The 57,671-nt window shown below is 62.1% G+C and carries 48 protein-coding genes and 1 tRNA gene (1 of these 49 running past the window's edge); 29 read left to right on the forward strand and 20 right to left on the reverse strand.

Annotated elements, in window-relative coordinates; genetic code table 11:
* Nucleotides 1-823: 823 nt before the first annotated feature.
* The 6 genes from J3481_RS11295 (at nt 824) to J3481_RS11320 (ending at nt 11,346) form a co-directional block, all read left to right on the forward strand.
* Nucleotides 824-1,708, forward strand: coding sequence for an SdpI family protein (locus J3481_RS11295; protein WP_328702127.1), 885 nt, complete (start codon nt 824-826; stop codon nt 1,706-1,708).
* A 393-nt stretch (nt 1,709-2,101) separates the two neighbouring features.
* Nucleotides 2,102-2,175, forward strand: a tRNA-Gly gene (locus J3481_RS11300).
* Between the two features lie 1,323 nt (nt 2,176-3,498).
* On the forward strand, nt 3,499-6,579 hold the full coding sequence (locus J3481_RS11305) for a hypothetical protein (protein ID WP_206832295.1): 3,081 nt from the start codon (nt 3,499-3,501) through the stop codon (nt 6,577-6,579).
* Nucleotides 6,580-7,236: 657 nt separating this feature from the next.
* Entirely contained in the window at nt 7,237-8,313 is a 1,077-nt protein-coding gene (locus J3481_RS11310; protein ID WP_206832294.1) for a replication-relaxation family protein, read from the forward strand.
* Between the two features lie 111 nt (nt 8,314-8,424).
* Nucleotides 8,425-9,651, forward strand: a complete 1,227-nt coding sequence (locus J3481_RS11315; protein WP_206832293.1) for a hypothetical protein — start codon at nt 8,425-8,427, stop codon at nt 9,649-9,651.
* A 321-nt stretch (nt 9,652-9,972) separates the two neighbouring features.
* Nucleotides 9,973-11,346 carry a hypothetical protein gene (locus J3481_RS11320; RefSeq protein WP_206832292.1) on the forward strand — a complete coding sequence of 458 codons (1,374 nt, stop codon included), beginning with the start codon at nt 9,973-9,975 and terminating at the stop codon, nt 11,344-11,346.
* Between the two features lie 112 nt (nt 11,347-11,458).
* Here J3481_RS11320 and J3481_RS11325 read toward each other — a convergent pair whose 3' ends face one another.
* The 4 genes from J3481_RS11325 to J3481_RS11340 all read right to left on the reverse strand — a co-directional run bounded on the left by J3481_RS11325 (nt 11,459) and on the right by J3481_RS11340 (nt 15,680).
* A complete protein-coding gene (locus J3481_RS11325) occupies nt 11,459-11,950 on the reverse strand; it encodes a hypothetical protein (RefSeq protein ID WP_206832291.1) in 492 nt (163 codons plus the stop codon).
* Nucleotides 11,947-12,669, reverse strand: coding sequence for a tyrosine-type recombinase/integrase (locus J3481_RS11330; RefSeq protein ID WP_206832290.1), 723 nt, complete (start codon nt 12,667-12,669; stop codon nt 11,947-11,949). Before J3481_RS11330 ends, J3481_RS11325 begins: the two co-directional genes overlap by 4 nt.
* Complete coding sequence (locus J3481_RS11335) at nt 12,666-13,718, reverse strand: tyrosine-type recombinase/integrase (RefSeq protein WP_206832289.1); 1,053 nt, start codon at nt 13,716-13,718, stop codon at nt 12,666-12,668. Before J3481_RS11335 ends, J3481_RS11330 begins: the two co-directional genes overlap by 4 nt.
* Before the next feature lie 1,203 nt (nt 13,719-14,921).
* A complete protein-coding gene (locus J3481_RS11340) occupies nt 14,922-15,680 on the reverse strand; it encodes a metalloregulator ArsR/SmtB family transcription factor (protein ID WP_236011596.1) in 759 nt (252 codons plus the stop codon).
* A 152-nt stretch (nt 15,681-15,832) separates the two neighbouring features.
* Between J3481_RS11340 and pdo the strand changes: the two genes are divergently transcribed.
* A complete protein-coding gene (gene pdo / locus J3481_RS11345) occupies nt 15,833-16,480 on the forward strand; it encodes a protein disulfide oxidoreductase (RefSeq protein ID WP_206832287.1) in 648 nt (215 codons plus the stop codon).
* 80 nt (nt 16,481-16,560) lie between these two features.
* On the opposite strand, the gene pgaD is transcribed toward pdo, so the two are convergent.
* Nucleotides 16,561-17,004 (reverse strand): poly-beta-1,6-N-acetyl-D-glucosamine biosynthesis protein PgaD, encoded by a 444-nt coding sequence (gene pgaD / locus J3481_RS11350; protein ID WP_206832286.1) that lies wholly within the window; start codon nt 17,002-17,004, stop codon nt 16,561-16,563.
* Nucleotides 17,001-18,233, reverse strand: coding sequence for a poly-beta-1,6-N-acetyl-D-glucosamine synthase (gene pgaC, locus J3481_RS11355; protein WP_206832285.1), 1,233 nt, complete (start codon nt 18,231-18,233; stop codon nt 17,001-17,003). The genes pgaD and pgaC overlap by 4 nt, the downstream gene beginning before the upstream one ends.
* A 385-nt stretch (nt 18,234-18,618) precedes the next feature.
* Between pgaC and J3481_RS11360 the strand changes: the two genes are divergently transcribed.
* Genes J3481_RS11360 through J3481_RS11375 form a run of 4 tightly spaced genes read left to right on the forward strand, consistent with a single transcriptional unit; the run spans nt 18,619 to nt 23,575 of the window.
* Entirely contained in the window at nt 18,619-19,929 is a 1,311-nt protein-coding gene (locus J3481_RS11360) for an FAD-binding oxidoreductase (RefSeq protein ID WP_206832284.1), read from the forward strand.
* A 1-nt stretch (nt 19,930) separates the two neighbouring features.
* Entirely contained in the window at nt 19,931-21,259 is a 1,329-nt protein-coding gene (locus J3481_RS11365; RefSeq protein ID WP_206832283.1) for a (Fe-S)-binding protein, read from the forward strand.
* Entirely contained in the window at nt 21,256-22,785 is a 1,530-nt protein-coding gene (locus tag J3481_RS11370) for an FAD-linked oxidase C-terminal domain-containing protein (protein WP_206832282.1), read from the forward strand. The genes J3481_RS11365 and J3481_RS11370 overlap by 4 nt, the downstream gene beginning before the upstream one ends.
* A gap of 1 nt (nt 22,786) precedes the next feature.
* Complete coding sequence (locus tag J3481_RS11375) at nt 22,787-23,575, forward strand: IclR family transcriptional regulator (RefSeq protein ID WP_407929333.1); 789 nt, start codon at nt 22,787-22,789, stop codon at nt 23,573-23,575.
* A 100-nt stretch (nt 23,576-23,675) separates the two neighbouring features.
* On the opposite strand, the gene aceB is transcribed toward J3481_RS11375, so the two are convergent.
* The gene (gene aceB, locus J3481_RS11380; RefSeq protein WP_206832280.1) at nt 23,676-25,280 is read right to left on the reverse strand and encodes a malate synthase A; all 1,605 of its coding nucleotides are present in this window, start codon (nt 25,278-25,280) and stop codon (nt 23,676-23,678) included.
* 346 nt (nt 25,281-25,626) lie between these two features.
* Between aceB and J3481_RS11385 the strand changes: the two genes are divergently transcribed.
* Nucleotides 25,627-27,252, forward strand: a complete 1,626-nt coding sequence (locus tag J3481_RS11385) for an L-lactate permease (RefSeq protein WP_328702126.1) — start codon at nt 25,627-25,629, stop codon at nt 27,250-27,252.
* 117 nt (nt 27,253-27,369) lie between these two features.
* Nucleotides 27,370-28,308 carry an alpha/beta hydrolase gene (locus J3481_RS11390; protein ID WP_206832279.1) on the forward strand — a complete coding sequence of 313 codons (939 nt, stop codon included), beginning with the start codon at nt 27,370-27,372 and terminating at the stop codon, nt 28,306-28,308.
* Between the two features lie 23 nt (nt 28,309-28,331).
* On the opposite strand, the gene J3481_RS11395 is transcribed toward J3481_RS11390, so the two are convergent.
* Nucleotides 28,332-29,567: an MFS transporter gene (locus J3481_RS11395; RefSeq protein WP_206832278.1), complete on the reverse strand. Its 1,236-nt coding sequence runs from the start codon at nt 29,565-29,567 to the stop codon at nt 28,332-28,334.
* 130 nt (nt 29,568-29,697) lie between these two features.
* On the opposite strand from J3481_RS11395, the gene J3481_RS11400 reads away from it, so the two are divergent.
* Nucleotides 29,698-31,071 carry an FAD-binding oxidoreductase gene (locus J3481_RS11400; RefSeq protein ID WP_206832298.1) on the forward strand — a complete coding sequence of 458 codons (1,374 nt, stop codon included), beginning with the start codon at nt 29,698-29,700 and terminating at the stop codon, nt 31,069-31,071.
* On the opposite strand, the gene J3481_RS11405 is transcribed toward J3481_RS11400, so the two are convergent.
* A complete protein-coding gene (locus J3481_RS11405; protein ID WP_206832277.1) occupies nt 31,037-32,371 on the reverse strand; it encodes a sigma 54-interacting transcriptional regulator in 1,335 nt (444 codons plus the stop codon). The two genes, J3481_RS11400 and J3481_RS11405, sit on opposite strands and share 35 nt — an antisense overlap.
* A gap of 157 nt (nt 32,372-32,528) precedes the next feature.
* Between J3481_RS11405 and J3481_RS11410 the strand changes: the two genes are divergently transcribed.
* The 3 genes from J3481_RS11410 (at nt 32,529) to J3481_RS11420 (ending at nt 36,636) form a co-directional block, all read left to right on the forward strand.
* Entirely contained in the window at nt 32,529-33,452 is a 924-nt protein-coding gene (locus J3481_RS11410) for a proline dehydrogenase family protein (RefSeq protein WP_206832276.1), read from the forward strand.
* A gap of 13 nt (nt 33,453-33,465) precedes the next feature.
* Nucleotides 33,466-34,872 (forward strand): amino acid permease, encoded by a 1,407-nt coding sequence (locus J3481_RS11415; protein WP_206832275.1) that lies wholly within the window; start codon nt 33,466-33,468, stop codon nt 34,870-34,872.
* Between the two features lie 177 nt (nt 34,873-35,049).
* Nucleotides 35,050-36,636 (forward strand): long-chain-fatty-acid--CoA ligase, encoded by a 1,587-nt coding sequence (locus tag J3481_RS11420; RefSeq protein WP_206832274.1) that lies wholly within the window; start codon nt 35,050-35,052, stop codon nt 36,634-36,636.
* A gap of 87 nt (nt 36,637-36,723) precedes the next feature.
* On the opposite strand, the gene J3481_RS11425 is transcribed toward J3481_RS11420, so the two are convergent.
* Nucleotides 36,724-37,152, reverse strand: coding sequence for a Fur family transcriptional regulator (locus J3481_RS11425; RefSeq protein ID WP_206832273.1), 429 nt, complete (start codon nt 37,150-37,152; stop codon nt 36,724-36,726).
* A gap of 248 nt (nt 37,153-37,400) precedes the next feature.
* On the opposite strand from J3481_RS11425, the gene ahpC reads away from it, so the two are divergent.
* From ahpC to J3481_RS11450, 5 genes are all read left to right on the forward strand, one after another.
* Nucleotides 37,401-37,964 (forward strand): alkyl hydroperoxide reductase subunit C, encoded by a 564-nt coding sequence (gene ahpC, locus J3481_RS11430; protein WP_012811765.1) that lies wholly within the window; start codon nt 37,401-37,403, stop codon nt 37,962-37,964.
* Between the two features lie 18 nt (nt 37,965-37,982).
* Nucleotides 37,983-39,512 carry an alkyl hydroperoxide reductase subunit F gene (gene ahpF / locus J3481_RS11435; protein WP_206832272.1) on the forward strand — a complete coding sequence of 510 codons (1,530 nt, stop codon included), beginning with the start codon at nt 37,983-37,985 and terminating at the stop codon, nt 39,510-39,512.
* Nucleotides 39,513-39,718: 206 nt separating this feature from the next.
* The gene (locus J3481_RS11440) at nt 39,719-40,726 is read left to right on the forward strand and encodes a zinc-dependent alcohol dehydrogenase (RefSeq protein ID WP_206832271.1); all 1,008 of its coding nucleotides are present in this window, start codon (nt 39,719-39,721) and stop codon (nt 40,724-40,726) included.
* A complete protein-coding gene (locus J3481_RS11445) occupies nt 40,723-41,538 on the forward strand; it encodes a sugar phosphate isomerase/epimerase family protein (protein ID WP_206832270.1) in 816 nt (271 codons plus the stop codon). Before J3481_RS11440 ends, J3481_RS11445 begins: the two co-directional genes overlap by 4 nt.
* A gap of 24 nt (nt 41,539-41,562) precedes the next feature.
* Complete coding sequence (locus tag J3481_RS11450) at nt 41,563-42,870, forward strand: MFS transporter (RefSeq protein WP_206832269.1); 1,308 nt, start codon at nt 41,563-41,565, stop codon at nt 42,868-42,870.
* Nucleotides 42,871-42,909: 39 nt separating this feature from the next.
* Here J3481_RS11450 and J3481_RS11455 read toward each other — a convergent pair whose 3' ends face one another.
* From J3481_RS11455 to J3481_RS11465, 3 genes are all read right to left on the reverse strand, one after another.
* Nucleotides 42,910-43,554: an MBL fold metallo-hydrolase gene (locus tag J3481_RS11455; protein WP_206832268.1), complete on the reverse strand. Its 645-nt coding sequence runs from the start codon at nt 43,552-43,554 to the stop codon at nt 42,910-42,912.
* Nucleotides 43,555-43,685: 131 nt separating this feature from the next.
* Nucleotides 43,686-44,558: a LysR substrate-binding domain-containing protein gene (locus J3481_RS11460; protein WP_206832267.1), complete on the reverse strand. Its 873-nt coding sequence runs from the start codon at nt 44,556-44,558 to the stop codon at nt 43,686-43,688.
* Nucleotides 44,559-44,762: 204 nt separating this feature from the next.
* Nucleotides 44,763-45,848: a glycosyltransferase family 2 protein gene (locus tag J3481_RS11465; RefSeq protein ID WP_328702125.1), complete on the reverse strand. Its 1,086-nt coding sequence runs from the start codon at nt 45,846-45,848 to the stop codon at nt 44,763-44,765.
* A 129-nt stretch (nt 45,849-45,977) separates the two neighbouring features.
* Between J3481_RS11465 and J3481_RS11470 the strand changes: the two genes are divergently transcribed.
* Complete coding sequence (locus J3481_RS11470; RefSeq protein WP_236011602.1) at nt 45,978-46,283, forward strand: hypothetical protein; 306 nt, start codon at nt 45,978-45,980, stop codon at nt 46,281-46,283.
* Nucleotides 46,268-46,951 carry a hypothetical protein gene (locus J3481_RS11475; protein WP_206832264.1) on the forward strand — a complete coding sequence of 228 codons (684 nt, stop codon included), beginning with the start codon at nt 46,268-46,270 and terminating at the stop codon, nt 46,949-46,951. The genes J3481_RS11470 and J3481_RS11475 overlap by 16 nt, the downstream gene beginning before the upstream one ends.
* 29 nt (nt 46,952-46,980) lie before the next feature.
* Here the strand turns inward: J3481_RS11475 and J3481_RS11480 are convergent, their stop codons facing one another.
* Nucleotides 46,981-48,039, reverse strand: coding sequence for an exosporium glycoprotein BclB-related protein (locus J3481_RS11480; RefSeq protein ID WP_206832263.1), 1,059 nt, complete (start codon nt 48,037-48,039; stop codon nt 46,981-46,983).
* A 144-nt stretch (nt 48,040-48,183) separates the two neighbouring features.
* Entirely contained in the window at nt 48,184-49,677 is a 1,494-nt protein-coding gene (locus tag J3481_RS11485; protein ID WP_328702124.1) for an aldehyde dehydrogenase family protein, read from the reverse strand.
* Between the two features lie 449 nt (nt 49,678-50,126).
* Here J3481_RS11485 and J3481_RS11490 point away from each other — a divergent pair, with 449 nt between their 5' ends.
* The 3 genes from J3481_RS11490 (at nt 50,127) to J3481_RS11500 (ending at nt 53,409) form a co-directional block, all read left to right on the forward strand.
* Entirely contained in the window at nt 50,127-51,719 is a 1,593-nt protein-coding gene (locus tag J3481_RS11490; protein WP_206832262.1) for an APC family permease, read from the forward strand.
* A gap of 132 nt (nt 51,720-51,851) precedes the next feature.
* On the forward strand, nt 51,852-52,739 hold the full coding sequence (locus tag J3481_RS11495) for a methyl-accepting chemotaxis protein (protein WP_206832261.1): 888 nt from the start codon (nt 51,852-51,854) through the stop codon (nt 52,737-52,739).
* Between the two features lie 115 nt (nt 52,740-52,854).
* A complete protein-coding gene (locus J3481_RS11500) occupies nt 52,855-53,409 on the forward strand; it encodes a DJ-1/PfpI family protein (protein WP_014465518.1) in 555 nt (184 codons plus the stop codon).
* Nucleotides 53,410-53,452: 43 nt separating this feature from the next.
* On the opposite strand, the gene J3481_RS11505 is transcribed toward J3481_RS11500, so the two are convergent.
* Genes J3481_RS11505 through J3481_RS11525 form a run of 5 tightly spaced genes read right to left on the reverse strand, consistent with a single transcriptional unit; the run spans nt 53,453 to nt 54,864 of the window.
* Nucleotides 53,453-53,701, reverse strand: coding sequence for a hypothetical protein (locus J3481_RS11505; protein ID WP_014465517.1), 249 nt, complete (start codon nt 53,699-53,701; stop codon nt 53,453-53,455).
* A gap of 54 nt (nt 53,702-53,755) precedes the next feature.
* Entirely contained in the window at nt 53,756-53,995 is a 240-nt protein-coding gene (locus tag J3481_RS11510; RefSeq protein WP_407929334.1) for a hypothetical protein, read from the reverse strand.
* 38 nt (nt 53,996-54,033) lie between these two features.
* Nucleotides 54,034-54,288 carry a hypothetical protein gene (locus J3481_RS11515; protein WP_206832260.1) on the reverse strand — a complete coding sequence of 85 codons (255 nt, stop codon included), beginning with the start codon at nt 54,286-54,288 and terminating at the stop codon, nt 54,034-54,036.
* 39 nt (nt 54,289-54,327) lie between these two features.
* Nucleotides 54,328-54,576, reverse strand: a complete 249-nt coding sequence (locus J3481_RS11520; protein ID WP_014465514.1) for a hypothetical protein — start codon at nt 54,574-54,576, stop codon at nt 54,328-54,330.
* Between the two features lie 39 nt (nt 54,577-54,615).
* Nucleotides 54,616-54,864, reverse strand: coding sequence for a hypothetical protein (locus J3481_RS11525; RefSeq protein WP_206832259.1), 249 nt, complete (start codon nt 54,862-54,864; stop codon nt 54,616-54,618).
* A gap of 237 nt (nt 54,865-55,101) precedes the next feature.
* Between J3481_RS11525 and J3481_RS11530 the strand changes: the two genes are divergently transcribed.
* Complete coding sequence (locus J3481_RS11530) at nt 55,102-57,024, forward strand: glycosyltransferase family 2 protein (protein WP_206882485.1); 1,923 nt, start codon at nt 55,102-55,104, stop codon at nt 57,022-57,024.
* Nucleotides 57,008-57,671, forward strand: part of the annotated coding region (locus J3481_RS14705; protein WP_236011599.1) for a hypothetical protein (this coding region is incomplete at its 3' end). 1,082 nt of the annotated region lie beyond the right edge of the window; 664 of its 1,746 annotated nt are in view. The genes J3481_RS11530 and J3481_RS14705, both read left to right, overlap by 17 nt.

A 57,671-nucleotide genomic window follows, 5' to 3' on the forward strand; every position in this document is an offset into this window, starting at 1 on the left:
AACGTACCTTGACAGCCTCACAAAGTGACCTGGGCCGAGGCGGATGACGAGGTCCGAGAATTGCTTACATGGAGTTTACACAGTTCTCTTGACACACCCCCTTCGCTCAAGCCACTCCAGGTGTTCCTGACGCAGGCGCGCTGTGAACCGAAGCAGCCAGGGAATGGCCGTCTCGATCAGACGCTTGGGCGAGCCGTATCGGAAGCGCGGTCAACGGAAGGGGCACACGTTGGGCCTGCGCCAGTGCTTCTGGCCAGTTGCGTGTGGGGGCTGATTCTGTGAGTATGGGAGTATGTGTATACAAACTGAAATCGATGGAGTATTATACAATACCATAAAACGGCGATGCCCCCAGGGAACCTAGACGTCGAGTAACAAGAGAGTTACAATTCGATTGTCAGTTGAGGGGTGTTTCCTGAAATCTCTAGGAGTAAAATGCCCGTAATCGTGCGTCTCTGTGGGCCCTTGAGATCTAGTGGAGCGTTAATTTTAATCCTGGTGGGCCCACCACGGGTGCAGGACGCCCCGAAACGCCCGATGACGGGACGTTTCGGGGCGTGCGGTTTTTGGCGGCAGCGGACGAGCGGGGGCTGCCTTGACGGCGGATTTGCGGGATTCTTCGCTCAAGTCGGTTGCGGTCCGAGGTTCACTTGTGATGGCGGCGCTTGCTGCGCGCCACGACCAAGACCCGCTGTCCAGGGTGGAGGACAATCACGATAGGCTTCTTATGCTTCACAGCTGCTCCTCCCTTCTGCACCGGATGTTGCATCGTACGGCTGACGATGTGTGTTGTCCACGGCGCATGTGCGAAGGGGTGAGGACTGTGCCAAGTACTTTTGGGTATCAGCCCGCGGTGGGAACGGTGCTGCAGGATCCGAGCATTTGGATTTGTGTCGGGATTGCCGTCCTGCTCATCGCAGTGGGGCTCTTCAGACGCCGCGTCTTTTTGGAGCATGGGGCCAAAGGCTTGTTGACCACCTTTTGGCTGTTCGCCTGTGTACCGTTTCTTCTGGCGGTATACATTTTTGTATCCGGTTTCCGTAGCGGGTGGCGGCTCGTCGGCGGTATGCTGCAGGTGCGCACGGACGCTGGCGTGACCGAAATTGATCTCGCCCGCGCGCACGCGGCCTGGGTGACGCAGAACGGCTTCTACGGGCTCGCGGATCGCTTGCTCGGGACGAGCGCGGGCGCGTATGCGAGCGGGTTGTTTCGCCTGAACAATGGGCAGGTGGCGGATGTGTACGTCCTCGCCGGTGCGCCTCGGCTCGCCGTATCGGACGGCCACGCGCTCGTCATTCTCGGCACGCCCGGCCTCGACGCGCTGGTGCGCCATGTGTCCATGGGTGTCCTTCCCACCGTGCCGCCCGCAAACGTCTTGCCCTTCCATCCCGTTGCAGGTCTTGTCACGCTGGCCGTGTCCGCCGCGATGCTCCTGGTTCACGTGGCCATGTGGCGGCGGTATCGGACGCGCGTGCCGGATCGCGTGACGTCACACTGGGACGTGTCCGGGCGGCCCAATGGACAGATGAGCAGGGCAGGGTTCTACCGATGGGGGCTCGGCGTCGCTGTCGGCCTGGGCATCTTGTTCACGTTCATCTCGTGCATGACCTGGGCGGCGTGTCTCCTGGGGGCACTCGTCGAACTGTCGATTGCCCTTCTTTGGGGGATGGTGTGGCGCGCCAACGCTCGATCGGCCCGCATCGCGTGACGCTGTGGCCCACCGCTTCGCGTGGCCGGGACAAAGACCGCGTCGCTTTCGTTTCCTCTTCCGTAGCATGGTGGTGATCCTCGCGGAAGGAGGGACCATCATGTACGGCGGATGCTTTGGCGCTTACACGCAGTGGGCTGTGGTGTTTCTGATCATCTTCGTGCTGTTCTTCCTGTTGGTGCCGGCGTACAACAACGGCGTCTGACGCGATGGCATCAGAACGCCGTGGACAGTCACCTCAAGCGGCATGGAATGCTCAGGCTTCGCGGATCTGAAATGGCGGGCTGCTCAACCGGATGCGGCCTGCCTTTTTTCGTAATCAGCGCAGGGATCTCGTTGGATGAATGCACTTGAATCCACTCCGCGAATCTGGTATTCTCTTTGCCGTGACGTGCGGGTGTAGTTCAACGGTAGAACTCCAGCCTTCCAAGCTGGCGGCGGGGGTTCGACTCCCCTCACCCGCTCCATCTGATAAAGACAGGCCGCTGCCCCGGAGTTGGGGTGGCGGCCTTTGCTATTCCGAAATGCAAACGAGTGTTCGGGTTGAGAAATACAAACGAACGTTCGCATGGCGAATGGGATGGGAAACGAACCTTGGGTGGGGGGGAATCGAACCGGAAGGGCACACCGCCCCCGGGGATCGAAACCTCCGGGGGAACATATATCTCCGAGACCACGGAAGGCATCGAGAAGGCGCATTCGGGATGTCCCCCGGCCAGAGATACGTGGGCAGATCGAATCCCCATCTTCTCGGTGCCACGGAGAGGCTCCGAGATATGTGCCCCGGGACGGATCCGAATGCACACCGCCCCCAAATCGCCAGGGGCCGACACCCATCGACACACCGCCCGGGGGAGCTGTGCAACCTCCGAGCCTCCGAGTGCAACCTCTCGGGAGAAGGTGCACAACTCAAGAAGCCCGGCACGACGCGGATTCTCGGGCTCCAGTGCAACCTGTGCACCCTCGAAGCGAAAATTCTCCTCTCCACTCCAACACATGCAGAGGGGGAGGGGGGGGGGATCCTCCCCTTCCTCGTCCATCGAATCCGGCACACCGCCCGGGAGTTGTGTACCCTTCTTGCCCCCCGAGTGTACCCTTGTGCACCCTCTGGCGGAAAAGGTACACTGCCCAAGAAGCCCGACACGACGCGGATTCTCGGGCTCCCGTGTACCCTGTGTACCCCCGAAGCGCACAAATCCCCCCGTCTCCCCAGAAGTGTGCGGAGCGTGGGGGAGCCTTCGCCCTCCAGCCGCCACATCTGGCGCGTCCATTCTCTGCGCAGTCCTTCTCGAACGCCAGAAACCGCACGAAAGAAGCAAATTTGTGGCCCAAACACATGTTCCGGATTGTGCACAGGGGGAATTTGTACATTAATATTTCGGGTAAGGATTCCGAATATTACTTCTTCTTCCCTCGGAGAGGGGGGTACTTGACAGAAAAATCGACTCGTCCGAAAATCGAAGCACATCCTGGAAAGGAGGCGGTTGCCGCGACCAACGCAGCCCACAAATACGCGTGAGCGCCCGGCTGCACCCGAGCGCCCATGCTCTTCCTCGTTGCTGCACGACGCACAGTCCCATGCGGAGGCTGCACATCGCATGCTGGTTTGGCTCGATTGTATGCCATGCGGGCAGCCTCCGTCAATCCAAATCTTGATTGGAGGTCAATTCCACATGGCCAACAAGCCTATTTCTGGACAGACAACTCTTCTTGCACTCCCTGCGCCCGATGCAGGCACGCCAGTCGATTCTCCCATCGTTGTGCGTCTCGATCGCTTTCCGGAGATGCCTTTGGCAGATGAAACCCAAGAAATGCCGACGAGCCGCGGCGACCTGATCAATTTTCTTTGGTCCCTTCTCCAGCACCAGTTCCGGCCTGCCCTGGACACCCACCCGCATCTCGTGCTTGAGTTGCTCGCGCTGCCGGAGCGGCCGGATCTCAAGGAGAAGAAGTTTCGTCCCACATCGTACCATCTCCCTGCGTCGCTTCCCCTCGAGGCACCTCGGGTGTTTCTCGACGACGCGATCGCTTGGATCGATGCTTGGAACGAGATCGGATATGCGGTGTGTGTCGGGCCTGTGCCTCGTGCACGGGCTCCGAAGCAGCAGCATGCCAGCCAAGAAGAAGTGGTGCAGGAGACCCGCGTCCTCTGGCTGGATGTCGACCACCTTCCTCCGGGCGGCCCGGACGAGATGCTTGCCAAGCTGCCCATTTCCCCCAACTGGATCGTTCGGTCGGGGCGCGGCGCACATCTCTATTTCCTTCTGTCCGAGCCTCTGCCTGCGGATGTGGCCAAGTCGGCGATGGTCGCGCTCGCAGAACTCGTCGACGGCGACCACACGCAGGATATCCCGCGCGTGTTGAGAATTCCGGGGTCGCTGCATTGGAAGTCCGGGGAACCTGTGCAGACTGCATTTGCTGTGCTGCGGGACGAGCCATACACGGCCGACATCTTCCGGTCGTTCGCGCAGGGCACGGCCCCACAGATGAGTGCATCCGGAGCGCGGGAGCAGAAAGCGAAGGAGCCTGTGGAGATTGCCGAAGACGAAGTCCGGGCGTTCGTTGCGCAACTTCCCGAACCGATTCAAGCACTCATCCTGACTGGACAAGACCCAGAACCGGGAGATCGCGAAGACCTTTCCCGTTCCGCAGATCAGTACAAGGTCTGCGAGGCTGTGCTGGACGCGGGCGGCACACCGGATATGGCCTTCACCATTCTCTCGAACGCCTCCTTTGGGATCTCCGCGCGGACAAGAGAAATTGGGAAGAAACGTCTATGGCAAGATGTGCTTCGGATCGCAGAAAAGCGAGCGCAGAAGAACGCACAGAATGTGTTCCCTGCAAGCCTCGGAACGAACCTCGCGGAGATCGGGGAGCTGCTCGACGCTTGGACGCAGACCACGCCTTGGATCGTCACTCGCGAAACCGAGGAACGCGCACGGGGATGCCTTGCGCATGTGTTCGAGGAGATTGCGCACATCGCGTCCCAACGCCGGGTCAACGCCGCCGCGAAAACACAGGCGGAACAATTGAGGCAGTTGCTGGATCGGCTGGCTGTGTATCTGCCGTTCTCGACCGTCCGGGCCGTCCTCCGCTCTGTTGCCACATCGTTCGATCAACCGGTGCTGTGGCAACGGTTGCGCAACAGGGAGTGGTGGGAAGAGATCGCACATCGGAAGGTGAGAGACGGGTTTCTGGAGAACTGGGTATCCGAAGAACGCGGAGATTTGCTGGCATGGACGCGCTCGGAGATTTCGGCGGTGCGAGAATCCACCTCTTCGGTCTGTGGCGAGGAATACTGCCAGACGTTCGTCCTGCACGTCCTCCAGGTGTTGGGCGACTTCTTCCGCCTCGATGTGGACGCGCGAGCTTCGATCCCGGAGAACAGCGTATTCTTCCGGCCCAAGGGGAAACCCGAAGCCATTTGTGCTCTGGGCTCGAAAGAAATGGACGGCCTGCTGCGCGATTTGGGCATGCCGGACAAGTGGATTGCCAGTGTGAAGGATGTTCTGTTGCGTCGCGCGAGAGGATACCGGGTTGTCCAAGGAGGGCGAATTTCCCGCGCGGTCGTCTCCGGGGACGCCGTCGAAGCGATCTATGTGGATATGGGCGACGGTTGGCTGTTGAAGATAACCCCCGAGGGAGACCCCGTGCGCGTGCCGAACGGAGAAGACATCTACCTCCAGCCGAGCGGTGTGCGCCCCTGGCAATACACACCTGGGCAGCGCGGAGCTTTGGACGAGTTGTGCGAGGTGCACGTGGACCCAGAGTCCTCGAAGCTGTCCGACGAACAGGCAGGATTTCTACTGAAAGCGTGGTTCTTGGGCAATCTGGCGCGGGGATACTCTGGTGCCCGGCCGCTGCTCCATCTGGTGGGTCCGGCGGGCGTGGGCAAATCGACCCTCGCGACGCGGCTATTTCTGGGGCTTCTCGGGGACACCCCTCCCGCGAACCCGCCAGGCGACCATAGGGAAGTCACAGCGAGCTGCGCCCAGCGAGGTCTGCTGTTCCTCGACAATCTGGAAAGCGCCTCGGGGGAACTGGTCGATATCCTCGACCGGCTGGTTTACTCGACAAAGATTGGCAACCGGGAATATTACACAAACACCGGGGAAATCATTGTGGCGCCCGACGTGTTTGTGGTCATCACAAGCATTTCGACCCGCTGGGTCCGCGATGACCTCGCGACCCGAATGTTGGCCGTGCATTTGGGCGAGCGGGATTGGCCGAGGGGCTACGACGCGAGCCTGCAATGGACCCTGGCGCACCGGAATGCGATCCTCAGCGAAGCAGTCGATCTCCTGAGCGTGTGGCTGCGGCACATTCAGGGGAAGGACCGGAAGCAATACGGGATCTCGCATCGGCTGTCGCCATTCGCGGAATTCGCGAATAGCCTCGCGGAGGCGTGCGGGATAGATATCGACACATCTGCCTTGTGGCAGAAGACTTTCGTCGAGCAGGCAACCATGGTCGGGCCTGTGTTGGAATTCGTCGATGCTCTGGTGGCCTATTTGGCGCAACACGAAGACGCGCCTGGGCGGGCAGCAGCGGCCCCGCAGAAGGTGGCGAAACTCGCGTCGGAGTGGGGCAGAGCCCTTTTCCTGGACGGAGAGCCGTTTGGATCGAGGGACAGCGGATCCCTGGCGACGCGAATCGGGACGTGGTTCTCCAAGGCCACGCCAATCCTCGAGGAGAAGGGCATACGTGTGCAGAAGCGACGCATGCCGCGCGGCGTCGAGTGGGAAGTCGACTACTCGGCTTGGGCGCGGACTCTTTCGCGAATCCAGCCCATTCCGCCGGAAGCGACGGTGTGGCTGGAGGAAGCGATCCAAAAAGAGAAACAGGCGGCGGAAGCGAACAATTCCAAATAACGCAGTCTGGGCGCGCGGGGCATGTCCCTTCGCGCCCATCTCTTTTTTGCGGACGAAGGATGGCGATTTTTGCGCAGGAAGGGTACACAGGGTACACGCGAATCCCGAGAGGCCGCGTCGTACGCGGAAATTTGGGATATGTACCCTTTCGGCGCAAGGGTACACTGCGAGGCGCGAAGGGTGCACTGCGGAGCCGCGAGGGTACACATCCCCTCCCCTGGGGCGGTGTGCTGGGTTGTGCGCGCCGAACACTCTCTGTCTCTCGCGGGCGCTGGCCGCGTCTCTCTCTCGGGGCGGTGTGCTCCTCTCCCCGCTGTGTTTCTGCACATTTCCCATACATTGACAAGCGCAATTCCTGAGTGATACAATGGAAATATCAGGAGGGATCCGGGGCGGGCACACGGAGACCTCGCCGGACCGCTCGGCAATCCGCTCTTGCACATGGTCTCCCTGCGCGCCTTCCTTGGATTCCCCTGCGCACATCGCACCCACTGGGGCTGTGCCCCTTGCCGTGGCCCTTCGGCGCGGCTCGGTGCACATGCCGTCTCCGCGACTGTTTTGGCTGTGCAAATATAGACCTGCACACCCAGAACACCGCGCGGGGACACAGGGCGTGGGCTGTGCGAATGGCATATTTCCGAGAGGAGGAGACTCAGCATGGCACACGAGCCCATATTGCCCGATCCACAGGATCCCGATTCCATCCCGTCCCTGGAGGGTGTGCCCCTGCCACCGCCATCCGAGGAGTTGCACAAGGAACCGCCGATGCCCGCCTCTCGTTCGCGGCGGAAGCATGCGGCTGTGTCCTCCTGGCGGGACCACCACCAGGCGTACCTCGACGCCTTTGCCCGGTATGGTGTGCTGTCCCGGGACATGCTCGCTGCGATCACTGGACACTCGCCATTGACCATTCGGACAGCCTTGCACGAGATGGCTCGCGCCGGGCAAGTCGAGTACCACCGTCTCCGGGGCGAATTTCTGTACTACCCGACGCCCGCAGGGATCGCACTGTCCCAATACTCGAGTGTCGCCCGGAGCAAGAAGGAGGCTTTCGGTCTCGCGGCACACGACCTCGTGGTGAATACCCTCGTGTGCAATGCGATTGTCGCGTCCTTCCCGCCCAAGTTTGGGTTCGTTCGCTGGCTCGGTCCCCGCGAGGCCCGGGAGGAGCTGTGCCAGATGTATGGGTTCGAGGAGACGGACCGGTCCCGGCAATTGCAATACACCCCAGACGCATATCTCGAATTCTATGCGGAGGACGACCAGGGGCGCCGGGGGAACTACCCGGTCGTGCTGGAAGTGGATCTTGACACGGAGACGACCGCGCGCGTGGTGCGGAAATTCGAGGCGGGTGTGCGGGCGCTTGCCCTCCGGCGCGATGGCGCGGAGCACAATCTGCTCTGGGTGTTTGTCTGCCCGTCTTCGCGATTCTCTCGGGTCGTCGACGCGATGCACGACCGTCTGCTCGCCCTGCGGAACGACATCCCCGCCCGGCAGTTCCCGCGCGTGCTTGTGTCGTATATTCCGGAGGATGCCTGGCGGCTGTGCTCCGTACCCAGGCGGGCGACAGATCTTGCGACAGGCGAGAGCGCAACCTGGACGGGGCGGCCGTGCGAAGCGGTGGATCTGGAGGATTTCGTGGGTGTGTCCATTGCGCGGGACCCGATCACGAAGAGCCGAGTGATCCGGACACAGATCCCGAAGCTTGCCGAGACACTCCGCGCGCAGAACTGACGGGCAGGCGCGAATCTATTCTCCGATTCAGGAATTTCACTAGACAATCTGGAGGGAGGTGTGCTATTCTTGTCTCGGGAAGCAACCCAATGCATTAGAGGGAGGTTTCGTATGGGAAAGAGGAATTCGAGGAAGATGGGCAGACCGGCCATGTTTCGCGCAGCAGCGGTGCTTGCGACGGCAATTGGCGCGACGGGCGCAGTGATGAATGGCGGAAATGTACAGGCGGGAACAATTAGTACGAAGGCGGAAGTGAATATTAATGTGACCTGGCCGAAGGACCCGGAGCAACTGCGGCAGGATCGGGCGACGGACTTCGGCGCGTTCAAGTACGGGACGCTCGGTTGGTTCGCGCTGTACTACAATAATAAGAAGATCACCGGAGTGACCGGAGTTGAGTATGGCGCAAATATCGACCCCGCGTCCGGAAAGCTCACTGCGTATGTGCCGATCTGGTACCTTATGAACATGATGCAGACGCAGATGGGTATCCAGAGCAAATGGGACGGGCACAATTGGTACATCACGCTCCCACAGGGCATGCAGTTCTCGATGCCAGCCGTACAGCCGACGAACGATCCAAAGCGGAGAAACGTATATGTGAATGGTGTGTGTGTCGAGACACCGTATGCAATTTCCGCATATGACATCTCGAGCGGATACAAAGTAATGACTACCTGGTTCCCGCTCTGGTATGCGGAAAACATCCTGAATCACATCAGCGACACGAATACGATTTGGGATGTCAACAGCCAGGGCTGGTATGTATTGCACGGAATTACGAATTCGAATTCGCCGAATATTGTGTCTGCAAGCCCCGACATTACAGCGACGGAGAGCAATGGAGTTTATACCCTACATCTGAATCCGCAGGGCGGGCAGGATATCGTGAGCGAGAATGCTATGCTCACTCCTTCCGAGAAGCAGCTTGAAATCAACGAGAGCGAGTATGTCTTCGATCATACACAGATCTGGTACAAGAATGGGTATACGTATATCAAAACGGTGAATTTCCCCGAGGCTCCAAATACAGTGTTACATTGGTTCATCGCGGTGGGGGATTATACTAATCAAAATATTAACGCCCAATTTTCGTTGGACGATGGCCAAACCTGGCGCAATATTCCTGGAGCCTACTCCACAGCGAACCCGCAGCATGGTGCATCGCCGAGCAACACCGAGCCTTTTGTGGAGGTGAGATATCCCAGCACAAATGACCAAGGAGCTATTAATTTTGGGGGTGTCGATCCCAATGGGCATTTCGATGCGCCTTTCGTTCAAATCGAGTTTTATCAGTCGAACGGCAAGTTTTATCTTCTTTGGGACCTAAATATCTGAATATTTCGAATATTTGGCGGCGAAGGCATTGTGAGTGTTCCAGGGGACTACGTCCCCTGCTGTAATTGAAACAACGGCTATATTGTGGCTGAGTGTAGGTTAGCCAACACGATAGGGAGGTATGCCTCCCTGTATTTTCATGTTCCCTGCTAATCCTCGATATCCTCTGTTTATTTTTATTCTACCATCCCGCCCACCTTCCCACAACGAAAATTTTGCCCCGGGTTCGGGTTCCCCGGGGCACATTCGTATTTCCCGATTGTATATGAATATTTTATATGGTAAAATAAGGCTTAGAAGCATGCAATGCGAGGTGTGCGTATGAACAAGCGCAAGGTTGCACGCGCGTCTATTATATCGAGTGCCTCGGTACTCGCCGTGTTCATCGTACTTGGTCTGCACGATCCGGTGGCGCATGCAGGGCGTCTCATCCTATCCCAGCCTCCGTCCCCGGATCCACATACACAGCCAGGATGGAATGCACCCTTGCCACAACCTATGCAGCCATACAGCATGATATTCGGGGATTATTTCTACGGCTTTGATGCACAAAACGATCAATATTATCTCGATCAATATTCCTGTGCGTCGCACGGGCAGACGGGAACCGGGCCGACGAAAGTCGAGCTTTCTTGGCCTGCGGGCGGCGGTGTATGGGATCGATATTACACACCGAGCCCAGGAACGCCGTATCCGACCCCGCAGGGTCTGCATCAGTACATGCAATTCCCGGATTATCTGTTCTATCGGTACGATGGAAAGGATTATTGGGATGGCTATATCATGCAGTACAATGATATGAATCTGCCCCGTGGAATACCTAATGGCTATATCATGCCCGACTACAACGACCCAGATAATATCAACACGGTGCAAACTCTGGTGGCCCAAATGGGCGGAAACTACACATGGATGAACAACCACTTCCTAAAAAACGCAGCGCAGACCGTGTCGGGGACTTCGAGCTCGAGCGTATTTGGTGGGGGCTCGAATTCATTCCCTTCTTATTCTGTTGTTAATTTCTCCCTGGTCTCTTGGCTGTCTGGGGCCATTACGCTCAACGCGCAGGAGACGGGCGTCGGTTCGCCTTATTACACAGGCTATGATCGGGCCCTCTGGGCGTCTTTCTGCGATACGGCCATAAACTATTGGATCAAAGAGATCCTGTTCGCTCCCACGCTCCAGTCGAATACTCTCGCTTTATCCGCCCGATACCCGACTGTAGTTGCCGGACAGAATGAAGTCATCCATGTGGTCGGCGCTCAATATACTTACGAGACGCAGGCCCACTTGGAGGCCGCCGAACTCATTGGTCCGAATGGCACGAAGTGGTTTACGAAATCCGATTTCCAGAATGATTACGGCTCGTATCCGGGCGGAGGAACGTTCATTTGGGACCCATATTCCGCTGGATATTCGCAGGCCTTCGCTTCGGCATTCGCCTCTGGCCCGCACAACGGCGGACCGGATAGCGAGGACAACCCGGACGATATGGTTTGGATTAAGGGCGGTCGTCCCGGTGGGTACGGCTCGGCTGTGAACTATATTAGCGAGAACATGACGCTAAACACGAAGGGTTGGGCTCCGGGAACATACAAGCTAAATCTGTGGGAGCTCGATCAATTTGCGCGCGGGAATTTGAGTCAATACGATCCGACGACTGGGTATTCGCCGCCGATCGAGTTCGCTGCCTGATTCGCACCCTTCGCATCCACAGAGAGACCGGGGGCGGACACACGCACCCCGGCCTGTGCAGGTCAGTCCTCCTCTCGGCAACTCTCCGGAACACACCGCCTCCCCAAACTGTTCATTCGACCAGCTGCATTCGCAGGGAATACGCATCGACACAATACCCGAGGATCCGCGCTGCCCAATCCGCCAATGGGCCGTCGTTCTCGTCCGGAATCCACTCCTTGCCGTCTCGTATGGCGAACGGCCGCCAGGGCTCGGACCACCGCACGGCTTCCAGGATGCGGTCCTGGTCCGGCTCCCACCGGAAGAGCCCGACGAGCTCCTCGCAGTGGAACCAGAGGATATAGATCGGCACATCCCCCGGGCCGTGGCAGGCGGCGACCATCAGTGTGTGCGTGTCGATCTGCCAGTGCTCCAACTTCACCAACTCGACGGTCTGGGACTTCCCGGGTGGCTCCTCAATGTCGATCCGCAGGCAGGAGTCGACCGGCAGTGTGCACAGGAGCGAAGCCAGGGCGGGCTCCGGGAAACCCGCGCGCAGAAGCAGCGAGAAGACGGGCTCCCGCATGGGGGAGCCGGGTTCGGAGAGCCGAATATGCCAGTTCATTGTGTGTCCCTCCTCGGGGCGCAGAATTGGTGGTACGCGCCAGACTGGCGCAAGAGTTTCGCCGTCACTCGCTCGGGTTCGGGAATCTCGGCGACTTGTGCGTATTTCTGCAAGCGTCGATTGAATTTCTGTCCGTGGATGTGGCGCGGGCGCCCGAGGGTGTCCAGGAATAGGGCGGCGGTGTGCACATGCCGCCGGTGGGCGAGCATGCCAAGCGCGAGCTGCCGCGCGGGTTCCGGGAACTGCGGGACGTCTTGGGTGCGAAGGTCGGACAACTCCCGAAGGCGCCGACCGAACCACAGGAGCCACGAGCAGAGCTGGTCCTGCACGCCAAGGTGTGTGTTCGGCATGGCGGCAAGGAGGCGCAGGAACTCGCTCTGCGACAAGAGGCGCTTGTTGGTCAGTGCGACCGGATCGGGTGTGCGGCCGAACGGGTTCTGCTCCGGGGGAATGCGCCCTGTGAACACGGCGAAACTGAAGAAGACCTGCACCGCATAGTACCTGTGCCGCCAGGCTGCCGGGTGCGCGTCCTTGTCGATCTGCGAGAGATATTCGGCAATGTGCTCGGGGCGCACGTGCTCGATGCACACCGCGCCATTCGCTTCGCATCCCGAAATAAACTCCACGATCTGCCGACACACCGCCCGGGCGTATGGGCGCGTGTTGTATTGGAGCTGGTAGTCTGCAAACTCCTCGAAGAACTGCCGGAGCAAGATCATTCCTCGATCCGCCTCCGCACCGACGGGCGCCGCTTGCCGGGCGCGCCACCGAGATGGTCGATTGGGCTGTGCTGCTGGGTCAGGATCTTCTGCGCCTTCGTCTCCGCCACAGCCAAATACCGTTCGGTCGTGCGAGTGCTGGAGTGGCCCATCTGCCTTGCCAATGTCACCAGGTCCCCGCCCGAGCGCACAAGGAACTGGATGGCGAAGGTGTGCCGGAGCTGGTGCGGGTGGATGTGTGGCACACCTGCCCGCTCGGCGTATTGGGCGAGCCGCTTCCAGTACGCGTGCCGGGAGAGCGGATGGTATGCGCCCGAGACGTCGAGATATACCGAGGGGAACAAGAGATCCGATCCGACGCCGCGCTTGCGGAGCCACTCGGAGAGCAGTTCCCGGGTGGCCTGTCCGAAATAGACCGTTCGACCTTTGCCGCCCTTCGCATGGACCGGCGGGACCCAAAGCGCGCCTTCGCGGAGATCGAGGTCCTCGACCTTGGCGAGGAGCGCCTCCCGAATGCGGAGACCTGTGTCGAGGACGAGCACGGTGATCGCGAGGTCTCGGAATTCGACCCACTGGCGCTTGTCGAAGACTGCGAGCAGCTTCTGCACGTGGTCCTCGGAGACGGGGAGCACCGCATTGGTGGGCTCGCGCAATCGCCGGACGCCATCCGCCGGATTGGAGAGGAAGATCCCCTCGGCGACGCCTTCCGAATAGAAAGTCTTCAGGACCCGCAGGCGGCCATTGATGGTGAACACAGACAGGTTGATATTCAGGCAATGGTCGACGAAATTCTGGATGTCCTCCGGGGTCACATACGCGGGCGGGAGGTTCCGGGCAATGCACCAGTCGGCGAAGGCCTGGATCCTCTGTCTGCGCGTCTCGATGCTGCCTGGCTTGTGTCCTGCGCGGCGTGCATTGGCAAGAAACCAGTCCACAGCGGCGGGCCAGTGCACGCGGATTTGTTCCTTGCGACTGGCGGGCGAATCAATGGGCACAGGTTGCCGCGTGGCGTCGGCGCGGACGCGAGCTTTGAATTGCCCGCGCGGCATGGGGCAACACCTCCAAGGGAAGCGAACTCAGGAGACCAGTCCGAGGAGAGCTCTGGGTGTGCCAAGAGGCGGTGTTCGTGTGGTGGACTGGTATCCTAGAAAAAGTAAATCACAGGAGAGACGAATCTGGCAATCTATGTATTCGGTGCCTCGGAGCAAGCACAGAGAGGCATTGGAGGATGGGAAACGAACGGGAAACCAGCCTTCCAAGCTGGCGGCGGGGGTTCGACTCCCCTCACCCGCTCCACAGCATCACCACCGTGTCAGACGTCATCTGGCCGGTGGTCATTTTGTATAAGGGGGCTCGATTCCCTTCCTTGAGACTGACCTGGCTGCTCCTGATCACGCTTGTCTTAAGCGCTGCTGCCTCGACGGTTGACTGGTTGATCAACCTCCTGGAAACCAGACACGTCATACCGCTCATCGTGGACGCCGCCGCGGCGCTCGTCATTTTCTTGATCACGGTTGCGACCGCGAACTGGAGGGGCTGCAAAGAAATGTTTTACTTTTCGCGGCGTCCCTCGATGACACACGAGTCTATGGCGTTCAATGGGTCCTCTGATCATTGGTGGCATTCTGGTGTGGGTCGGTGCCGCTGAGATCGCACACCTCACCATGCCGTCAGGAGATCGAACTACGCTCTCGATTGTGAAGATTTTGATTTTGGTTGCCGCGTGCGCCTGTTACTTCGGTGCCCTCACAGTCACCGCCGTTGCGATGGTCCTGGCCATCACCGGGCTGGGTACGAACACTTGGCAGTGCTTCGCGTCCGCTGTGCAATGGTTGCGATCTCGCCCTTGGCCCCTGTTGTTGATGTCTGCCGCTCTGATCGCGTTTGAGGAAGTGGCTTCGCTTGCAGTCGGCGCACTTTCGAAGGCGGGGGTGGCCGAGTTTTTGCGTGACACCATTCTCCTTGCGTACGGGCCTCTCTGGGTATGGTGCTTCTCCTGGGTTGCCGGTGAAGCGCGGTCGCCATCCCTAGAAGAGCGATGAAGTGGCCATCTCTGGCTGATGTGGCCCAAGGGACATCTCGCGATGCCATAGGCCAGCGGACAGTGGCACCCGCCTTTCGGATTGGGAAGCGGCGCTCGAAACAATGGGGGTGCGATGTCGCTCTCCATCATCGAGTCGAGCTTGCGCCACGCATGTAGCCGGGTAGCCGGCCCAAGACGAGACTGGGCCGGCTCTACACACGTCACGCCGTCACGCGAGCGCCTTGGCCACGCCCTCCAGACCGCGGACCATCGCTTCCCAGCCCATGCGAGCGCCTTGGTAGGCCTGTTCACCCTGAATGTTGCGCTGTTCGAGCAGGAGCCTCGTCGTGCCTTCGGCCGTTTCTTCCAGCTTCCACTCGATCTCGTTTTTCTCTCCGAGGCTCTCCCACGTGTACACGAGGCGGCGTGGCGCTTGCACTGCGAGAACCTCTCCTTCGACGACGCCGTTCCACCCTTCGGTCCCCTGCATTTTAAAGTAGAACCGATGCCCCACAATCGGGCGGAACGTGTTCTCTTTGAAAAACATCCACTGGGTCAAAAGCTCGGATTCCGTGAGGGCTCGCCACACGGCCTCCACCGGGGCATCGAGATGAAACTCCAACTGTAGCGTCTTCATCGCATAGCCTTCCTTTCTCAGGAAACCTTGCAGGCTCAGGACCTGCGCACGCCAGAACGATTCATAATACGACACCCAGTCATACACCTGCTTGAGGGGCGCGGCGTTCAGGCGGTACAACGTCTCGCGGCCGTGTCGCCGCTGCGAGACGATTCCAGCCTGTTTCAAGACCGCCAGGTGCTTGGACACCGCCGTTCTTCCGATGTCCATTCCTTGCATGAGGGCGTGGAGTGGCAACTCGGATCCGGCGGCCAGTTTCCGGATCAATTCCCGGCGATGCGCATCCGCGATGGCTCGAAACACGTCCACCAAGGCCATCCCTCCGTCCATCGTGCCACCCATAGGTGTCATGTGTAGAATAGGACACCTTATGGTGTCGAGTCAAGCGTGGAACGATGGGGAGCGTGAGTTCCTTCATCTGATCTTGACACCACATACCCGTATAGGTATATAGGAATCAGAACGATGTCAACGCATGTGGATGAGCGCAAGGGGGAGTCAGGATGCTGTCCTCTCGGGATCAGGCCGCGATTCGCGAAAGGCTCGCGGATCTTAAACAGCCCGTCGTCATCAAGTTCTTCGAAGCGTCCCTCGGATGTCCGACGTGTCCGGAGATTCGGAGCCTCTTGAGACAGGTCGCCGAATTGTCGGATCAGCTGACGCTCGAGGTGCACAATCTCTACATCGATGAGGAGGAGGCCAAGAAGTACGGCGTCGATCGGGCTCCGACCATCGTGTTGACGGACGGATCGCGCAAGGACTACGGCGTGCGCTTCTATGGGGCGCCGTCGGGATACGAATTTGCGACGCTCTTGGACGACATTCGCATGATGGCAAGCGGGGACTCGGGGCTTTCCGCGGGCACGAAGAGCCGCCTCGCGGAGCTGAAAGAGCCCGTGGATCTCAAGGTGTTCGTCACGCCGACGTGTCCGTACTGCCCGGCGGCGGTCAGGCTCGCGCACAGGTTCGCGTTTGAGTCGCCGCTCGTGACGGCGAGCATGATTGAGGCGACCGAGTTCCCCGAGTGGGCCACGCGGTTCAACGTCTACGGCGTGCCGAAGACGGTCATCAACGATTCGGAGGCGTACGCCCTGGAGGGCGCCGTGCCGGAGGACGTCCTGCTGGAGCAGGTCCTCGCGACACAGGCGTGAAGTGCGCGGTCGCGGCGAGGATTCCGCACAAAAGAACCACGCATCAAAGGGGCGCGGCAAACCCGCCGCGCCCTTTCCACTTACCGGTCTGCCGGCCAATCGACCATCTTTTCGCGCTGCCACCGCTCGATCTCGCCCACAGGCACGCCGAGCATTTCCGCGAGTTCCGCGTCGGACACGGGCGCGGGTGGCCTGCGCCTGCGGAGGCGGCCGAACCGCAGGCGGTTGTACGAGGCCCAGCCGATGAACACGGCGGCCGACATCGCGGCGACCGTCACGCCCATGCGAAGGACGCCAAGCGGCGTGGCGCTCGGCAGCAGATCGAGCACGTACAAGTGAAACTTGTGCCATCCAAGGAGCCAGAGCAGCGCGGACGTGAGGACCTGCACCGCCACGGAGGCCACCCACAGCCACCCCGTCAGCGTCACCGCAGTTTCGAACCAGCGCTTTGGCCGAGTCGATCGCGACCCGCGCCGCACGACGAGTTCATCCCACTCCACTCGCGAGTTCTCAGGCAGGCTCATGCCGACACCCCCCGATCCGGGCTTTTCCACGTGGCGTACCGCCCGCGCCGAGCCGACCACATGGCCCAGCACGCCTTCGGCACCGCCCAGACCACGACGAAGGCGCCGATCATCCAATACGCGGCCGGATACCAGATGGCGTAGAAATAGTAGCGCCAGAGCGAGTCGCGCTCGTATCGCTGCTCAATCCAGAGGGCGACCGAGGTTTGCACGAGTGACGTCAGGCCGAGCCACGTCCCCGCCTCCGCCACGTACGTCCAGGGAATGCCGTGCGCCACGTCAAATGCGAGGGTCCACGCGAGGCTCACAACCCAAAGGTACGCCCAGGCGATGCCCAGGAGCTCTTCCACATAGAGCGGGATCATGCGCCGATTCTTCCAGGTCCAAAGGACCGAGGCGTTGCGGATGAGGACCTCCACGCCGCCCTGCGCCCAACGCGCTCGCTGGCGGATGAGGCTCCGCAGGCGCTCGGGTGCCCACATGAAGCAGAGCGCCCTCGGCTCGTACCGGATGTCCCAGGCCCGCCGCTCGAGTTTCCACGACACCGCGATGTCGTCCGTCACCATGTCCTCGTCCCACATCCCGCAGTCCACCAGGGCTCGCTTGCGAAAAGCCGCAATCACGCCGGAGACGGTCATGATCTTGCCGAGCACGCGCTGCGCGCGCTTGATGAGCCCGATGATGCTCGCGTACTCCAGCACCTGAATCTTTCCGAGCAGCGTGCCCCGGTTTCGAATGCGCGGGTTGCCCGTCACGGCGCCAACGCGCTCGCTGCCGGGGGCCACGAAGTGCCAGGCGAGGAACCGAAGCGCGTCCTTCGCCAATACGGCGTCCGCGTCCACGGTCACGAGGATCTCGCCTCGGGACGCGATGAGTCCAACGTTGAGCGCGTGCGCTTTTCCGCGCTGAACGGGCAGGTTGACCACGCGAACGCGCGCATCGCGGGCCGCCATGCGCTCCAGCACCGCGCGCGTGTCGTCCGTGCTGCCGTCGTTCAGCGCGACAATTTCGTACGCCGGATAATCTAGCTGAAGCATCCGGCCGATGGTGTCTTCGAGCACATCCCCTTCGTTGTGGCAGGGGACGAGGATGGACACAAACGGCGTCTCGGCGAGCTCCGGGGGTTCGGGGGACGGGTGGCGTTCGCGCCGCCAGGCATAGACACAGCCGCCCACCATCCAGACGATGCTCATCACAAAAGGATACAGGAACAGAAAATGATGCACCATGCGCCGTTTGCTCCTCACTGGACTCGGGCTTCCACCGCGGCGATCCGGCCGAGTCCCTGCGCCGGATCGCGCGAGCTCGCGGACCGCTTCGCGAGCCTCGATACGAATATGTTATGCGCGATGCATTTCCGACGGCACACGCCCAAGTGACAGCCCAGATTTTTCATTTGCGAAGATCAAGACAACGCGATGGTGGAACGGGGCCCAATCTCATCGTACGACGGCAGGATGTCTGTGCCAAGAGGAACTTGTTAGAACGACGTCCGAATCTCCCGATTGTCTTTGGTCATTTTGTTGTCGTAGAATACATATAAGAATTCAGAACAGTCTTCCGCATCGCAGAACAGAAGGTCGCCCGTCCCGCGACCGTTGGAGGCGATGTTCCTTGCCGCTCCAATCCAAGCCGTTGCCGGCCGAGACGGCGGATGCGCTCTATCAGGCGACGGGCCTTCGAGCGCGAGCCGTGCCCATGTGCACCGTCCATCCGGGCGAGTCGTCCAAGGACACCTGCGCCGTGGAGGCAGAAAGCGAGGCGGACGTGATCGCCGTGCTCGCCTACGCCCGGGAGCGCGGGCTGACCGTGTTGCCCTACGGTTCCGGCCGCCACCTCGCCTACGGCCCGCCGGCCGAGGTGCCGGACATTGCGCTCACGCTACGACCCATGAACCGCGTGACGAGTTTCTCCCCGGGCGATCTCGTCGTCTCCGCGGAGCCGGGCATCACGCTCGCCGAGCTCGCGGCGGTGCTCTCGGAGAAGGGACTCATGTTGCCGTACGATCCGCCCGCGCCCGCGGATGCCACCTTGGGCGGCCTGCTCTCGGCAGGTCTCAGCGGGCCGCGCCGCGCGCTTTACGGCAGCCTGCGCGATCTCGCCATTTCGCTCCGCGTCGCCCTCGCGGATGGGCGCGTCATCCGAACCGGCGCGAAGGTCGTGAAAAACGTCGCCGGCTACGACATGACCAAGCTGTTCATCGGCGCGTGCGGCACGCTCGGCGTGGTGACGGAGATCACCCTGAAACTCCGTCCCTTGCCCATGCACCGCGAGACCGTCCTCGTGCGCGGCTCCGCCGCATCACTTGCCGAACTGCGCTCGCGCATCGCGCAGTCGACGCTCGTGCCAAGCCGCCTCGAGATGGTGTGGGGCGCGGATTCGGGCACGGACTTCGTCCTTGCCGTCGACTGCGACGAGCCCAAACGCTCCGCCAAGGCGCAGACGGACGCCATCCGCGCCATGTCGCGGGATCTCGGCCTCGCCATGGACGTCGTTGAGGGCGAGGACGCGGACGCATGGTGGGTGGACCTCGCGCAACGCCTAGCGGAACGCCGCGTCTGTATCCGCTTACAGGGTCCGCCCACATCGCTTCTCGCGGCCATGCCGCGCGCGGTGGAAGCGGCGTCCGCGCTCGCCGAGCCAGCCGAAAGCGTCACGATTTCCGCAGGTGGGCTCACGGGCGTCGCCCGCGTCGCGTTCCATCCGGCCCGCGCCATCTTCGACCGCCCCGCGCCGCTCGGTGCTCTCGCGGATCTGGCCGCCGGCGCGTCGCTCGACATGGTGGTGGAGCGCGCGCCCGCCGAGGTTCGCGCCAAACATCAGCCGACCCTCGCGCCCGCGGCACTCGCGTTGATGCAGCGGCTCAAACAGACGTTCGATCCCGACCATCGCTTATCGCCAGGCCGCTTTTGGGGAGGGATGTGAGATGGTGAACGAGCCCACGGCCGTCGCGGCGAAAGGGTCCGACTTTCGCTTTCCGGACGCGCCCGAGGAGGAGAAGTACTCCGTCTGCGTGCACTGCGGCTTCTGTCTGGAGGTGTGTCCGACGTATCAGGCGTGGGGCGACGAGAATCATTCGCCCCGCGGGCGCGTGTACCTGATCAAGGCGTGCGCAGAAGGCGAGCTTCCGCTCGACGAGAGCGTGATCGATCCCGTCTTCACATGCCTCGACTGCCGGGCCTGCGAGACCGTGTGCCCGTCTGGCGTGCAGGTGGGGGCGCTCGTCGAGGAGGCGCGCGGCCAGGTGTTTTACGCGCGCGACGCGGAAGGGAAGCGGGATCCGCTCATGCGGTTCTTCCTGCGCGGCGTGTTTCCGCGCCCTGCGCGCCTTCGGGTCATCCGCCGTCTCATGCGCTTCTATCAGAAGTCGGGGCTCCAGAAACTGGCGCGATCGACCGGCGTCCTGCGCGTGCTGCCGCCGCAGGTGCGCGAGATGGAGGACGTCATCCCGGACATCGGGCGGGGGCCCGCCATCGACGTCCTGCCGGAAACGATGGCCCCGCAAGGGGAGCGCAAGGCCACGGCGGCGCTTTTCACAGGCTGCGTGATGGACGTGTTCTTCTCCGACGTGAACGAGGCTACGGCGCGCGTCTTGGTGCGAAACGGCGTCGAGGTGCGCGTGCCCAAGGATCAGATCTGCTGCGGCGCGCTCCAGGTGCACGCGGGCGATCGCGACATGGCCCGCGAGATGGCGAAGCGAAACATCGAGGTGTTTGAGCGCGCGGGCGCCGATTACGTCGCCATCAACGCGGCCGGCTGCGGCGCCGCGCTGAAGGAATACCCGGAGCTCTTCCGGGACGATCCGGCCTGGCGGGATCGCGCCGTGCAGTTCTCATCCCGTGTGCGCGACATCTCGCAACTCCTCGTCGAGGTCGGCTTCGATCCGCCGAAGGCCAAGTTGCCGATGACGGTGACCTACCACGACGCGTGCCACCTGTGCCACGCGCAGAAGATCCGGTACGAGCCGAGATCGCTCCTCATGTCCGTGCCGGGCCTGACGCTTCGCGAGATGCCGGATTCCGACCGCTGCTGTGGCAGCGCGGGCATCTACAACCTCACGCACCCGGCGATGGCCAACGAGTTGCTCGAGCGCAAGATGGACGACGTGCCCGCGGGCGTGGAGGCGATTGTCATGGGTAACCCCGGCTGCATGATGCAGATCCGGCTCGGCGTCAAGCGCAGGAACCAGCCCTTGCGCGTCATGCACACGGTCGAAGTGCTCGATCTCGCCTACCAGAGGGAGGGATCGCGATGAGGGACGTCCACATCGACCGGCTCGTCGAGATCGTCGGCGAGCGGCGCTGCCTCTGGCGACCGCACCAGGTGAAGGCGTACGCCTGCGACGGCTACACGGCCGAAGAGGGGTTGCCGCGCGCGGTGGTCTTCCCGGAGACAACCGAGGAGGTCTCGCGCATCTGCCGCTATCTCTACGAGAACGACATTCCGTATCTCCCGCGCGGCGCGGGCACGGGCCTGTCGGGCGGGGCCACGCCGACGGGGGGCGAGGTGGTCATCAGCCTCGCGCGCATGAACAAGCTCCTCGCCGTCGACTTCGACAACCTGCGCGCCGTCGTGCAGCCTGGGCTCGTGAACCTCACGCTCACGCGCCGGGTCTCGCACGCGGACTGCTACTACGCGCCGGATCCCTCCAGCCAGTCGGTCTGCACCATCGGCGGGAACTTCGCGGAGAACGCGGGCGGCAGCCACTGCCTGAAGTACGGCGTGACCACGAACCACGTGGTCGCGGCCAAGGTGGTGCTGCCGGATGGCGACGTGATCGACGTCGGCGCGCCGTTCGGCGACGCGCCGGGGTACGATTTGCTCGGGCTTCTGGTCGGCTCGGAGGGGACGCTCGGCATCGCGACGGAGATCACGGTCCGCATCCTCAAAAAGCCGCAGGCGCTCCGCACCGCGCTCGCCTACTTCGATCGCGTCGCCGACGCGTCCGACACGGTGACGGACATCATCGGGGCGGGCATCATCCCGGCCGCCATCGAGATGATGGATCAGCTCGCGATGCAGGCCGTCGACAAGAGCAACTATCATGTCGGCTATCCGACGGACATCGAGGCGGTTTTGCTCATCGAGGTGGACGGCCTCGCCGCGGGCGTCGACGAATTGATGGCGCGCGTGGTGGAGATCTGCCGCCGCCACCGCGTGCGCGAGGTGCGGGTGGCGCAGTCGGACGCCGAGCGCGCGCTCTGGTGGTCGAGCCGCAAGATGGCGTTTGGCGCCATGGGGCGCATCTCGCCCGACTACATCGTGCAGGACGGCGTCATTCCGCGCACGCGCCTCACCGAGGTGCTGCAGAAGATCGACGAGGTGAGCCGGCGATACGGGCTGAAGATCGCGAACGTGTTTCACGCGGGCGACGGCAACCTGCATCCGCTCATCCTGTACGACAGCCGCGTGCCGGGGGAGGCCGAGCGCGCGGTCAGGGCCGGATCGGAGGTGCTGCGGGCGTGCGTCGACGCGGGCGGGAGCATCACCGGCGAGCACGGCGTCGGCATTGAGAAGATCGGCGAAATGGCCTATATGTTTTCCGAGGACGAGATCCATGCGCAACGCGCGGTCAAGTCCTGCTTCGATCCGAAGGGCATCGTGAACGCTGGGAAGCTCATTCCGCTGCCCGGCCGGTGCGTCGAGGTGAAGCGGGCGCGCGAGATCATCGAGGAGAATTGGCAGATCCTTAACTCGTTTCCGGATCAGGCGGCCGTGCAGGCGCGGGGCGCCTTTGTGCAGCAGCCCGGCAGAGAAGCATCGACGAGCGCGCAAGGATGAGGTGAACCGGTTGGAGGACTACACGGTCAAGTCGGTCGACAAGGCGCTGCTGTTGCTCGAGGTGGTGAGCGAACACCCCGACGGCATTGCCATCACGGAATTGGCGCAGTCCGTGGGCATGTACAAGAGCACGGTGCACCGCCTGCTCGGCACCATGATGCGGCGCGGCTACATCGAGCAGGACCCGGTGAGCGGGCGATACAAGCTGGGCTACACGGTGCTCGATCTCGGCATGAAGCTGCTCTCTTCCATTGACCTGCGCCGGGAGGCGATGCCCGCGCTGCAGGAACTCGCGCTCGCCTCGGGCGAGGTGGTGCACCTGGCGCTTCTGGACAGGGGCTCCGTGGTCTACATCGAGAAGGTGGAAAGCCCCAACACCATCCGCATGCACTCGCGCGTCGGGACGCGCGTGCCGGTCCATGCGACGGGGCTCGGCAAGGCCATCCTCGCGTTTCTGCCGAAGCGCGAGGTGCAGGACATCGTCAGGCGATACGGTTTGCCGCGGCTCACGCCGCACACCATCACGGACGCGGACGCGTTTTGGGCGTCGCTCGAGGAGACGAGATCGACCGGATTCGCGTTTGACGTGGAGGAGCATCAGGAAGGGGTGTGCTGCGTGGCCGCGCCCATCTTTGCGCACGACGGGCGCGTGATGGCGGCGGTGAGCGTCTCGGGGCCTGCGCTGCGCATGACGCGCGAGCGGATGGTCGAGCTGGTGCCGCTTGTGAAGCGGGCGGGAGAGCGCATCTCGGAGCGCCTTGGCTATCGACGGGAGCGCGTCGCGCCCTAAGTGGCCTCATCCATCGAGCGTCAAAAAGAACCCCGCCGGCTCGGCGGGGTTTTCACGTGGGGATGGTTCAGGCGCCGCGCGCCCGAAGGCGAGATTCCCGTCACGCCAGGTGCTCGTAACCCGGCAGCGTCAGGAAGTCGACGAAGTCGTCCCTCGTCGAGATGTCGTCGAGAAGTTCGGCCGCGAGCGGGAACTTGCTCTTTGCATACGCCTCCTCGCCGATCTCGTCCTTCAACTTGCGCAACTCCTCGTCGAGAATCTGCCGGAACAGCTCCACCGTCACCTTGCGGCCGTCGTCGAGGACGCCTTTCGGGTGATGGATCCACTGCCAGATCTGCGCGCGGGAGATCTCCGCCGTCGCCGCGTCTTCCATCAGGTTGAAGATGGGCACCGCGCCGGAACCGCGCAGCCAAGCCTCGATGTAGCGAAGCGCCACGGCCACGTTGGTGCGCAGGCCGCCTTCGGTGATGGTGCCCTGCGGGACCGCGACGAGATCGGCCGCGGTGACCTGGACGTCCTCGCGCAGGCGGTGCAACTGGTTCGGTGTGGGCATGAGGCGGTTGAACACCTCCATCGCCACAGGCACGAGACCGGGGTGCGCCACCCAGGTGCCGTCGTGGCCGTCCTGCGCCTCGCGCTCCTTGTCCGCGCGCACCTTGGCGAGCGCCTCCTCGTTCGCCTTGGGGTCGTTCTTGATGGGGATCTGCGCCGCCATACCGCCCATCGCGAACGCCTTGCGCCGGTGGCACGTGCGGATGGTGAGCAGGGTGTACGCGCGCATGAACGGCACCGTCATCGTCACCTGCGCCCGGTCGGGCAGGATGACCTCCGGGTGATTGCGGAACTTCTTGATGTAGCTGAAGATGTAGTCCCAGCGGCCGCAGTTGAGGCCCGCGGCGTGATCGCGCAGCTCGTACAGGATCTCGTCCATCTCGAACGTCGCGAGGATGGTCTCGATGAGTACGGTGGCCTTAATGGTGCCGCGCGGGATGCCAAGCGCGTCCTGGGCGTAGTTGAACACGTCGTTCCACAGCCGCGCCTCGAGGTGGCTCTCCATTTTCGGCAGGTAGAAGTAGGGCCCCGTGCCGCGCGCCAAAAGCTCCTTGGCATTGTGGTAAAAGTAAAGCCCGAAGTCGACGAGCGCGCCCGTGGCCACCCGGCCGTCCACCCGGATGTGCTTTTCGGGCAGGTGCCAGCCGCGAGGGCGCACGATGAGCACGGCCACCTCGTCATTCAGCTTGTAGTGCTTCCCCTCGGGGCTCGTGTACTCGATGGTGCGGCGAACCGCGTCCCGCATGTTGATCTGGCCCTGCACGACGTTCTCCCAGGACGGTGCGCAGGCGTCTTCAAAGTCCGCCATGAAGCACTTGGCGCCAGAGTTCAGGGCGTTGATGACCATCTTCCGGTCCGAACTGGGCCCCGTGATCTCGACCCGCCGATCCTGCAGATCCGCAGGAATGGGCCCAACAGTCCATTCGCTCTCGCGGATCTCCTTGGTCTCCGGCAAGAAGTCTGGCCACTCGCCCGCGAGCAACCGCTCGTCCCGCTCCTTGCGCAGGCGCAGCAGTTCGTCCCGCCGCGGGCCAAAACGCCGCTCCAGTTCGGCAATGAATTGCAGTGCGTCCGTCGTCAGAATTTCGGCAAACTCCGGCCTGTACTCGCCGGTGATCTGAACGCCCTGCGGGCAAGCGTACGATCCCGCCATCCGAATCTCTCCTCCCTTTGAGCCCTGGGTACGCTTTCATCATACCACGTCAGTTGTGTAAGAAGAAACACTGTTCTGAATTACGGAACAGCACCGGGCGACACGCGCCACGAGCGCCACAGGACACGAGCGACATCCAGCCGTTGGTGGCCGGATTCTGCGATGCAGAATCTTTTGAATCGACGCGCGCACCCCGTTCTCAGTGGCGCAAGCCCCGGACTACAATGACCTCAAAGAAGGGAGTTCAGCCCCCTGGGACAAGGGAGGGATGCGGTCCTCAGGAGACGCGCTCAAGGTGTGTCATGCGAAAGGCGGCTCAAAGGCGTGGATGGATGGAGGGAACTTTGTGTTTCATCAATTGCTGACGCCCATCGGGCATTCGGCGGGTCTGTCGTTTTTGGTCGGCATCATTCCCATCCTCATCGTGCTCGTGTTGCTCGGCGTCGTGCGCACGCCCGCCTGGATCGCGGCTTTGTCGGGCCTCGTTGCGGGTCTGATTGAGGCAGTGGCCGGCTGGCAGATGCCTTTTCATCTGGCGCTTGACTCCGTGGCGGAAGGCATGGTGTTTGCCCTCTGGCCCATCATGTGGATTGTGTGGAACGCCATGTGGCTCTACAACCTGAGCCAGCGCACCGGCGCGTTCGCGCAGTTTCGCGACTGGATGTACCGGTATGCGACCGACGATCGCCGCATTCAACTGCTCATCATCGCGTTCAGTTTCGGCGCGCTGATGGAAGGCATCTCGGGCTTTGGCACGCCGGTCGCCATTGCTTCGGCGCTTTTGGTTGGGCTCGGTTTCCCGGTGCTCGAGGCGGTCACCTACGCGCTCATCTTTGACACGGCGCCCGTCGCCTTTGGCGCGCTCGGCGTCCCCATCGTGACGCTCGGGTCGGTCACGAACCTCAATGTAAGCGCTTTATCCTCGATGGTGGGGCGGCAGTTGCCCATCTTCGCGTTCATTCTACCGTTTTACGTGATTGTGGTCATGGGCGGGTGGAAGGCGCTCCGCGGCGCTTGGCCCGTCGCGCTCGTCGGTGGGCTGTCGTACGCCCTGACGCAGTTCGCCGTGGCGAACTTCATCGGCCCAGCGCTGCCGGATGTCCTGGCCGCGCTCGTGTCGCTCCTGTGCATCGTGCTCTTCACGCGGGTGTGGCGACCCAAGGACACGGATCAGTTCCGGTCGTTTGTCCACACTGGGGCGCAGAGCGAGATGGCGGCGGCATTGGAGTCGCGCGCTGAAGGCGGGCTTTGGCGCGGATGGGTGCCATGGCTCACGGTGACGGGCGTCGTGATCGTCTGGACGTTCTTGAAAATCGCGGACATCGGCGCGCAAAAGGTCCACTGGCCGGGGCTCGACAAACAGGTGTTCCTCACGCTCTACAACAAACCGTACGACGCTGTGTGGACGTTCCAGCCACTGGCCACGGGGACGGCCATCCTGGTGGCGGTTATTCTCTCGGCCATCTTCCTGCGCGCAGGCTGGAAGACGTTCTGGCTTGCCGCGGCCGACACGTGGAAGCAGCTCACCTTTCCGATTCTCACGGTCATGTTCATTTTGGGCCTCGCCTATCTGTACAACTACTCGGGCATGGCCTACACGCTCGGGGTGGCCGTGGCGGCGCTCGGGAGCTGGTTCCCGTTCTTCTCTGGGTTCCTCGGCTGGATCGCGTGCTTCTTGTCGGGATCGGACACATCATCCAACGCGCTCTTCGGCAATCTGCAGGTGGTGGCGGCGAATCGCCTGCACCTGAATCCCATCCTGATGGCGGCGACGAACTCTTCCGGCGCCGTGATGAGCAAGATGATCTCGCCGCAAAACGTCACGACGGGCGTATCCACGGGCGAACTTCGCGGCAAGGAGGGACTCGTCATCCGCCGCACGTTCTGGCACAGCATCATCTTGACGGTCATCCTGGGGGTCCTCGTCGTGTTGCAGGCGCACGCGTGGAGCGGCATGGTGCCGAAGCCGTGACGCACGCGCGAGAAGGCGGCGCGGGATTTCAACGGCACTCAGCGCCGCCTTTTCTTGCGGGATCTGAGCAGGAAAGGGCGGCCGTGGATCGAACTGCAACGACAGGGGGGTGATGTTGTGGCGGAGACATGGACGCTCGATGCGCCGGACGGCGTGCGGATCTACGGGCGCACGTGGTTGCCGGAGGGCGGGGGTCCGCGCGCCTGCGTGCAAGTCGCGCACGGAATGGCAGAACACATCGGGCGCTACGACGACTTTGCCCGCTACCTCGCGGCGCGCGGCTGCGCCGTCTACGGGCACGATCACCGCGGCCACGGGCAGACTGGCGAGGCGATGGGGATCCTTGGCCACTTTGGCGATCGCGACGGGTTTCAGCGCGTGATCGACGACATGGCGCAGGTCACGTCGCGTATCGAGGCCGAACACCCGGGGGTGCCCATCGTCCTGTTCGGCCACAGCATGGGATCCTGGCTGTCGCTCGCCTACATGGAGCAGCACGGGGCGCGCCTTCGCGGGGCGGTGCTGTCGGGCGCCGGCTTCGTCAGCGGCGTGGAACTCGCCGCGGGGCTCTATCTGGCTCGGCGAGAGGCGGCGCGGCTCGGGACGAGATCGCCGAGCGAGCGGCTGTACAAGATGACGTTTGGCAACTTCAACAAGCCGTTTCAGCCCAACCGCACGCCGCTCGACTGGCTGTCGCGCGACGAGGCGGTGGTCGACGCGTACATCGCGGATCCGCGCTGTGGGCAGATGCATACCTGCGGCTTTTTTATCGATTATTTCAGCGGCGTGCGAGAGCTGCAGCGGCCCGAGAACCTCCGCCGCATTCCCGGCAGCCTGCCCGTGCTCATCGTCGCCGGGTCCAGGGATCCGGTGGGGAAGATGGGTAAGGGCGTGGAGCGGCTCGCGAAGGCGCTCACGGCCGCCGGGGTGTGCGACGTGACGGTCAAGCTGTACCCGGGTGCCCGCCATGAGGTGTTGAACGAGACGAATCGCGCCGAGGTGTACCAGGACGTTTGGCATTGGCTGGAGCGCCTTTTGCGGGAACCGAAACGGTGAGGGCCGCGACCGCGGCCCTCATTCTACTCCAGCGCCTCTCCCTTCGACTCCCTCCACAACAGTGCCACCACAATCACGAGAATGGATGCGATGGCGACCGAGTAGGTCATCGAATGTGCCAGACCGCCGACCGAGGGCGCGATGGACGACACGATGAGCGGCACGACGGCGCCGCCGAGCGCCGCACCGATGTGATAGGTCGTGCCTTGGCCCGTGGAGCGCACGGCGGTCGGGAAGTGCTCGGCCAAATAGGTCGGGATGACCGACCAGACGCCCCCTATCGAGAAGAAGCCGATGAGAAACGTGAAGATGTCGCGGTATCCTGCGCTTTGAATATGCAAGAAGACGACGGAGGTGAGCGCCGTTCCGACGGCCGAAAGGACAAGCGTCCATTTGCGTCCGATCCAATCGGAAACGAACCCGCCCAGCACATTGCCGACGATGCCTGCGACGTTCAGGATGATGATGGTGTTGGCCACGGTCGCAGGCGAAAAGTGCCCGGTCTGTTTGAGCAGTGTGGCGTAGAACGTATTGATGGGATAGGTCACGCTGAACGCGATGATGGCCACGATCGCGGCGTGCACCGTGTTCCATGCGCGGCCGCGCGCGAAAAGTTCGCCCACGGGGATGGCGTTCCTTTCTTGCGTTCGCGCTTCGCGCCAGCGCTCCGACTCCGGCAGCGCAATGGCGATAAAGATGGCGACGAGGATCGCCGGGATGCACGCGATGAAGAACAGCGCGTGCCAGCCGAGGTGGCTGTACCAGAGGCGATAGACAAGGGCGGCGAAAATGTAGCCAAACGAAAAGCCGGACTGCAGAAGTCCCGATGCGAAGCCGCGCCAGCGCGCCGGAATCATCTCCATGAGCATCGGGGTGCCACTCGCGTACATGGATCCCATACCGAGTCCGTACAGGATCCGCACAATCATCAGCAGCGTGAAGCCCAGAGAGAAGCCCGTCAAGCACTCGAACACGCTGAACCAGATGATCGAAAAGATCAGGCTAAACTTTCGTCCCTTCGCGTCGCTCAGCAGTCCGCCAAGGAATCCGCCGCCGAGCCGGGCGAACGTTGTCGCCGAGGAGACGGACGCCGCGAGCGTCAGGGCGACGTGGTAGTCTTTCATGATGTCGAGAATGACAAACGTCAGGATGGAAAAGTCCATCGCATCAAATGCCCACGCGAGGGCGATGGAGATGAGCGCCCGGAGCGGGGCTTTGGGCTTCGCCTCGTCTGGCGAAGGCACGTAAGCGGTCGACATACGCCTCACCTCGCTTTAGAATTCAAAAAGAGATGAATGTATCCCTTTTCATCCTATCGTATCGTCGCGCGGCGCATCACTCCCTTTTTGGCAGCGTTACGCGAAGGCTTGCCCAGAAACGGAGGCCTGGATCATGAGCATCCCTTGGGAGACGTTGAAACAGGAGCTCGGCGACAAGCTCAGCTTCGGCGAAAGCGTTCGCCGGTCGCACGCAAAGGACGAGTCGTATCATCCCGAGCACCTGCCGGATGCGGTGGCCTATCCGGAGGATACGGCGGACGTGATCGCGCTCGCGCGGTTTTCGCACGCGCACGGAGTTCCGCTCGTCGCGTATGGAGCCGGCTCGGGGCTTGAGGGCCAGGCCATCCCCGTGCGGGGCGGCATCTCGGTCGACTTCTCGCGCATGAATCGCGTACTCGAGATCCGGCCTGACGATTTTCTTGTCTGCGTCCAGCCCGGCGTCACGCGCCAGCAGTTAAACGAAGCGCTCCGTCCGTATGGACTCATGTTCCCGGTCGATCCCGGCGCCAACGCCTCTCTCGGCGGGATGGCGGCCACCAATGCCAGCGGCACGACGGCGGTGCGATACGGGCCCATGAAGGCCAACGTGCGCAAACTTGAAGTGGTGCTCGCGGATGGCCGCGTGATCGACGTCGGGACGCTCGCCGCCAAATCCAGTTCGGGATACAACCTGGTGGAACTGTTCGTGGGGTCTGAAGGAACGCTGGGTTTGTTCACCAAACTGTGGCTGCGCGTGTACGGTGTGCCCGAGGCGACGCTCGCCGCCTCCGCGGAGTTTGCGACGGTCCGCGAGGCGGTGGACGCCGTGTGCATGCTCATCGGCAGCGGGCTCCAGCTCACGCGGTGCGAACTCGTGACGAAGCCGTACATCGAGATCATCAACCGCCAGTTTGACACGTCCTACACGCCCGCGCCGACCCTGTTCCTCGAGCTGTCGGGCTCACAGGCCGCGGTGCAGGCCGACATGGGGACGGTCGACGAGATCCTGCGCGACGCCGGGGCAGCGCGCGTCTCCGTCGTCATGGACGAGCGGGATCGCCAAAAGCTCTGGCACGCGCGGCACAACGCGGCGTACGCGCTCATGCGGACCTACCCAGGGCTCGCGCACCTCTCGACCGACGTGTGCGTGCCCATGTCGAAGCTGCCCGAGGCGGTGGATGTGGCGGAGACGTGGATTGAGCGGCTCGGGATCCGCGGGGGCATCGTCGGGCACGTCGGCGACGGCAACTTCCACGTCAGCCTGATGGTCAACCCGACCGACCCGGACGATCTCGGCCGCGCCTACGAGCTCTCGCACCACCTGGTGGAGTACGCCCTGTCCGTCGGCGGCACGTGCACCGGCGAGCACGGCGTCGGGCTCGGCAAGATGAAGTATCAGAAGCAGGAGCACGGCGAGGCCCTCGCCCTGATGCAGGCCGTGAAGCGCCTGCTCGATCCGGCCGACATGCTCAACCCCGGGAAGCTGGTCGACGGGATCGCGTGACGTCATCCATGCCGTGTTGCTTCAGTTTGTAGTAGAGCGCCGCCCGGGAGATGCCGAGGAGCTGGGCGGCGCGCGATTTGTTTCCGCCGGATTCCTCGAGCGCCTCGCGGATGCGCGCGCGCTCCAACTCCTTCGATTGATGGGCCAGCGGCACCCGGCGCCGTGCCGGCTTCAGGTGCAGGGCCCGCACCGCCTCGGGCAGGTGCTCGGGCCGCACTTCGCCCTCCGCCATCGACACCACCCTCCGCGCCGCCTGCACCATCTCCGCGAGGTTGCCAGGCCACGGATACGCCTGGATCAATCCAGCCGCCTCCTCCGACAGGCGCGGCGGGATCACCCCGCGCTCCTTGGCCCAACGCGTGAGCCAGAAGTGGAACAGAAGCAGGCTTTCGTCTCGCCGCTCGGCGATGGGAGGGAGTTCGACCATCGGGAGCGCGCGGGCAAGGGCCGGATCGACCGCGTCCGCCGTGGGCGCGGTGGCGAGGATGCGGCACCGCAGGGGAAGGTCCCGATGGCCGCCGAGCGGCCGAAACCGATGCTCCTCGATGGCCAGGGCGAGTTTCGCCTGCACCGCGCTTGGCATGAGGTGCACGTCCTGAAGCAGGAGCGTGCCGCCCGCGGCGCGTTCGAGCCATCCCTCCCGCCGAGCGTCAGGCGATAAGATGAGCGATCCGTCCGCACCAAAGAGCGCGACGTCCATCAGGGCCGCTGCGCGAGGCTCGGCGCGCACGGCGAGAAACGGACCCTGGAGCCGAAGCAGGCGATGGGATGCTTCCGCGACGGTGCGCTTGCCCGTGCCGCGGGCGCCGACCACGAGCGCGTGCCTCGGCCCGCCTGGAGTGGTCAGGGTCTGGAGGACGCGATCGACCGTCTGCGTCCGCAGCATGTCGCCTTGCGCCTGGACCAGATAGCGCGCGTTCTCCTCTCCCATGCGGACAAGGACGGTCATATCTCGCTCGACGGCGATGGCGCCGGCAATCTCGCCGTGTTCGTCCCGGACAGGCGCCGCGGAGATGAGCACGTGCACGTCCGGGCGCGGGCGGTGGTACGCATGGTCGATGTGCGCGCCGGTGGTGAGGACGCTGTGCACGGCGAGGGCTTCGAGGGCGAAGAAGTCGGTGATGGGGCGCCCGACGATGTCCTCCGCGGGGATCCCGTACAGCGCCTCGGCCGCTCGGTTCCAGGCGACGACGGTTCCCGCGCGATCCACCACGGTCACCGCGTCGTCCACGACGTCGAGCAGCGCGCGCAGGACGATGTCGGATGGAAGTCCGGATATCCGCGTGATCTCGCCCGGCATTCACATCTCCCCCAGAGGTGGTAATTGGAACATATTGCGCTTTCATTGCTCGTGTGTCTACAATAGAGACACATCACGAACTCATTGTCAAGTTTTTAGACACTTTGTGCATGTGCCCAGACAGCGAGCGTTCGCAACATGGAGGAGGGGGATGCGCATGGAGCAACTGATGCGCGACACGCTACTTTGGTTGTCTCGAAACCGCCGAGCGGAGCGATGGGCGCGCCGCTTCGGCTTCCGGCTCGGGGCGGGACGCTTTGTCCCGGGAGAGTCCCTGGAGGACGCCGTGCGCGCCGTGGAGCAACTGCATCGGCGGGGGCTCGCCGCCACGTTGGATCATCTCGGGGAATTTGTCGATCGCGCCGAGGAGGCTCGCCAAGCGGCGGACTTCTGCGTGCGCACGCTCGAGCGATTCGCCGATCTTCCGTACGACGTGTATCTTTCGGTCAAACTGACGCAGTTGGGGCTCGACATCGATGAGGACCTGTGCATGGAGAACATGCGCAAGATCGTCGCGCGGGCGCGCGATACGGGGCGCTTTGTCCGAATCGACATGGAGGACTATGCGCACAACGAGGTGACGCTTGCCATCTATCGCAAGCTGCACGCGGAGTTCGGGACGGAGCACATCGGGACCGTGATCCAGGCGTATTTGTACAAGAGCGCCGATGACATCCGGGCGCTCGCGCCGCTCAAGCCCAATCTTCGCCTTGTCAAGGGTGCGTACAAGGAGCCGCCCTCCGTGGCGTATCCGGAGAAGCGGGATGTGGATGAAAATTACAAACGAATTATCGAGCTTCAACTGCAATCGGGCGGCAAGACGGCTATCGCAACCCATGACGAGGCCATCATCGCATGGGCGAAGGACCGAGTGCACGAACTTCGGATTCCAGATGACCAGTGGGAGTTTCAGATGCTGTACGGGATTCGCCCGCAGCTTCAGGAGTCGCTCGCCCGCGAGGGGTACAAGGTCCGCATCTATGTGCCGTTCGGCGAGGATTGGTACGGCTACTTCATGCGCCGTCTCGCGGAGCGCCCGGCGAACGTGGGCTTTGTCCTGAAATCGCTCGTCAAGGCGTAAGGGGGAATTGGAGATGGGAACGAAGGGGGAAGTCAAGGCGAGCCTTGAGCGCGCCTCTCTTCGCCAGGCGCTTCGCATGCGTCATATGACGATGATCTCGCTCGGCGGCGTGATTGGCGCGGGGCTGTTTGTCGGCAGCGGCGCGGTCATTCAAACCACCGGACCGGCGGCGGTGGTGTCGTACGCGCTGGCGGGGTTTCTCGTCATCCTCATCATGCGCATGTTGGGCGAGATGGCGACGGCGCGGCCGGCGGTCGGGTCGTTCGCGGAGTACGGCCGGATGGCGCTTGGCGAGTGGGCCGGCTTTCTGATGGGCTGGCTGTACTGGTATTTCTGGGTCATTGTCGTGGCGGTGGAGGCCACGGCGGGTGCGCTGACGCTCCACAACTCGCTGTTTCCCGGCGTGCCGCTGTGGGTCTTGTCTCTCATCCTGCTCCTGCTTCTGACGCTATCGAATCTATTGTCCGTTCGGTCCTACGGAGAATTCGAGTACTGGTTCGCCTTTATTAAGGTTGCCGCCATCGTCGTCTTCATCGTGTTGGCGGGGCTGTTTGTGCTGGGGTTGTGGCCGGGATCGCACCTCAACTTCTCGAATCTGACGGCGCACGGCGGCTTCGCGCCGAAGGGCGTGGGAGCGCTGTTCGCCGACGTCACGACGCTCATCTTCTCCTTCTTCGGTTCAGAGATTGTGACCATCGCGGCGGCCGAGTCAAAGGAGCCCGCCAAGGCGGTGGCGCGGGCGACCAACTCCGTCATCTGGCGCGTGCTCGTGTTCTACGTGCTGTCCATCTTCCTGATTGTCACCATGATCCCTTGGAACGACAGCAAAGCGCTCGCGAGCCCGTACGTCAGCGCGCTCAGCCTGTTGCACATCCCGGGCGTGGCGGCCGCGATGAATGTGGTGGTGATCACGGCAGTCCTGTCCTGCTTGAACTCCGGGCTGTACACGGCTTCGCGCATGCTGTTTGCGCTCGCGTATCAGGGGAACGCGCCCAAGGCGCTGCTCCGGACGAACCGGCGGGGCGTGCCGGCTCGGGCCATCCTGTTCTGCACCATCGTCGGTTATCTGTCCATCATCATGGATTACGTGTCGCCGCAGCACGTGTTCCTGTTCCTGCTGAACTCGTCCGGCGCCGTGGGACTTTTCATCTATCTGCTCATCGCCTGCTCCGAACTCGTGATGCGCCGGCGCATGGAGCGGGAGGGCGAGGAACTCAAGGTGCGCATGTGGCTGTTCCCGTTCCTGACGTATCTCTGCATCGCGGCCATGACCGCCGTGATTGTGGCCATGGCGTTCCAGCCAGGCGACCTTTCGCAGTTGGTGCTGAGCCTGGTGAGCGTGGCGGTGCTGCTGGTGGTGTACGCGGTGAAACGGTGGTATACACGCGGCAGGAGCACGGGCGGTGCGGTCGAGTCGTAAGGTCGTTCGCTGCAGCGGGCGGTACGAGAAGTCGCCGCCCGCTGAAATTCGTGGAACTGGCTATCCGTGCATCTGGGAATTGATGAAGCTGACCAGACGAGACTCTTGCAAGCGTTCAGGTGAATATGTCAGAGTATCATGTAGATTTTGATATTCTTACAAGCCAGGAGGATTCCTATGAAAGTTCCGCTCACGCCTCTCGACTGGTTGCGCCGGGCTCGAAAGCTCTATCCGCATAAGATTGCCGTGGTGGACGGCCCGCAAAGGTTCACGTACGGTGAGTTCTCGAGCCGAGTCAATCGGCTCTCTCATGCGTTGTTGGAACTTGGTGTGTCACGGGGCTCCAAGGTCGCGGTGTTGTGCCCGAACACCCATCCAATGCTCGAAGCCTTCTTTGGCATCTGCCAATTGGGTGCGGTCATCGTGCCTATCAACATTCGTCTTCAGCCGGAAGAAATCGCTTACATTCTCGATCACAGCGAGAGCGAGGTGCTAATTGTCGATAGCGAATGGGGGCATGTGGTGGAATCCATTCTGCCTGGACGACCTGGACTGCGCCACGTGATTCAGATTGCAGGCCACGATTGGCCCATGGAGGCCTACGACTATGAGGCGTTGCTCGAGCGCGCCTCGGACCAGCCTATTGAGACACAGATTGATGAAGATCAGCCGCTGAGCATCAATTACACCAGTGGCACGACTTCGCGCCCCAAGGGCGTGGTTCTCACGCACCGCAACAGCTACCTGAACGCGGCGGACTTTTTGTTTCATCTTCGCGTCACGCATGACGACGTGTACTTGCACACCTTGCCGTTATTTCACGTGAATGGCTGGGGAGGTGTGTGGGCGATCACGGCGGTGGGCGGCACGCACATCTGTCTGCGAAAGGTGGATCCCGCGGTCATCCTTCGCCTGTATGTGGACGAGGGGGTGACCCTCGCGTGTGCGGCGCCAACTGTCCTCAACATGATTCTCCAACACCCTGGTGTGGAGCATGTGCATCTGAATCGCCGCACTCGCATGGCCACGGCGGGCTCTCCGCCGCCCGCGGCCGTGATCGAGAAAGCAGAGAAATTTCTTCAAATGGAGATTGTGCACGTGTATGGACTGACAGAAACCTCTCCGTTCATCACCTATTGCGAGTGGACGCAGACGAATGACCAACTCCAGGGTGACGCACGCGCGCGGGCCAAGGCGAGACAAGGGGTGGAAATGGTCTTCGCCGGAGAAGTGAAAGTCGTGCGCGAGGACGGTCAGGAAGTGGCTTGGAATGGCCAGGAGGTAGGCGAAATCGTGGCTCGCGGCAACGTCGTGATGGATGGTTACTACAAGAATCCGGACGAGACGGCGAAGGCGATCCGCGATGGATGGTTTTATACAGGTGATCTGGCGGTCGTCCACCCGAATGGGCATATCGAAATTGTCGATCGGCTGAAGGACATCATTATTTCGGGTGGAGAAAACGTGTCTTCCGTGGAGGTCGAAGGCGTACTCTACGAGCACCCCGATGTCATTGAGGCTGGGGTCGTATCGAGACCAGACGAGCAATGGGGAGAGGTTCCAGTCGCGTTCGTCGTGAAGAAGCCCGGTACGCAGTTGACGGAAGAGGAACTGAGGGCGTTTTGCCGGGCGCGACTTGCTCACTTCAAGGTGCCGAAGGCATTCTACTTCGTTGATCAGTTGCCTCGAACAGCGACGGGCAAACTTCAGAAGTTCAAGCTTCGTGAGATGCTCTGGACGGGCATGGAGAAGCGGGTTCACTGACGAAGCGCGAACGGCACGTGAGAAGGGACCATGCGGATTTCAGCTGGTCCCTTCACCGTGTCGACAGAAGGCTCCCACCGCACATGATCACGACACCTGCTGCTTCTTGCACCGCGGGCAGACGCCGCGCACCTCGACGTGGTAGTCTTCAACTTCGAACCCCTCGGCTTCTGGCGGAACGGACAAGCGAATCGGCTCCTCCAGGTAGAAGTCGAACAGCGCACCGCAGCGCGTGCAGACCAGGTGATGGTGGGGTTCCACGTTGATGTCGAACCGGCTCGCGCCCTCGCCAACGCCAATCTCCTTCACGAGTCCCACCTGCGACAGTTGCTTTACCGTATTGTAGACGGTGGATACGCTCATGCTAGGAAAGCGGTCCTGCAGTGACGTGTAAATATCGTCCACGGTCGCATGACCGTCGTAGTCCAACAAGAACTGGAGAATGGCTTCTCGCTGCGGGGTCACGCGCAGGCCGGCATTTTTCAACAACTGCACAGCGTCCTTCTGCGCCTGCATGTCACCCCCTCCTTTCATCCGTGGTTTTACTCGATTCTATCCCCTTTGACAACCGTCATCGCTTTTTTTATAATGCGACCTAGATGAGAACGATTCTAAAGTACGACTCATTACGAGTTGATTATAATTCAATGTTCTCATTCTGCAAAGCTCTCTCGCGGCGCGAGACGAGCCCGATTCGGTCCATCCCGCTTCGGCGGAGGACATACATCCGCTCACATTCACCTTACGAAGGAGGATGATCGTCGATGTCTCTCGTGGGCAAGAAGATTCAGCCGTTCAAGGCCATGGCGTACCGCAACGGCGAGTTCATTGAGGTGACGGATCAAGATCTGTTGGGCAAGTGGAGCATCCTGTGCTTCTATCCGGCGGACTTTTCGTTCGTGTGCCCGACGGAGTTGGAGGACCTGCAGGAGCACTATGACGAGCTGAAGAAGCTCGGCGTGGAAGTGTACTCCGTTTCGACGGACACGCACTTCGTGCACAAGGCTTGGCACGACGTGTCGCCGTCCATTCAGAAGATCACCTACACGATGATCAGCGACGCGACGCACGAGATTTCCCGCAACTTTGACGTGCTCATCGAGGACCAGGGGGTCGCGGAGCGCGCCACGTTCCTCATCGATCCGGACGGCGTCATCCAGGCCATCGAGATCACGGCGGACGGGATCGGCCGCGACGCGTCGACGCTGATTCCGAAGGTGAAGGCCGCACAGTATGTGCGCAATCACCCCGGTGAGGTCTGCCCGGCGAAGTGGAAGGAAGGCGAGAAGACGCTCAAGCCGAGCCTCGATCTCGTCGGCAAGATCTGAGGAGGTGTTGGCCTGACCATGGTGCTCGACGATGAAATTCGAGAGCAACTGAAACAGTATCTCGAGCTCATGGAAGGCGACGTCGTGATCCGGGTTGCGCCCGGGTCCGACGACGCCTCCCGCGATATGATGGAGCTCGTGAACGAATTGAAATCGATGTCGCCCAAGATTCACGTGGAAGAGGCTGATCTTCCGCGGCGTCCGAGCTTCAGCGTGAACCGCCCGGGCGAGGACACGGGCATCGTGTTTGCCGGCGCACCGCTTGGACACGAGTTCACATCGCTCGTTCTGGCGCTTTTGCAGGTGAGCGGTCGGCCGCCCAAGGTGGATGAGTCGGTCATCCGCCAGATTCAGAGCCTCGAGGGCACGTACGAATTCGAGACGTACGTCAGCTTAAGCTGCCACAACTGCCCAGACGTGGTGCAGGCCCTCAACCTGATGAGCGTGCTGAATCCGAACATCCGGCACACGATGATCGACGGCGCCGTGTTCAAGTCGGAAGTGGAAGAGAAGAACGTGATGGCGGTGCCGACGGTGTATCTCAACGGGGAATTCTTCGAGAGCGGGCGCATGTCCGTGGAGGAGATCCTCGCGAAGCTCGGCAGCCAAGCGGACGTCTCCGACCTGAATGCGCGCGACCCGTACGACGTCCTGGTGATTGGCGGCGGCCCCGCGGGCGCGAGTGCGGCCATTTACGCGGCCCGCAAGGGCATCCGAACCGGCATCGTGGTGGACCGGTTCGGCGGCCAGGTGAACGACACGCTCGGCATCGAGAACTTCATCAGCGTGAAGTACACCGAAGGGCCGAAATTCGCCGCCCAGCTTGAGGAACATGTCCGTCATTACAATATCGACATTATCAAATCTCAACGCGCGAAACAATTGCGAAAAGGCGATCTCATCGAGGTCGATCTCGAAAGCGGCGCGACACTCAAGTCGAAGACGGTCATCATCGCGACAGGTGCCCGCTGGCGCAACCTGGGCGTCCCTGGCGAGAAGGAGTTGCAGACCAAGGGTGTAGCCTACTGCCCGCACTGCGACGGCCCGCTCTTCCAGGGCAAGCGCGTGGCCGTGATCGGCGGCGGCAACTCTGGCATTGAGGCGGCCATCGATCTCGCGGGTCTCGCGTCGCACGTCACCGTGCTCGAGTTTTTGCCTCAGCTCAAGGCGGATGAGATCTTGCAGAAGCGGCTGTTCAGTCTGCCCAACGTCACGGTGCTCACGAACGTCGAGACGAAGGAGATCCTCGGCACGGAGCGCGTGACGGGCATTCGCTATGCCGATCGCGCCACGGGCGAGGAGCACCAGCTGGAGCTCGAAGGCGTGTTCGTGCAAATCGGCCTCGTGCCGAACACGGAGTGGCTCGGCGATTTCGTCGAGAAGACGCGGTTCGGCGAAATTGTCGTCGACAGCCGCGGCCAGACGAGCGTCGAGGGCGTGTTTGCGGCGGGCGACTGCACCAACGTGCCGTACAAGCAGATCATCATCTCCATGGGCTCCGGCGCGACGGCCGCGCTCGGCGCGTTCGATTACCTGATCCGTCATTGACGCTCGCAACCGTCCCATCCAGTTCCCACTCACCCCTGCGGCTCCGCATGCCCCCGCCGCAGGGGTCTTTTTGTTCCCTGCGGCGGGGCTGATAACTGCCGTGCATCGCCCCGGCGCAAGAATGGCATTGGCGCCATCGCGCCCGCGGATGGTACATTCAAATCAACCCGGCCGGGGAAGTGCGAGCGAGATCGAGGTGAACGCGCATGCGACAACTGGTGATGGAAGCGCCTTCGCGCTTGCGCCTGTGCGAAGCGGAGGCGGCGGGATCGCCGGGGGACGGTCAGGTGCGGCTTCACACCATCATGGGCGGCATCTGCGGCTCGGATACGAAGGTGTATCACGGCCACCTGCGCCACGCGAGCTATCCCGTCCGCCCTGGGCATGAACTCGTGGCCCGCGTCGTCGAAGTGGGGGCAGGCGTGGATCTTGCGCCGGGCGATCGCGTCGTGATCATTCCCAACACCTACTGTGGCGAATGTGTGCCTTGTCGCCGCGGGCAGACGAACGTGTGCGTCCGGAAGGCGTCGATTGGCATCAACGCGCCGGGGGGATTCGCGGAGGATTGGGTGATCGAGGCCAAGTACGCGGTGCCGGTGCCCGACGAGGTGAGTGACGTGGAGGCCGCGATGGTCGAACCGTTCGCCGTGGCTTGGCACGCTGTCCACCGGGCACGGGTCAGCGCGGGCGATGAGGTGCTCATCCTGGGCAGCGGCACGGAGGGCGCGCTCTGCGCCATGCTGGCGCAGTCGCTCGGCGCCCGAGTGACGGCGGCGGACGTGCGCGAGGACCGTTTGGCGTTCGTTCGGAGGATTGTGCCGGGCGTGCGCACGGCGCTCGTCTCGGAACTCGAGGCCGACGCGTACGCGACCGTCGTCGAAGCGGCGGGCGCGCCGGACGCCATCGCCGCGGCAGTGGCGTGCGTGCAGCCGAGGGGCTGCATCGTCGCGCTGGGCCTTGCGGAGGAGGCTCGGTTGCCGATGCAGGTCTTTGTCCGCAAGGAGGCGTCGCTTCTCGGGTCCATCATCTACGTCCGGCAGGATTTCGTGGACGCGCTCGCCCGGCTGAAGGGCGATCCCGCCCTGCGCCAAGCCTTCGACAAGCTGTGTGCGGGCGTGTGGCCGCTCGAGGCATACGCCGAGGCGTACCATCACGCGCTTTCCGGCAAGCCGGGCAAGGCGCTCATCGCCTTCGAAGGAGGCGCATCGCGATGAAGTGGAGCGTGTGCACCACCGGGATGAAGGAGCGGTCCCTCGAGGACATCCTGAAGCTCGTCCGCGCCTGGCGGGCGTCCGGCGTCCCCGTGGACGGCCTGGAGCTGTGGGTCGGCCATGTCGAGCCCTATGCCGCGGCCGGTCGGATGGCGCTCGAGGAACTCGCGTCGAGGCTCGCCGACGAGGGACTCAGCGTGCCGGTCATCAGCGGCTACACCTATTTCTCCCGCAGCCCGCGCGATCGCGACTCCGACCTCCGGGACGTGCGCCGCTACGCCGAGATGGCCTCCGCGCTTGGCGGCCCTGCCATTCGGACGTTCTTCGGCCACCTGCCTTCGCGCGCGGCGAGCCCCGAGCTGTGGGATGAGTCCCTGGCCGCACTGGTCGAAGCGCGGATCATCGCGCAAGGCATGGGATCGGATCTCCTGGTGGAGACCCATTACCAGACGTTTGCGGATTCTCTCGACAGCCTGCGCAGTCTGCTCCACTCGGTTCCGGGCGGCGATCTCGGCCTGATCTTCGATGCTGCCAACTTTAACCCGGACCACCTCGACCCGCTCGAAGTGCTTCGGGAGGTGTATCCAGCCGTTCGGCACGTGCACTGCAAAAACTACCATTGGAATCATGAGGCGTGGTACCAGAGCGTCCCAGTCTCGGCGTTCGATCCGTCGGGAGACGTGGACAACGACCGCGTGCTGCGGGAACTTGCCGCGCGCGGATATCAGGGATTCGTATCGCTCGAGTACTTCGGCCGGCGAGGCTTTCCGGCGCTTCTGCAATCGCTTGAAGAGGCGAGATGGCGGTCGGCGTAATCCGTGAGACGAGGAGGAGATGGCGTGAAACACCGGCGTTGGTGGATCGGCGTGTTGATCGCCGTGGGCGTGATTGTCAACTACTTGGACCGGTCGGCCACTTCGATGGCCACGAAGCCAATTGAGGGCACGTTTCACCTGACAGCCGGCCAGATGGGCATCGTGCTCTCGGCCTTCAGTTGGTCGTACGCGCTGTTGCAAATTCCGGTGGGTGCCTTGCTCGACAAAATTGGCGTCAAATGGGTCATTCGCTTGGGGATGGTGCTGTGGTCCATCGCCTGCTTCGTCACGGCGGCGGCCATGGGGCAAGGGTTGCTCCTGCTGGGGCGCGTGCTGCTTGGCATCGGCGAGGCGCCGTATTTCCCGGCGGCGGTGAAGTCCGTGGGCTACTGGTTCCCCGTCGCGGAGCGCGCGCGGGCGGTGTCCCTTTATGACTCGGAGTCCAAGCTCGCGAGCGCGATTGGCGCGCCGCTCCTGGCGTTTGCCATCACGGAGTGGGGCTGGCGCGGTGGCTTCATCGCAACGGGCATTCTGAGCGTCGTTTACGTGTTCATCTACTGGGCCATGTATCGCGATCCGCGCGAAGACAAGTGGTTGTCGCGGGAAGAGTTGGCGTACATCGAGGAGGGCGGATCGCAGGAGGAAGGTCAAGCGGAAGGCGGGCTGTGGCGCAACTTGGGCCATCTGTTGCGCTACCGCAAGGTGTGGGGCGTGTTCATCGGATTTGCGGCGTACGCCTACTCGTTCTGGCTCTTTTTGTCCTGGCTTCCGGGCTATCTGGAGGGCCAGATGCACATGTCCGTGTTGAAGACAGGTTGGTTCGCGGCCATTCCTTGGCTCGTCGGGTTCGCGTCCGAGTTGTTTGTCGCGGGCTTTCTCATCGACTGGCTCGTGAAGCGCGGCAGGAATCCGCTTCGGGTGCGCAAAACCGTGCTCGTGGTGTGCTTGCTCCTCGGGCTCACCGTCATCGGCGCCGCGTACACGCGTTCGCCAGGCTGGGCCGTGTTCTTCATCTCCATCGCGCTCGGCGCCTTGGTCTGCACCTCGTCCATCGCGATGAGCATTCCGACGTTCATCGCGCCCAAGGGCACGGTGGGCGTCCTCACGGGGTTTCTCACGTTTGGCAACAACGCCATGGGCATACTTGCTCCAATTGTAACCGGTTTCATTGTGCAGGCGACGGGATCGTTCATGGATGCGTTCCTCTGCGCGGCCGTGATTCTCTTCATTGGCGTGTTGAGCTACGCGTTCCTGTTGACCGATCTCGACCGCATCCCGTCCCGGAATGCCCAGGCGGGCGCGTCTTCGGCGGCCAAAATGCCTATTCCATGACCGCGGCGAGGCGGAGCATGCGCTCCGCCTCGATGCCTTTCAACCCTGCATGACCTCCAGCAGAAATCGGTTGTGTCTTCGTTCGTGTCCCATGCGCGTTGCGGGCCCGTGGCCTGGGTAGATCTCGAGATCATCCGGCCATTGGAGGATGCGCTTGAGCGACGCCTGCATGGCTCCCGGATCTGATCCCTCCAGATCCACACGCCCGATAGTGCCTGCAAACAACGTGTCCCCGGAGAACACCACGCGCTTGCCGACGAAACAGACGCTTCCCGGCGAATGACCCGGCGTGTGCCACACGGTGAACGTTTCGTCGCCGAGCGTAAGTTCATCGCCGTCCTGCAGCCACGCGTCCGGTTGGCGCAAATCCGGCGCATCGTCCGCGAGGTACGCCCGGTACCAGTGCGGGGCGCGGTTCCACGTGACGAGATCGTCCCGGTGGAGGTACGACGGCACGCTGTACCGCTGGCGCAGGCGGTCCGCGCCGATGACGTGATCAAAGTGGCCGTGCGTGTTCCAGTTGGCGATGAGCTTGAGGCCCATCTCGTCGATGAACGAAAACACGGGATCCAGCGCGAGATCGCCCGGGTCAATGACGACAGCGTTCGCGCCGCGCTCCCACGACTCGGCAATCACGTAGCAGTTGGACTGGATGGGCGAGATGACGAAGCGGCGAATGTCCACGTGAAGTCCCCTTCCCGTCGTTGAAACGTCCACCCCCAAGTGTAGCAGGTCGCCGGGTTCGGGTGAAAATGCGGGGAAACGTGCCCGCGCTGGAGGTCCTTCGCGGGTTGAAACGGATGCCTCTCGGGCCATCACGGTGCGCACATGCGCTTCACGAATGCGATGAACGCGCGGGCGACGGGCGACAGGGTCGTGTGGGTGTGCCAGGCCATGTAGACGGACCGCTTGCACGGCTCGCACAGCCGGAGGACGTGGACGGGCAACTGGGCGAGCTGGGCGTGCAGCGGCACCACGGCGACGCCGACGCCGGCGGCCACGAGCCCCGCCACGGTCAGGTCTTCGACGCCTTCCATGGCCACGCGCGGCGTGAATCCCGCGTCCGCGCAGTAGCGCTCAATCACGTGGCGGATACCGCTCTCGCGGGCGTAAGCGACGAACGGCTCCTCGGCGAGATCGGACAGGTGACACTGGTCCTTCGCCGCAAGCGGGTGATCGAGGGGGACGATGGCCACGAGTTCCTCCTGCAGGATTTCGACGAGCGTCAGGTGCGGCGCGTGTTGCGGCGTGCAGAACGCGATGTCGATCTCGCCGGCATCGAGCTGTTGCAAGAGCTTCTGGGTCGGCGCTTCGGACAGCCGGACGGTCACACCGGGGTGCGTGCGGGTGAACGTGCGAATGACGTCGGGGAGGAAGCGCGTGCCGAGCGAGTAGATGAGGCCGACGTGGAGCACGCCCCGGGCCTGGCCCGCGAGCTCGGCGACCTTGCGAGCGCCCGCGGCTACCTCGGCGAGCGCCTGGCGGGCGTGAGGCAGAAACGCCTCGCCGCACGGCGTGAGGCGCACGCCCTGCGCGGTGCGCACGAAGAGCGGCGCGCCGAGATCGCCCTCGAGCTTTTGGATGGCCCGAGACAGCGCGGGTTGAGACACGCGGATGGCGTCCGCGGCGCGGCGAAAGCTCTGGTGCTCCGCCACGGCCAAAAAGTACTCGAGCTGGACAAGTTCCATGCGCATCCTCCCGATCCGCCGAGTGTTCACGACGCATTTGGTTCCATGACACCTGAGCTCAGGCGCCCTGTCAACCGGGGCGTTCCGCGGATCGGACCTCGTGTGAAAGTTGCGAGAATAGAGCTTGCGCAGTTGACGGCCATCGTCATGCAACACCTGCAGCCCGTGCAGAAGTAAGGCTTGGGCGCGCGGCGGGCCTGCCCGTCACGCGCCCTCTGACGCTTGAAGCATCGCGGCGAGTTGTGCGCGGTTGTGGAGAATCATCGGATCTTCGCTGCCGAGGAATTTCGCTGCCCACTCGTTGTGTTCGTAAGCCTCCCGGATGCGCCCGAGCCGCGCGAGAATCACGCACAGTTGGATATGGGGCAGCCAGGTCTCGCAGGCGCGGTTGAGAAAGCCCACGAATCCAGGAGGGCGGCGGCAGAGGATGGCCAGCCGATACCACGACAGCGCCGCGTCGAGATCGCCCTGTTCAAGCGCCGCGTGTCCGAGCCGGCAACACGCCTCGGAACGGGGTGCGTCGTACAGGAACGATCGCAGCACGGCCATGCGCGCCTCCTCCTGCTGACCGAGCCGGAGGTGGCAATCCGAGAGACGATAACACGCGAAGATGGCATCTTCCTTCCAAATGTCAGGCATCTTGAGGAACGCCTCGTATTGGGTCATCGCTTCGACAATCCGGCCGTGATCGACGAGCTCGTTCGCGTAGTAGAGCGTGTCGCGTGCGCCGAGCAACTCCCCGGCGCGGATGCGCGCCTCGTAGATGCGCAGGTTGCGGTCCGCGTCGTGTCGCACGGGGCGGTGACAGACGGCCGCGTCGGCGTGGAGCACGTTGCCCCGGACCTCCAGGTATTCGTGAACCTGGCCACGCCAGAGAAAGCCGGCAGCTCGCCGCACCACGCGGACGAGTCGGGAACTGTACGATGGTGTATCGCCGTAAAATGCGAGGTGATACCAGGCGGTGACGGCGTCGACACCGGGATCCAGCGAGGTCTTCAAGTCTTTCCATGTCGAGAAATCCTCTGCGCGGATGACGTCGTCCGCGTCGAGCCAGAAAATGTAGTCGGCTGTCGCGAGGCTGAACGCGTAGTTGCGCGCCGCGCTGAAGTCGTCGCGCCACGTGAAAGGGTGCACGTGTGCGCCGAAAGATCGGGCCACTTCAGATGTGCGATCCGTCGAACCCGTGTCGACGACGATGATCTCGTCGGCGAGATCGCCGACGGACGCGAGGCAGCGCGGAAGCGTGTCCTCCTCATTTCGGACAATCATGCAAAGGGACCAGGTGGCCATGCGCATTCCTCCCAGGTTGCACCTTTACCCTATGCGGCGGACGACCGTCGCGCGAAGGCGCGCGTCCGCCTGGCGCGCTTGGGCGATGGCCTGCATACAGGTGGAGGGAGGGAGGAATGCGCTGTGTCCATGCCCAATATTCCGGACATTCGGCCGGACATCGAGCTGACGAGGGAACAGGTGGTTCATCTCTTGCTCGCCTCTATCGCGATGGAGGAGCTGGGGCTGGCCCACATTCTGAACGCCGAGGGCGAGAAGCTGCAGAAGGCGGCGGCGGATCCGCACCTGTCAATGGAAGAGCTGCTGTGTGTCAACGAGGCCGTGGAGCGAACGCTTCGCACACTCATTCGCAAGGAATTGCTGCTTCAGATGAAGCTCGACGCGGTGATGAGAATGCTGCCCTGCGAGGGTGCTCCGGAATGTTGCGGGGAATAGGGGACATCGCCTCACGTTCAGGGGCTCCATCGGCTGTTCTGGTTCTGGAGCGGCTCGCTCAGTTGGAGGCGGCGTCCGCGCGCCTGTTGGCCGCCGCGGTGCGCGCGAATGCCGGATCGACAGGGCTCATGGCGCTCGTGCATCATGAATCGCTAAAGTGCCTTCGCGAGCGCCTTGTGCGTTTGTGTCGACAAATGGAGAACAGATGGCCGTGCGCTGAGGAGGAGGCGCACGCGCGGCTTGCCATGTACGCGGGACATTGGGAGGCGTTTCGCTGGGAATGCGAGGCACTCGAGGCCGCTCTCGGCCACGCGGCAGGCGCACGGCGGGACCGCGGTTCGCAGGGCGTGTGGGAGGGCGTCGTGGTGCTGCTCCGGCTGGTTCGCCTCGTGGATCAGCGGGTGGATGACGCGGGAATCGCGGAGTTGAGCGGCGCCTGGCGACGCGCGAAACAAGGGTTTCTTGAACGAATGGAGGAGGCGTGTGGCCATGTTGGCAAGTCCGCGAGGAACGCGGAGACCTTGCATTCCTTGCCCTTCCTGCGAGGCCCGGCGTCGCGCGTTTCTCGCATCGAGCGCGATCCGGCCCACCAGCTGTGGACACCGCTCCGGCGGAAGGGGGCTCAAAGCCTTCGGCGCAGCGCGCGCAGGAGACGGCCGAATCCTTGAGAGGGAGTTCGACCGTCTCCGAGCCTTGGTCAACTGATGGCAACGCCCGCCGAGGCGTAACCCGCGACGGTCTGCACGAGGGACAGGCCGCTTGCCGTCGCCGAGAAGACGAGCAGAAGCCGCGTGCCAGCGCTGACCGGGATGGAAAGCCCCGTGGCGCTGCCGGTAGCGATTTGCCCCACGGCGATGGTGCCGGTGAGAGGTGTCAACGTGACAGACGCCCCCGGGATGGGCGAGAACGTGTTGTTTGGCGTCGTCGACTCATACAGCTGTGCGGTGATGGTCACCGTCGTGCCAAGCAGATTCAGGGCGGCGGTGGCGCTGAAGTACGCGACGATGGACGTGATGGTCCCATCGCGAGGCATGGAGAACGCGAAGTTGAGGAGCGTCCCCCCGGCGCCCGTGAGATCGATCTGGCCGGAGCCGAGCAACGTGACGCCCGTCACTGAGCTGCCGAACCCGACAAGGCTCGTGGTGCCCACCAGACCGCCGGCCACGGTCGTCAACGCGACGGGCAGCCCAGATGCGTACGGAATGATGGCGCTCGAACCCGCGGGTCCAGTCGGTCCAGTCGGTCCAGTCGGTCCAGTCGGTCCAGTCGGTCCAGTCGGTCCAGTCGGTCCAGTCGGTCCAGTCGGTCCAGTCGGTCCCGTAGGTCCCGTAGGTCCCGTAGGTCCCGTAGGTCCACCAGCCGGACCCGTCGGTCCTGTAGGTCCTGTGGGTCCAGTTGGCCCTGTGGGCCCCGTCGGTCCGGTAGGCCCTGTAGGTCCTGTGGGACCGGTAGGGCCGACATTCGCTAGCGACATCACGTTGCTAAGCTTGCTGTCCAAGATGAGCTCTTTGCGGATGATGTTGTCCAGCGTGGCGTTCACCGATTGATTGAGCGTGAGTAGGTCATCCAGCGACGGTTGGGTTCCGGTGGCGCCCGTCAGCGTGCCGAGGACGTATTGGATCTTTTCCGCCTCCGCGTTCGTGAGGTGGCCAAGTCCGAGTTCCTCGAGCGCGATGGACGAGAGAAGCAGGTTGACCGCGTCATCCCGAGTGAGCGTGATGGATGGATTGATATTCGGAATGTTAGGCTGTGACACTGGGCGTCCTCCTCGCCGAGAGAATCACTTTCTGCACACAATAGGCGAGCATGGGAGCGCCGGTGTCTACAAACGTCCACATCTGCCAATTTGGGCGACAAAAATAGGCCCGGCGAAGCGCCGGGCCTCACTTGCATGCGGGATTCAGCTCAAGCTGATCCAGACGTCTTTGACTTCCGTGTAGTTATTCAACGCATACGAGCCCATTTCGCGCCCGATACCAGACTGCTTGTATCCACCGAACGGAGCCGCCGCGTCAAACACGTTGTAGCAGTTGACCCAAACAGTGCCGGCCTTCAGCTTGCTGGCGATATAGTGGGCGTTGCGGATATTCTCCGTCCACACACCGGCCGCCAGGCCGTACTCCGTGTCGTTCGCCCGCGCAATGACTTCGTCCAGGTCTTCAAACGGCATCGCCGCGACCACCGGTCCGAAGATCTCTTCGCGCGCGATGGTCATGTCGTCCCGGACGTTGGCAAAGATGGTCGGCTGCACGAAGTATCCGCGATCCGTGGCCTTGCCGCCGCCGACGAGGACCTCGGCGCCCTCTTCCACGCCCTTCTCGATGTAGCCGAGCACGCGCTTTTCCTGTTCATCGGACACGAGCGGTCCCATCTCCGTGCTTTGGTCCAGACCCGGGCCCTGGCGGATCTTCTTTGCGAGGGAGACGAGATCGGCCACCACGTTGTCGTACGCTTTCTTCTGCACGAACAGGCGCGATCCGGCGCAGCACACCTGGCCCTGGTTGAACATGATCCCCATGAACGCGCCTGGGATGGCTCGGCTCATGTCAGCATCGGGGAGAATGATGTTCGGGGACTTGCCGCCGAGTTCAAGCGTGACGCGCTTCAGCGTAGCCGCAGCGTTGCGCATGATGAGCTTGCCGACTTCCGTCGATCCGGTGAACGCAATCTTGTTGACGTCCGGATGCTCCACGAGCGCCTGTCCAGCGGTCTCGCCAAAGCCCGGCACGACGTTGACGACACCCGGTGGGAAGCCGGCTTCCTGAATCAGTTTGGCCAGGTAGAGTGCGGAGAGCGGCGTCTGCTCGGCCGGCTTGAGTACCACCGTGCAGCCCATGGCCAACGCAGCGCCGATTTTCCAGCACGCCATGAGGAGCGGGAAGTTCCACGGGATGATCTGGCCCACTACGCCAACGGGCTCGTGGCGCGTGTAATTGAAGTACTTTCCTGCTACTGGGATGGTCTGTCCCACGACTTTGGTGGGCCAGCCGGCGTAGTAGCGAATGTGTTCAATCGCAAGGGGAAGGTCTGCGTTCAGGGACTCGCGAATGGGTTTGCCGTTATCGAGCGTCTCCAGCTGAGCGAGCTGCAGCTTATGTTCTTCCATTAGATCTGCCAGTCTGTAGAGCAACCGAGACCGTTCTGCGGCGCTCATGCGCGACCACGGACCGGACTCAAAGGCGCGACGAGCAGCTTTGACCGCGCGGTCGATATCGGGGGCTTCCGCCTCCGCGACTTCTACCAGGACTTCTTCCGTCGCGGGATTGATAGACTTGAAGGTTTTACCGGAGAGTGAGGGAACGAATTCGCCGTCAATAAACAAGCCCTTGGGACCCTTGAGAAACTCGACGACATCCGGATGCAGAGCGCTCGCGTTCACTTCTTGAACTGCCACCCATGTCCCCTCCTTACTTGATCAGAAAACGGTTGGAAACCGCTTTCAACTCCATCATATTAGGAGACTTGCGAAGATTCAACCCTAGAAATCGGGTTCGTAGGTCTTTCAATTTCTTGACCCAATCCGATGATATGAACGAGGATGTCCGTTCATGCCGGGAAGGTTCTTGCGCGTTCAACGATGCGGACGTACGTCGTTTTGCAAGCCGTTTCGCAAATGGAAAAGTTGAGAACTGATCGTCCATCTCGGGCGGATCGAAATCGTCCATCAATTCCAATAAGTATCTCGGTTGACAGAGCTGAGCTCCTTGCGGCATCATGGGGCGTATGGTGGACAGTTTGTGCCCTCATACATGCGCATGAAAGCGATCACGCAGAGACACTGCGGGTGCTCCGACGCCGCGGGAGGGCACATCACGGAATCCGCACACACAAGGGAGGAATTTCATGGACAAGGGCATGCGCCGAGAGATTCATCTCGTCGCGCTGACCATGACCGGGCTCGGGTCCATCATCGGCTCGGGTTGGCTGTTCGGCGCGTGGAAGGCCGCCAAGGTCGCAGGTCCGGCCGCAATCGTCGCCTGGATCCTGGGTATGGCTGTCATTTTACTCATCGGCCTGACCTATGCGGAACTTGGCCCCATGTTCCCGCGATCCGGCGGCATGGTGCGCTACGCGCACTATTCGCATGGGTCGTTCGTCGGGTTTTTGTCCGGCTGGGCGAACTGGATTGCCATTGCGTCCGTCATCCCGATTGAGGCAGAGGCATCGATTCAGTATATGAGCTCGTGGCCCTGGCACTGGGCTCAGTGGACGCACCACCTGTACGTCAACAAGACGCTCACGCCGCCCGGCTTGCTTCTGGCAGCCATCCTCGTCTTCATTTACTTTTTGCTGAACTACTGGACGGTGAAGCTGTTCGCCCGTGCCAACACGCTCATCACTGTGTTCAAGTTCATCATTCCTGCGCTCACTGTGATTGGCCTCATCGCCGCTCACTTTGACACGCACAACTTCACGCAGTACGGCGGGTTTGCGCCCAACGGATGGGCGAGCGTGCTGACGGCCATCGCGACGTCTGGCGTCATCTTTGCGTTTAACGGCTTCCAGAGCCCCATCAACCTGGCGGGCGAGGCGCGCAACCCGAGCCGGAACGTGCCACTCGCCGTGATTGGCTCCGTTCTGCTCGCCGGCGTGATTTACCTCTGCTTGCAGGCCGCGTTCATCGGCTCAATGCCGGGGAACCTGCTGAGCCACGGCTGGGCAAGCATCAACCTGAAGTCGCCGTTTGCCGATCTCGCCCTCGCCCTGAACGTGAACTGGCTCGCCATCATTCTCTTTCTGGACGCGTTCGTGTCGCCGTCCGGCACGGGCATCACGTACACGGCGACGACCGCGCGCATGGTCCACGGCCTGGAGGCGAACGGCTACTTTCCGAAGGTGTTCGGCCGGATTCACCCGCGCTACGGCGTGCCACGCGCGGCGATGTGGCTGAACCTCGTCATCGCGTACATCTTCATGCTGATGTTCCGGGGCTGGGGCGAGCTTTCCGGGGTGATTTCGGTCGCGACGCTCATCTCGTACGTCACCGGGCCCATCGCCGTCATGGCGTTCCGCAAGATGGGCGAAAACGTCGAGCGCCCGGTGCGAGTCCCGGGGATGGCCGTCATTGCTCCTATCGCGTTCATCTTCGCGTCGCTCATCCTGTACTGGGCGCAGTGGCCGTTGACGGGCGAGGTCATCATCGTCATCATCATCGGGTTGCCGATTTACTTCTACTATACCGCGAAGGCGGGCTGGCGCGGATTTTCGGAGCACTTCCGCCGCGGGCTTTGGCTCATCGTGTATCTGTTGTGGATGGCGCTCGTCTCGTTCCTTGGCAGCGGCAAGTTCGGCGGCATCGGCGTCCTGCCCTACGGGTGGGATATGGTGGTAGTCGCCGTGTCCGCGCTTGTCTTCTACCTTTGGGGCGTGCGCAGCGGATTCCCCAAGCCCAACTTTCCCGAGGGGGAAAACCCGCAGCTTGCGGACGCCGAATAAAAAGGACCGGATTCCAGAAGGGGCGCCAGGTTGCTGGCGCCCCTTCGATTTGACTTCGTTCCCTGAGCAGGAGGATGCCTGGCGCGTGTGGAACCGAGTATCGAAGGGAAGGATGGCTGGCCGTGGAGGAGGATGTGTGTGGAAGTCGGATCGACTGTCCCGTCGGAGCAACATCAGGCCATGCATCCGGCGCTCAACGATGCGCTTCGTTTTGCAAGGTTGGCCCAACGAGCGTTTTTGGATGATGTAGCCATCCTTGTGGCGGATCGGACGCGAATTCGGGCGGTGGTCCCCGCGCGGACGTTCGCGCTCGCGGTAACGGAAGGCTATGAGCTCCGGCCGGGCGACGGGCTGTATGAGGCCGTGCGCGAAGGGCGGGTGCGCGAAGTGCGCCTGGATGCCTCCGTGTTGGGCCTGCCGGTGGTCATCAAGGCGGTGCCTATCGCCGCGGAGGGCGGTGAACCCGTGGGCGCCTTCTGCGCGTGTACCCGCGTGGACGCGAAGGAGCGGCTCGTCGGCCTGGCGACGACGCTCTCGTCGTCCGTGCAGCAGACGAGCGCGACGCTGCAGGAGATGGCCGCGTCCATGCAGGTTCTGGCCACGAGCCTCGGCGACATCGCGCGCGAGTCCCGTTCCGTGCTGACCGCGGTTCGCGACGTGCGGTCCATCTCGGACGAGGTCCGGGAGATTGCCGACACGAGCCGCATTCTCGGGTTGAACGCCTCGATTGAGGCGTCGCGCGCAGGGGAGAGCGGGCGCGGGTTTGCCGTGATCGCCCGCGAGATTCGGCGGTTGGCGGAAGGGGCCAGGGAACAGACAGACGTGATTGCGCAGAACACGCGCCGGATGGTGGAGATGCTCGAGGCGCTGAACGAGGCCATCGAGCGGGTGGACCGGGAAGCGGAAGCGCAGCGGTCCGCCATGGAAGCCTTGGCGTCGGCCATGCAGGAGGTCAGCCAGGTTGCGGTCGATCTCGTCGCGTTCGCCGAGCAGACGGCTCGGGCGGACGCCGGCGGATAACCCAGGCGGTCGAACCGTGTCGAAAGGCCGGCGTGGACGAGATGGCTGAAGTCCCATACAATGGAGATGGACGCCCTGCGAGGCGTTCAATCGGAACGAGGAGAGGGATGTTCAGATGGCCAAGAAGGTGCTCATCTTAGCGGGAGACGCGGTCGAAGCCCTGGAAATCTACTATCCTTACTATCGGCTCCTCGAGGAAGGGATCGACGCCGTCATCGCAGCGCCGACCAAGAAGACACTGAACACCGTCGTCCACGATTTCACGGGCTGGGAGACCTATACGGAGAAACCGGGATACCTCATTCAGGCGCACGCGGCTTTCGCCGACATTCGGCCGGAGGAATTCGACGGCCTCATCCTGCCTGGCGGCCGGGCGCCAGAGTACATCCGGCTCAACGAGCATGTGCCGCGCATCGTGGGTCATTTCTTCGATGCCAATAAGCCGGTTGGGGCGATTTGTCATGCGGCGCAGGTTCTTGAGGTGGTGCGCGACAAGCTGCAGGGGCGCACCATGACGGCGTACATCGCCTGCAAGCCGAGCGTCGAGGGCATGGGCGCAAAGTACGCCTCGGAGACGCTGTATGTGGAGGGAAACCTCGTGTCCGGACACGCGTGGCCAGATCTACCTGGCTTCATGCGCGAATTTCTGAAACTGCTGAACGCCCGATGAAACAAGGCCGCCCGGCCGGGCGGCCTTCTCTCGACCCATGAATTCAACATTGGATGCCCCACGTCGGTTTGAAATCCTGGTCGAAGATGAGGCCGTCCAAGAGTTCGTAGCTATCCACATTCAGGTTGCGCGTGAGCAGGTGGACATTGCGAGAGCCCAGCACAGCGGCTTGCGCGGCGTTCGATTTGACGTGCGCGTCCCAGCCGCCGATGTTGATCTCGCCGATGAAAATTCCCGAGTTCTGTTGCGGCGTGTTGCTCAAAATGGCTTGAAAGGCAATGACCGTTGGCACGCGTCAACCTCCAGTCCTGGCTTGGATGGCAGCCTCCTCTACAGCGTTCCGCATTCAGAAGTTCCACTCGTAGCTTAGTTTTAGGTCTTGATCGTGGATCACGCCGTCCATCATTTCAAAGCTGTCGAACAGCGCGTTGGCGCTAATGAGGACGTTGAACACGCCTGCGTCGAGCGCCTTGCCGGCGCCATACTTTTGGTTGGCGTCCCAGCCGCCGATGTTGATTTGACCGAGAAATACGCCCGCGTTCTGTTGCGGCGTCATGGTGTTGAGCACACCGCTCAGAATCAGCACTGGAATGGGAACCACCTCCTTCGGCGTGAGGACGTGTCTTAGACATTGCCCTCGACGTCCGGCTTCAGGCCGAGGGTGTTCACCTGACCGTCGATAAACTCGAAGCTATCGAACAGCAGGCTCCAGATCTGCAGATTGTAGCTCATGATGTCGTAGTTGCCGCTCTTTCCAGCCTGAAACTTCATGTTGGCATCCCAGCCGCCGTTGTTGACTTGGCCGATGAACGTGCCTGCGTTCTGTTGCGGCGTCATGGAATTGTTTGCCCCGATAAAGACGAGCGCTGGAATGGCCATCTCCTCCCTCACACGTGCGAGCAGGACGAGGTGCCGTGCTCATAGGTTGTTGCCGATGACCGGCTTGGCGTCCGCGTCGTTAATGGCTCCGTCCACCACTTCGAAGCTGTCGAGATTGAGATTGTAGAAGCCGGGGCTCCAGTTGAAAAAGCCGAATTCGCCGCCGTGCGCCTGGCTCATTTTTCGGTTGGCGTCCCATCCTGCGAAGTTGTATTCGCCGACGAAAGCACCCGCGTTTTGTTGAGGCGTGTTCATGAGGAGCGAACCGAGCAAGATGACGCTTGGCATGTCAACCCTCCGCCTTCGTTCTGCCCGACTCGAATGCCGTTATCCATTGGCGCCCACGGTGAGCTTGAAGTCCGTGTCGTTGATGGCCCCATCCACCCCTTCGAAGTTGTCCACATTGACGTTCACCATGCCGGCCAGGACGTTGAAGGCGCCGTACGTGCCGCTGTACGCGTTGGACATCTTCCGGTTGGCGTCCCATCCGCCGACATTTCCCTCGCCGAGAAAGATGCCTGCGTTTTGAACCGCAGCATCTGCGGCGGCCGTGCCAATCACGATGAGCGAAGGCATGAAACGTCTCCTTCCGTGGGCGAGGAGTCCGCACCCATGTGTACAGCGTATGCCTGAGGCGGTTTGTCTCAATACGGCTCAGGCTGTGTTCCAAACGCGCGGATTCACCCTTTGCGATGTTCCTGTGTCGACGGTCATCCGAATGGCGTATATCATGCGTATTTCGATTTGAAGGACTGACGATGAATCTTGGACTTGAATCGCGTGGTCCAAGATACCTGGGAGACGGAGAGATGAATGGGTAACGCACGGAAGTTTCCAAGTGGGCAAATTCCCTTGGGCACGCTTATGGTGGAACGGGGGATTCTGACGTCTGAACAACTGGAAGCTGCTCTTCTCGAACAAGCTGCCACGGGCGGGCGCTTGGGTGACATCGTCGTGGCGCGAGGCTATGCGAAGCCGGTCGATGTCTACCGTGTTCTGGCGGAACAGCTCAAGCACGAGAGGGTGGTCTGGCCTCCTCGACTCCAAACCCTACGTAAGCTCCCAGAAGACGTGGCGCGAAGGCTGGGGGCAGTCGTGATCGATGAAGATGCATCACAGATTTGGGTGGCTGTTCACGATATCCTGGACGAAGCGCGCATGCGAGAACTCACTAAGTATCTGGATAAGCCGATTCGTCAACAACTCGCTACCCGGTATGAACTTGACCAGCTTTGGAACCTGATTTACGCAGATGAAATGCGGTTCGAAAGCGTGGAGCGGCTCGCCGAAGAACAGCCTCAGAATTCGGCGTCTTTCCTACTGACCCGAGCACAAGTCGTGGTAGGTGTTTTGGTGCTGATTGCCCTGGGCACAGGCTTTGCCTTGGTGCCTCGGGCTACAGCTCTCGCCATCAATTGGGTGTTGCAGCTTGGCTACGCGTTGTTCGCGTTGATGAAGGTCGTGATGCTCTATCGCGGTGCACAAGGGGAGGGCTTCGTTTCCGTTACGGGCGAGGACCTCGCGTCCCTGTCTGAACGAGAGTTGCCGACGTATACCATTCTTGTGCCGCTCTATCGCGAGGCGAACGTGTTGCCTGGTCTTCTGGAACACCTCATGCAGCTTGACTATCCGAAACACAAATTGGATATTCGCCTTCTGTTTGAAGAGGATGACCTCGAGACGCTGCAAGCGGCACGAGCCCTCTCGCCGCCGTACTACGTCTCATTTGTCGTCGTGCCGAAATCGTACCCACAGACGAAGCCCAAGGCGTGTAATTTCGGCTTGATCCATGCGCGCGGAGAGTTTGTGGTGATTTATGATGCCGAAGATCGCCCGGAACTCGATCAATTAAAAAAGGTCATCGCAGCGTTTCGCAAGCTCCCCGCCGAGTATGCATGCGTGCAGGCGAAACTGAACTATTACAATGCGAACCAGAACTTGCTTACCCGATGGTTTGCTCAGGAGTACAGCAACTGGTTCGGCATCTTGCTTCCCGGTGTGATGGCCATGAATGTTCCGATTCCGCTTGGCGGCACCTCCAACCATTTTCGAACGGAGGTCTTGAGGAAAGTTGGCGCGTGGGATCCGTTCAATGTGACAGAGGACGCCGATCTCGGCGTGCGGCTGTACAAACATGGATATCAGACGGCTTTGGTGGATTCCACGACGTGGGAAGAAGCCAATAGTCGCATTCGTTCTTGGATTCGACAGCGAGCCCGGTGGGTGAAAGGCTATCTCATCACATGGCTCGTGAACATGAGGCATCCAGTGCAACTGTGGCGGGATCTCGGCACGAAAGGCTTCTGGGGATTTCAGGCCATGATCCTCGGAACCCCGTTTTTACCCCTCGTGAACCCGTTCTTTTGGCTGTTGTTGATACTCTGGTTCGTGCGTCATGCGCCATGGATTCCGACACTGTTTCCCGGCTTCATTTACTACTTAGCCTCTGTTCTGTTGTTCATCGGCAATTTTCTGTTTGTATACAGCAACATGGTCGGAATGTATCTCGAAGTTGAGAAGAGTCAGCGGCGTGGATCTGCGTTGTTGTCGTTCCGATTGGTGCTTTCGGCGATTCTCTCGCCGCTGTATTGGCTCCTTATGTCGGTCGCCACGTATCGCGCGTTATGGGAGCTCATTCGCAGGCCGTTCCATTGGAACAAGACGCCGCATGGTTTGACGACCAGCAAGGTGCATCTCCCATCACAAGGAGCGTTCATGAGTGACACAATGGGTTGAACTTCCCATGGAGAATGGATCCGTTCGGAGAAAAGACCGCAGTGGATGGGTCTTAGCTGTAATTGTGTTTGCGGCTGAGTTCATCTTCGGTTGCTATCTTTACGCAGTCAAGGGTGACATTCAAGAAGATGCCCTGAGCCGCGTAGCCAACGCATTTTACGTGTTGTTTAGCCGGAATCCGCATCTGGGTGCGATTGGCTTTGTGTGGAATCCACTGCCGAGCATGTTTGAGTTGCCGCCGGTCGCATTGTGGCGTTGGTTTCCGCCCGTCGCTTCAGACGCGTTAGCTGGCGTTTTCATAACCTCCGTCGCATCTGCGGCCATCGCGTTCGCACTGCACCGAGCTCTCCTTTGGGCTGAGGTTTCGAAGACCACTTCCATTGTGGTCGTTTTGTGCCTTGCGCTGCACCCCTTCATGTTCCTCTACGGCGCAAACGGCATGAGCGAGATGATCTTTGCCTGCTTTCTGGTGATCTCTCTATTAAACTACCTGTCATGGAAAGATGACCGTGCCGTTTCAAGGCTGGTCATGGCAGGGTGTGCGCTTGCCATGGCGTTTTGGGCTCGCTACGAGGCCGTTGCCTTCGGCGTGGGGCTATTTGCCGTCGTGCTGTCGGACGCGCTGCGCCGCGCCCCGGCAGATGCAC

Source organism: Alicyclobacillus fructus, assembly GCF_017329605.1.
GTDB classification, from domain to species: Bacteria; Bacillota; Bacilli; order Alicyclobacillales; family Alicyclobacillaceae; genus Alicyclobacillus; species Alicyclobacillus fructus.

Bases quoted from the DNA above. Each gene is read 5' to 3' on its own strand.
- J3481_RS11310 (WP_206832294.1), top strand. From the start codon at position 7,237: ATGGCACACGAGCCCATATTGCCCGATCCACAGGATCCCGATTCCATC.
- J3481_RS11315 (WP_206832293.1), top strand. From the start codon at position 8,425: ATGGGAAAGAGGAATTCGAGGAAGATGGGCAGACCGGCCATGTTTCGC.
- J3481_RS11320 (WP_206832292.1), top strand. From the start codon at position 9,973: ATGAACAAGCGCAAGGTTGCACGCGCGTCTATTATATCGAGTGCCTCG.
- J3481_RS11325 (WP_206832291.1), bottom strand. From the start codon at position 11,950: ATGAACTGGCATATTCGGCTCTCCGAACCCGGCTCCCCCATGCGGGAG.
- J3481_RS11330 (WP_206832290.1), bottom strand. From the start codon at position 12,669: ATGATCTTGCTCCGGCAGTTCTTCGAGGAGTTTGCAGACTACCAGCTC.
- J3481_RS11335 (WP_206832289.1), bottom strand. From the start codon at position 13,718: ATGCCGCGCGGGCAATTCAAAGCTCGCGTCCGCGCCGACGCCACGCGG.
- J3481_RS11340 (WP_236011596.1), bottom strand. From the start codon at position 15,680: ATGACACCTATGGGTGGCACGATGGACGGAGGGATGGCCTTGGTGGAC.
- pdo (WP_206832287.1), top strand. From the start codon at position 15,833: ATGCTGTCCTCTCGGGATCAGGCCGCGATTCGCGAAAGGCTCGCGGAT.
- pgaD (WP_206832286.1), bottom strand. From the start codon at position 17,004: ATGAGCCTGCCTGAGAACTCGCGAGTGGAGTGGGATGAACTCGTCGTG.
- pgaC (WP_206832285.1), bottom strand. From the start codon at position 18,233: ATGGTGCATCATTTTCTGTTCCTGTATCCTTTTGTGATGAGCATCGTC.
- J3481_RS11365 (WP_206832283.1), top strand. From the start codon at position 19,931: ATGGTGAACGAGCCCACGGCCGTCGCGGCGAAAGGGTCCGACTTTCGC.
- J3481_RS11370 (WP_206832282.1), top strand. From the start codon at position 21,256: ATGAGGGACGTCCACATCGACCGGCTCGTCGAGATCGTCGGCGAGCGG.
- aceB (WP_206832280.1), bottom strand. From the start codon at position 25,280: ATGGCGGGATCGTACGCTTGCCCGCAGGGCGTTCAGATCACCGGCGAG.
- J3481_RS11395 (WP_206832278.1), bottom strand. From the start codon at position 29,567: ATGTCGACCGCTTACGTGCCTTCGCCAGACGAGGCGAAGCCCAAAGCC.
- J3481_RS11405 (WP_206832277.1), bottom strand. From the start codon at position 32,371: ATGCCGGGCGAGATCACGCGGATATCCGGACTTCCATCCGACATCGTC.
- J3481_RS11410 (WP_206832276.1), top strand. From the start codon at position 32,529: ATGGAGCAACTGATGCGCGACACGCTACTTTGGTTGTCTCGAAACCGC.
- J3481_RS11415 (WP_206832275.1), top strand. From the start codon at position 33,466: ATGGGAACGAAGGGGGAAGTCAAGGCGAGCCTTGAGCGCGCCTCTCTT.
- J3481_RS11420 (WP_206832274.1), top strand. From the start codon at position 35,050: ATGAAAGTTCCGCTCACGCCTCTCGACTGGTTGCGCCGGGCTCGAAAG.
- J3481_RS11425 (WP_206832273.1), bottom strand. From the start codon at position 37,152: ATGCAGGCGCAGAAGGACGCTGTGCAGTTGTTGAAAAATGCCGGCCTG.
- ahpC (WP_012811765.1), top strand. From the start codon at position 37,401: ATGTCTCTCGTGGGCAAGAAGATTCAGCCGTTCAAGGCCATGGCGTAC.
- ahpF (WP_206832272.1), top strand. From the start codon at position 37,983: ATGGTGCTCGACGATGAAATTCGAGAGCAACTGAAACAGTATCTCGAG.
- J3481_RS11440 (WP_206832271.1), top strand. From the start codon at position 39,719: ATGCGACAACTGGTGATGGAAGCGCCTTCGCGCTTGCGCCTGTGCGAA.
- J3481_RS11445 (WP_206832270.1), top strand. From the start codon at position 40,723: ATGAAGTGGAGCGTGTGCACCACCGGGATGAAGGAGCGGTCCCTCGAG.
- J3481_RS11460 (WP_206832267.1), bottom strand. From the start codon at position 44,558: ATGGAACTTGTCCAGCTCGAGTACTTTTTGGCCGTGGCGGAGCACCAG.
- J3481_RS11465 (WP_328702125.1), bottom strand. From the start codon at position 45,848: ATGGCCACCTGGTCCCTTTGCATGATTGTCCGAAATGAGGAGGACACG.
- J3481_RS11470 (WP_236011602.1), top strand. From the start codon at position 45,978: ATGCCCAATATTCCGGACATTCGGCCGGACATCGAGCTGACGAGGGAA.
- J3481_RS11475 (WP_206832264.1), top strand. From the start codon at position 46,268: ATGTTGCGGGGAATAGGGGACATCGCCTCACGTTCAGGGGCTCCATCG.
- J3481_RS11490 (WP_206832262.1), top strand. From the start codon at position 50,127: ATGGACAAGGGCATGCGCCGAGAGATTCATCTCGTCGCGCTGACCATG.
- J3481_RS11495 (WP_206832261.1), top strand. From the start codon at position 51,852: ATGTGTGTGGAAGTCGGATCGACTGTCCCGTCGGAGCAACATCAGGCC.
- J3481_RS11500 (WP_014465518.1), top strand. From the start codon at position 52,855: ATGGCCAAGAAGGTGCTCATCTTAGCGGGAGACGCGGTCGAAGCCCTG.
- J3481_RS11515 (WP_206832260.1), bottom strand. From the start codon at position 54,288: ATGGCCATTCCAGCGCTCGTCTTTATCGGGGCAAACAATTCCATGACG.
- J3481_RS11520 (WP_014465514.1), bottom strand. From the start codon at position 54,576: ATGCCAAGCGTCATCTTGCTCGGTTCGCTCCTCATGAACACGCCTCAA.
- J3481_RS11525 (WP_206832259.1), bottom strand. From the start codon at position 54,864: ATGCCTTCGCTCATCGTGATTGGCACGGCCGCCGCAGATGCTGCGGTT.
- J3481_RS11530 (WP_206882485.1), top strand. From the start codon at position 55,102: ATGGGTAACGCACGGAAGTTTCCAAGTGGGCAAATTCCCTTGGGCACG.